Origin of the sequence: Bacillus sp. Y3 (genome assembly GCF_008123875.1) — a bacterium.
GTDB classification, from domain to species: domain Bacteria; phylum Bacillota; class Bacilli; order Bacillales; family Bacillaceae; genus Bacillus; species Bacillus altitudinis.
Map to the genome: position 1 here is coordinate 115343 of NZ_VSSC01000006.1, position 57671 is coordinate 173013.

The 57671-nt window shown below is 42.3% G+C and carries 52 protein-coding genes (2 of these 52 running past the window's edge); 33 read left to right on the plus strand and 19 right to left on the minus strand.

Annotated features, from left to right (window positions below; all coding sequences use genetic code 11):
- Together FXF70_RS15180 and pbp4 are read right to left on the minus strand one after the other, a co-directional pair.
- Positions 1–694: the 5' portion of an MFS transporter gene (locus tag FXF70_RS15180; RefSeq protein ID WP_017360419.1), read on the minus strand. 545 nt of this gene lie to the left of the window's left edge; only the first 694 of its 1239 coding nucleotides appear in the window; the start codon lies at positions 692–694; its stop codon lies off the left edge, out of view.
- 144 nt (positions 695–838) lie between these two features.
- Complete coding sequence (gene pbp4 / locus FXF70_RS15185; RefSeq protein WP_148780577.1) at positions 839–2878, minus strand: penicillin-binding protein PBP4(5); 2040 nt, start codon at positions 2876–2878, stop codon at positions 839–841.
- Between the two features lie 232 nt (positions 2879–3110).
- On the opposite strand from pbp4, the gene FXF70_RS15190 reads away from it, so the two are divergent.
- Complete coding sequence (locus tag FXF70_RS15190) at positions 3111–4541, plus strand: SLC13 family permease (protein ID WP_148780579.1); 1431 nt, start codon at positions 3111–3113, stop codon at positions 4539–4541.
- On the opposite strand, the gene FXF70_RS15195 is transcribed toward FXF70_RS15190, so the two are convergent.
- Positions 4473–4877: a hypothetical protein gene (locus FXF70_RS15195; protein WP_148780581.1), complete on the minus strand. Its 405-nt coding sequence runs from the start codon at positions 4875–4877 to the stop codon at positions 4473–4475. The two genes, FXF70_RS15190 and FXF70_RS15195, sit on opposite strands and share 69 nt — an antisense overlap.
- 91 nt (positions 4878–4968) lie before the next feature.
- On the opposite strand from FXF70_RS15195, the gene FXF70_RS15200 reads away from it, so the two are divergent.
- On the plus strand, positions 4969–5196 hold the full coding sequence (locus FXF70_RS15200) for a hypothetical protein (protein WP_017360415.1): 228 nt from the start codon (positions 4969–4971) through the stop codon (positions 5194–5196).
- Here FXF70_RS15200 and FXF70_RS15205 read toward each other — a convergent pair.
- Positions 5177–5656, minus strand: a complete 480-nt coding sequence (locus tag FXF70_RS15205) for an Hsp20/alpha crystallin family protein (protein WP_148780583.1) — start codon at positions 5654–5656, stop codon at positions 5177–5179. The genes FXF70_RS15200 and FXF70_RS15205 overlap by 20 nt on opposite strands.
- 65 nt (positions 5657–5721) lie before the next feature.
- On the opposite strand from FXF70_RS15205, the gene FXF70_RS15210 reads away from it, so the two are divergent.
- Complete coding sequence (locus FXF70_RS15210) at positions 5722–5979, plus strand: hypothetical protein (protein WP_008344180.1); 258 nt, start codon at positions 5722–5724, stop codon at positions 5977–5979.
- A gap of 6 nt (positions 5980–5985) precedes the next feature.
- Positions 5986–6219, plus strand: a complete 234-nt coding sequence (locus FXF70_RS15215) for a hypothetical protein (protein WP_008344178.1) — start codon at positions 5986–5988, stop codon at positions 6217–6219.
- Positions 6220–6255: 36 nt separating this feature from the next.
- On the opposite strand, the gene bcaP is transcribed toward FXF70_RS15215, so the two are convergent.
- Both bcaP and FXF70_RS15225 read right to left on the minus strand, forming a co-directional pair.
- Positions 6256–7647: a branched-chain amino acid transporter BcaP gene (bcaP, locus tag FXF70_RS15220; RefSeq protein WP_148780585.1), complete on the minus strand. Its 1392-nt coding sequence runs from the start codon at positions 7645–7647 to the stop codon at positions 6256–6258.
- A 178-nt stretch (positions 7648–7825) separates the two neighbouring features.
- Entirely contained in the window at positions 7826–8899 is a 1074-nt protein-coding gene (locus tag FXF70_RS15225) for a tetratricopeptide repeat-containing glycosyltransferase family 2 protein (RefSeq protein WP_017366794.1), read from the minus strand.
- A gap of 133 nt (positions 8900–9032) precedes the next feature.
- On the opposite strand from FXF70_RS15225, the gene FXF70_RS15230 reads away from it, so the two are divergent.
- Positions 9033–10925 carry an ABC-F family ATP-binding cassette domain-containing protein gene (locus tag FXF70_RS15230; RefSeq protein ID WP_148780587.1) on the plus strand — a complete coding sequence of 631 codons (1893 nt, stop codon included), beginning with the start codon at positions 9033–9035 and terminating at the stop codon, positions 10923–10925.
- Between the two features lie 28 nt (positions 10926–10953).
- On the opposite strand, the gene folE2 is transcribed toward FXF70_RS15230, so the two are convergent.
- A complete protein-coding gene (gene folE2 / locus FXF70_RS15235) occupies positions 10954–11850 on the minus strand; it encodes a GTP cyclohydrolase FolE2 (RefSeq protein WP_148780589.1) in 897 nt (298 codons plus the stop codon).
- A gap of 143 nt (positions 11851–11993) precedes the next feature.
- Between folE2 and FXF70_RS15240 the strand changes: the two genes are divergently transcribed.
- Both FXF70_RS15240 and FXF70_RS15250 read left to right on the plus strand, forming a co-directional pair.
- On the plus strand, positions 11994–12419 hold the full coding sequence (locus FXF70_RS15240) for a MerR family transcriptional regulator (protein WP_017366797.1): 426 nt from the start codon (positions 11994–11996) through the stop codon (positions 12417–12419).
- Between the two features lie 259 nt (positions 12420–12678).
- Positions 12679–13869 (plus strand): MFS transporter, encoded by a 1191-nt coding sequence (locus tag FXF70_RS15250; protein WP_148780591.1) that lies wholly within the window; start codon positions 12679–12681, stop codon positions 13867–13869.
- Positions 13870–13915: 46 nt separating this feature from the next.
- On the opposite strand, the gene FXF70_RS15255 is transcribed toward FXF70_RS15250, so the two are convergent.
- Positions 13916–15469, minus strand: coding sequence for an ABC-F family ATP-binding cassette domain-containing protein (locus tag FXF70_RS15255; protein ID WP_008343192.1), 1554 nt, complete (start codon positions 15467–15469; stop codon positions 13916–13918).
- Positions 15470–15621: 152 nt separating this feature from the next.
- On the opposite strand from FXF70_RS15255, the gene FXF70_RS15260 reads away from it, so the two are divergent.
- A complete protein-coding gene (locus FXF70_RS15260; RefSeq protein ID WP_148780593.1) occupies positions 15622–16764 on the plus strand; it encodes a DEAD/DEAH box helicase in 1143 nt (380 codons plus the stop codon).
- 37 nt (positions 16765–16801) lie between these two features.
- On the opposite strand, the gene FXF70_RS15265 is transcribed toward FXF70_RS15260, so the two are convergent.
- Positions 16802–17806, minus strand: a complete 1005-nt coding sequence (locus FXF70_RS15265; protein WP_099496381.1) for an NADP-dependent oxidoreductase — start codon at positions 17804–17806, stop codon at positions 16802–16804.
- A 120-nt stretch (positions 17807–17926) separates the two neighbouring features.
- Positions 17927–18304 (minus strand): YfmB family protein, encoded by a 378-nt coding sequence (locus FXF70_RS15270; protein ID WP_017366799.1) that lies wholly within the window; start codon positions 18302–18304, stop codon positions 17927–17929.
- Positions 18305–18526: 222 nt separating this feature from the next.
- Between FXF70_RS15270 and FXF70_RS15275 the strand changes: the two genes are divergently transcribed.
- The 12 genes from FXF70_RS15275 to FXF70_RS15330 all read left to right on the plus strand — a co-directional run bounded on the left by FXF70_RS15275 (position 18527) and on the right by FXF70_RS15330 (position 35024).
- Positions 18527–18874: a YflT domain-containing protein gene (locus tag FXF70_RS15275; RefSeq protein ID WP_035391383.1), complete on the plus strand. Its 348-nt coding sequence runs from the start codon at positions 18527–18529 to the stop codon at positions 18872–18874.
- Between the two features lie 1131 nt (positions 18875–20005).
- A complete protein-coding gene (locus FXF70_RS15280) occupies positions 20006–20662 on the plus strand; it encodes a class I SAM-dependent methyltransferase (protein ID WP_007496773.1) in 657 nt (218 codons plus the stop codon).
- Positions 20663–21173: 511 nt separating this feature from the next.
- Entirely contained in the window at positions 21174–21899 is a 726-nt protein-coding gene (locus FXF70_RS15285; protein WP_017360404.1) for a GTP cyclohydrolase II, read from the plus strand.
- A gap of 32 nt (positions 21900–21931) precedes the next feature.
- Entirely contained in the window at positions 21932–22735 is an 804-nt protein-coding gene (locus FXF70_RS15290) for a formylglycine-generating enzyme family protein (RefSeq protein WP_017360403.1), read from the plus strand.
- Positions 22736–22739: 4 nt separating this feature from the next.
- Positions 22740–24497: a WD40 repeat domain-containing protein gene (locus FXF70_RS15295; protein ID WP_148780595.1), complete on the plus strand. Its 1758-nt coding sequence runs from the start codon at positions 22740–22742 to the stop codon at positions 24495–24497.
- A 281-nt stretch (positions 24498–24778) separates the two neighbouring features.
- A complete protein-coding gene (gene ribD, locus FXF70_RS15300; RefSeq protein ID WP_148780597.1) occupies positions 24779–25861 on the plus strand; it encodes a bifunctional diaminohydroxyphosphoribosylaminopyrimidine deaminase/5-amino-6-(5-phosphoribosylamino)uracil reductase RibD in 1083 nt (360 codons plus the stop codon).
- Positions 25862–25977: 116 nt separating this feature from the next.
- Entirely contained in the window at positions 25978–28302 is a 2325-nt protein-coding gene (locus FXF70_RS15305; protein ID WP_262368852.1) for an exosporium glycoprotein BclB-related protein, read from the plus strand.
- A gap of 141 nt (positions 28303–28443) precedes the next feature.
- Entirely contained in the window at positions 28444–30039 is a 1596-nt protein-coding gene (locus FXF70_RS15310; RefSeq protein ID WP_148780599.1) for a sensor histidine kinase, read from the plus strand.
- Between the two features lie 3 nt (positions 30040–30042).
- The gene (locus FXF70_RS15315) at positions 30043–30741 is read left to right on the plus strand and encodes a response regulator (protein ID WP_148780601.1); all 699 of its coding nucleotides are present in this window, start codon (positions 30043–30045) and stop codon (positions 30739–30741) included.
- Positions 30742–30743: 2 nt separating this feature from the next.
- Positions 30744–31721 carry a tripartite tricarboxylate transporter substrate-binding protein gene (locus tag FXF70_RS15320; RefSeq protein ID WP_148780603.1) on the plus strand — a complete coding sequence of 326 codons (978 nt, stop codon included), beginning with the start codon at positions 30744–30746 and terminating at the stop codon, positions 31719–31721.
- Positions 31722–31912: 191 nt separating this feature from the next.
- On the plus strand, positions 31913–33211 hold the full coding sequence (gene citM / locus FXF70_RS15325; RefSeq protein WP_008341779.1) for an Mg(2+)/citrate complex secondary transporter CitM: 1299 nt from the start codon (positions 31913–31915) through the stop codon (positions 33209–33211).
- A gap of 181 nt (positions 33212–33392) precedes the next feature.
- The gene (locus tag FXF70_RS15330) at positions 33393–35024 is read left to right on the plus strand and encodes a M14 family metallopeptidase (RefSeq protein ID WP_148780605.1); all 1632 of its coding nucleotides are present in this window, start codon (positions 33393–33395) and stop codon (positions 35022–35024) included.
- 72 nt (positions 35025–35096) lie between these two features.
- On the opposite strand, the gene FXF70_RS15335 is transcribed toward FXF70_RS15330, so the two are convergent.
- Complete coding sequence (locus FXF70_RS15335; RefSeq protein WP_008341777.1) at positions 35097–35582, minus strand: phenolic acid decarboxylase; 486 nt, start codon at positions 35580–35582, stop codon at positions 35097–35099.
- A gap of 113 nt (positions 35583–35695) precedes the next feature.
- Here FXF70_RS15335 and FXF70_RS15340 point away from each other — a divergent pair, with 113 nt between their 5' ends.
- The 3 genes from FXF70_RS15340 (at position 35696) to FXF70_RS15350 (ending at position 37990) form a co-directional block, all read left to right on the plus strand.
- A complete protein-coding gene (locus tag FXF70_RS15340; RefSeq protein WP_148780607.1) occupies positions 35696–36253 on the plus strand; it encodes a PadR family transcriptional regulator in 558 nt (185 codons plus the stop codon).
- Between the two features lie 104 nt (positions 36254–36357).
- Positions 36358–37464: a nitric oxide synthase oxygenase gene (locus FXF70_RS15345; protein ID WP_148780609.1), complete on the plus strand. Its 1107-nt coding sequence runs from the start codon at positions 36358–36360 to the stop codon at positions 37462–37464.
- Between the two features lie 100 nt (positions 37465–37564).
- The gene (locus FXF70_RS15350) at positions 37565–37990 is read left to right on the plus strand and encodes a hypothetical protein (protein WP_025206917.1); all 426 of its coding nucleotides are present in this window, start codon (positions 37565–37567) and stop codon (positions 37988–37990) included.
- Between the two features lie 14 nt (positions 37991–38004).
- Here FXF70_RS15350 and FXF70_RS15355 read toward each other — a convergent pair whose 3' ends face one another.
- The gene (locus tag FXF70_RS15355; RefSeq protein ID WP_035391366.1) at positions 38005–38277 is read right to left on the minus strand and encodes an acylphosphatase; all 273 of its coding nucleotides are present in this window, start codon (positions 38275–38277) and stop codon (positions 38005–38007) included.
- A 122-nt stretch (positions 38278–38399) separates the two neighbouring features.
- Here FXF70_RS15355 and FXF70_RS15360 point away from each other — a divergent pair, with 122 nt between their 5' ends.
- A complete protein-coding gene (locus tag FXF70_RS15360; RefSeq protein ID WP_148780611.1) occupies positions 38400–39050 on the plus strand; it encodes an MOSC domain-containing protein in 651 nt (216 codons plus the stop codon).
- A 41-nt stretch (positions 39051–39091) separates the two neighbouring features.
- Here FXF70_RS15360 and FXF70_RS15365 read toward each other — a convergent pair whose 3' ends face one another.
- The 3 genes from FXF70_RS15365 to map form a co-directional block, all read right to left on the minus strand.
- Positions 39092–39229 (minus strand): YflJ family protein, encoded by a 138-nt coding sequence (locus FXF70_RS15365; protein ID WP_008341771.1) that lies wholly within the window; start codon positions 39227–39229, stop codon positions 39092–39094.
- 134 nt (positions 39230–39363) lie between these two features.
- Positions 39364–39525: a hypothetical protein gene (locus FXF70_RS19100; RefSeq protein ID WP_008341770.1), complete on the minus strand. Its 162-nt coding sequence runs from the start codon at positions 39523–39525 to the stop codon at positions 39364–39366.
- A gap of 262 nt (positions 39526–39787) precedes the next feature.
- A complete protein-coding gene (gene map, locus FXF70_RS15370) occupies positions 39788–40537 on the minus strand; it encodes a type I methionyl aminopeptidase (RefSeq protein WP_008341769.1) in 750 nt (249 codons plus the stop codon).
- Positions 40538–40727: 190 nt separating this feature from the next.
- Between map and nagE the strand changes: the two genes are divergently transcribed.
- Positions 40728–42092, plus strand: a complete 1365-nt coding sequence (gene nagE / locus FXF70_RS15375; RefSeq protein WP_008341768.1) for an N-acetylglucosamine-specific PTS transporter subunit IIBC — start codon at positions 40728–40730, stop codon at positions 42090–42092.
- Positions 42093–42110: 18 nt separating this feature from the next.
- On the opposite strand, the gene FXF70_RS15380 is transcribed toward nagE, so the two are convergent.
- The gene (locus FXF70_RS15380; protein WP_148780613.1) at positions 42111–42869 is read right to left on the minus strand and encodes a DUF817 domain-containing protein; all 759 of its coding nucleotides are present in this window, start codon (positions 42867–42869) and stop codon (positions 42111–42113) included.
- Positions 42870–43063: 194 nt separating this feature from the next.
- Here FXF70_RS15380 and FXF70_RS15385 point away from each other — a divergent pair, with 194 nt between their 5' ends.
- Positions 43064–43567 carry a DoxX family protein gene (locus FXF70_RS15385; protein ID WP_148780615.1) on the plus strand — a complete coding sequence of 168 codons (504 nt, stop codon included), beginning with the start codon at positions 43064–43066 and terminating at the stop codon, positions 43565–43567.
- A 42-nt stretch (positions 43568–43609) separates the two neighbouring features.
- On the opposite strand, the gene FXF70_RS15390 is transcribed toward FXF70_RS15385, so the two are convergent.
- Positions 43610–44197, minus strand: coding sequence for a YjgB family protein (locus FXF70_RS15390; protein WP_148780616.1), 588 nt, complete (start codon positions 44195–44197; stop codon positions 43610–43612).
- A gap of 102 nt (positions 44198–44299) precedes the next feature.
- A complete protein-coding gene (ltaS, locus tag FXF70_RS15395) occupies positions 44300–46282 on the minus strand; it encodes a lipoteichoic acid synthase (protein WP_008341764.1) in 1983 nt (660 codons plus the stop codon).
- Positions 46283–46860: 578 nt separating this feature from the next.
- Between ltaS and FXF70_RS15400 the strand changes: the two genes are divergently transcribed.
- The 7 genes from FXF70_RS15400 (at position 46861) to FXF70_RS15430 (ending at position 55290) form a co-directional block, all read left to right on the plus strand.
- Entirely contained in the window at positions 46861–48519 is a 1659-nt protein-coding gene (locus FXF70_RS15400) for a pyridoxal phosphate-dependent decarboxylase family protein (protein WP_056703306.1), read from the plus strand.
- Positions 48520–48550: 31 nt separating this feature from the next.
- Complete coding sequence (locus tag FXF70_RS15405) at positions 48551–50275, plus strand: methyl-accepting chemotaxis protein (RefSeq protein ID WP_138825355.1); 1725 nt, start codon at positions 48551–48553, stop codon at positions 50273–50275.
- Between the two features lie 81 nt (positions 50276–50356).
- Positions 50357–50743: a DnaJ family domain-containing protein gene (locus tag FXF70_RS15410; RefSeq protein ID WP_057078330.1), complete on the plus strand. Its 387-nt coding sequence runs from the start codon at positions 50357–50359 to the stop codon at positions 50741–50743.
- Between the two features lie 162 nt (positions 50744–50905).
- Positions 50906–52339 (plus strand): PTS system trehalose-specific EIIBC component, encoded by a 1434-nt coding sequence (gene treP, locus FXF70_RS15415; protein ID WP_148780618.1) that lies wholly within the window; start codon positions 50906–50908, stop codon positions 52337–52339.
- A 15-nt stretch (positions 52340–52354) separates the two neighbouring features.
- A complete protein-coding gene (gene treC, locus FXF70_RS15420; RefSeq protein ID WP_148780620.1) occupies positions 52355–54055 on the plus strand; it encodes an alpha,alpha-phosphotrehalase in 1701 nt (566 codons plus the stop codon).
- Between the two features lie 19 nt (positions 54056–54074).
- Positions 54075–54791 carry a trehalose operon repressor gene (gene treR, locus FXF70_RS15425; protein WP_007496585.1) on the plus strand — a complete coding sequence of 239 codons (717 nt, stop codon included), beginning with the start codon at positions 54075–54077 and terminating at the stop codon, positions 54789–54791.
- Between the two features lie 64 nt (positions 54792–54855).
- Positions 54856–55290 (plus strand): terpene synthase, encoded by a 435-nt coding sequence (locus FXF70_RS15430; RefSeq protein ID WP_144740904.1) that lies wholly within the window; start codon positions 54856–54858, stop codon positions 55288–55290.
- A 45-nt stretch (positions 55291–55335) separates the two neighbouring features.
- On the opposite strand, the gene FXF70_RS15435 is transcribed toward FXF70_RS15430, so the two are convergent.
- Positions 55336–57671 carry the 3' portion of a multifunctional 2',3'-cyclic-nucleotide 2'-phosphodiesterase/3'-nucleotidase/5'-nucleotidase gene (locus FXF70_RS15435; RefSeq protein WP_148780622.1) on the minus strand. It continues 1945 nt past the right edge of the window, so the window shows 2336 of its 4281 coding nt (coding positions 1946–4281); its start codon lies beyond the right edge, outside the window — the gene reads right to left on this strand; its stop codon occupies positions 55336–55338.

Consider the following 57671-nt stretch of genomic DNA (forward strand, 5'->3'; position numbering starts at 1 on the left):
TGCCAAGTGCTGTGAGCGCTGACTTGCGGTGAAGTTCAGATCTTGCTGCTTTTGCAGGCGCTTTTTTCGCTTGTGCTCGAATGGTTTGAAGCTTTCTTGCGTACCATCTCGAAATATAAAGAAGGAAACCGACAGCAATCATTCCAACAATCGTAAACCAAGCCACACCTGGCTGACCGAGAGGGACGAGCATGAATGCAGCGATTAGCGGAGCAAAGGCTTGACCTGTATTTCCACCGACTTGATAGATGGATTGAGCAAGACCCCGTCTAGGACCAGCTGCCATGTTGGCAACCCGTGAGCCTTCTGGATGGAAAATCGCAGAGCCGAGTCCAATAAAGACGACGCACAGCAGGATGGTCGCAAATGACGGCGCAAACGCAAGGCCGAAAATGCCGACAGCACTTGAAAATAATGCGATAGGCAGTGCATAGGGCATCGGCCGTTTATCTGTGTACCACCCGATCGCAGGCTGCATGACAGAGGAGACCATATTTAATGTAAAGGCGATTAGCCCTAATTGAGTAAAGGTCAGCCCCATTGAGCGTTCTAAAATAGGGAACATGGCAGGAATCACGGCTTGCAATGTGTCGTTGAGCATATGGCAAATACCAATAATCAATAAAATAGGATAAACCGTTGAACCGGTGACCGCTTTTTGAGGTTTATCCTTTGTTTGAGCAGCAATAGCCAATGAGACTTCCTCCTTTCATTCAACTTGTTTCTTTTTTCATTCTCCTCATTTTATTCATAAGGTGAACTATAAAACAATAGCAAATTGTCATGATTTAGAAAAAAAGAGACACATGCGCTTGATGGAGCGTGTGTCTCTAAAGGGTTATTTATAGAAAGAAGCGATGACAGGCTTCATTTTTTGAATGACAAGTCCACTGCCTCCACGGTTTTTCACACCTTCAATCATGCCGACGAGGACGTAATCTTCTTTTTTAGGATTAAACGCAAGTAAAAATCCATTTTCAGTACCGTCTGTCGCACCTTGTTTGCTCTTTAGTTCCGCTGTTCCCGTTTTAGCGGCTATATCAGCCCCTTTTATTTGCAACGAGTGAGCGGTTCCGTTTGAATTGGTGACGACTTGAGTGAGTGCGTCCTTCACCGTATTTGCTGTATCTTCTTTGATGATCTGTTTTGGTGATGCTGTTTTTTCATCCTGAATGACTCGAGGGTACACAAGCTTTCCTCCTGTTGCAAATGGAGAATAGGCATGTACTTGTTCAATTGGTGACATGAGTAATTCTCCTTGGCCGTATGCTGAGTCGGCAAGTAAGATGTCTGATTTGATTCCGTCGTTAGACACTTGTGCCGGTTTCATTGTAAACGGCATGTTTAAATCATCACCAAATCCAAATGTTTTCACTTTTTTCTCGTAAGTATCTTTGCCGATTTCAAGGGCTTCCTGTCCAAAATAAATATTATCTGAGTACACGAGGGCATCGACCATATTGACTTGTTCTTTGTCATGTACCCGTGTAATGCGATAATTTCCCCAAGATTGATCCTTCTGCCATTTCAGTCCATGAATGGTGCGTACTTTATTAGGCTTTGTGACACCTGTTTCCAGTCCAATCGCTGCTGTAATGGTTTTGAATGTAGATCCTGGTGCATATCTGCTCGCATATCGAGCTTGGAATGGGAGATCAGGATTTTCACTGTATGCTTGATATTGTTTAGGCGTGATCCCGTTGGTCATTAAATTGACATCGTAAGAAGGGGTGCTAACAAGCGCTAATAAATCACCTGATGATGGGTTCATAATGGTGACAGCCCCTTTTTCACCTTTCAGCTGTTGATAGGCTTTTTTCTGTAAAGATGCATCAATGGTCAGCTTGACTGTTTTTCCGTCTTTTCGGTCTGTTTTTTGCAATGTTTCTTCAATACCTGTTTCATCATGGATAATGAGGATGCTTCCGCCATCTTGTCCTCTTAAGTTCTTGTCAAATGTGAATTCAAGGCCGGTTTTGCCGATGATTTGGTCCGCCTTTAAAGCTGGATTTCTTTTGATATCATCCGCATTTGCTTTTCCCACATAGCCTGTCAGGTGAGCAGCGGCTTCGTTATATGGATAGTAGCGCATTTCCTTCGTTTGATAGGTGACGCCATTTATGTCTTTTGGAATCGGCTTTTGCTCTAACATAGACTTTAGCGGGACAAATGTGTCATCTGTAACCCATGCTTGTTTCAGCTGATTTTGAATCAGCTCTTCATCTATATCAAAAGCGCTGCTGATTTTTTTGATGTTGCTTTCTTTTTCCGTGCCTGTCCCGAGTTTTCCAGGGATGATACCAAGTGCGTGTCCACCAGTTGTTTCGGCTAACGTGCGCCCTTTTCGATCTACAATATTTCCGCGTACCGCAGGATCCGTTGTCACTTTGATGGTGTCACCCTTTTCCATTTGCGGGAAGATGAGATTTGGTTTCCAGTCTACTTTCCACTTGTTATCCTCTTCGGAGAGAACGCCCTTGTAAGAGAGCTTATTCAGTTTTCCAAGTGACGTTTTCATCGTGACTTCATAGGTGAATTGATACCCATTTCCTTTGTCCTGTTTTTCTACGTTGACGTTTGAGACGTTTAGATCACTTGCACCAATGCCGCTAAAGATCTTATCGTATTTTTCGGCAAGTTGTTTTTTAGAGTAGTCACTGGCTTTCAGAGAGCCACTTGTGACCTCATCTGCCAGTTTCGTGAATTCTTTTTTCTCCAGATATTTCGTAAAGGATTCAGCGGCTTTAAGCGCCTCTTTTTCTTTTGAGAAAAGCGAATCTTTTAAGAAAAAGAGAGCAGCAGCAATCACGATGATGCTAAGAAGGGGAATGATGACTTTTTTCTGTTTCCAAAATGATTTTCGTTGATCTGTATACAATGAAAACACCTCAATTTTTGATTAGATCCTCTATAGTTTACAGTTACTGTGTATGATTTGTATAGTTTCTCCTATGAAGATAGACCAAGACATGAAGTGGAAATATGAATCAAGACACAGTTGTTTCATAAGGATATCTTCATTTTTTCTTATGATTTAAAGGATTTTTTATGTGATCATCGAATGTGAAAAATTAGAAAAATTTTAAAAGCGTTTTCATGGAGGAGGAATTGTGATCGTTTATAAAAAAGTGAATCTAACTGGACTTGTTCTTGGACCGATCTTCTTTTTGCTTATTTTTTTGCTCATTCCAGAAAGTGAATTGACCTATGCAGCGAGAGTGGTACTTGGCATCACAGCATGGACTGCGACATGGTGGGTCACAGAAGCTTTGCCTATACCGGCGACCTCTTTATTGCCCATCATCCTTTTGCCTACACTTGGCGGGCTATCGATGGAGCAAACATCAAGAGCTTATGGAGACCCGATTGTTTTTATGTACATGGGCGGATTTATGATTGCCATTGCCATTGAAAAATGGAATTTACATAGAAGAATGGCCTTACATATTTTAAACATCATTGGCACAAGAAGTGACCGCATTGTATTAGGGGTTATGATAGCAACGGCTTTTTTATCTATGTGGATTTCAAATGCAGCCACAGCACTGATGATGCTGCCGGTGGCACTGGCTGTGATTAAAGAGGTGAAAGCGAACGATATCTTGTCTGGTGCATCTCTTGACCGCTTCAGTAAAAGCATCCTATTATCGGTCGCTTATTCAGCCTCTATTGGCGGACTGGCGACACTCGTTGGGTCTGTGCCAAATGCTGTTTTTGCGGCGATGTCAAAAAAGCTGTTAGATCGAGAAATTATGTTTTTTGAATGGTTTTTGTTTGGTTTTCCGGTGGCGGCTGTTCTGCTCATTCTCTTATTTCTGTATTTGACCAAGATACAGTTCAAGGTAGAGCACACAGGAGAAATGGGAGCAGCGTTTATACGGAAGGGTTTAGAGGATTTAGGCAAAATGAAACGAGAAGAAAAATGGGTTTTTGCTATTTTTCTTATGACGGCTTTTTTATGGATCTTTAAAATCTTTTTGTTTGGCGGGCTTCCTGTCTCGGATACGTCGATCGCAATCTTTGGGGCGATGCTGTTATTTCTCATTCCAGCGACAAATGGAGAGAGAATACTAGAATGGCAGGATATGAAACAGCTGCCATGGGGGCTTTTGCTTTTGTTTGGAGGCGGGCTTTCGCTCGCTACAGGATTTGCGGAAACGAATCTAACAGGATGGATCGGGGAAAATTTACAGCATTTAAATGGGCTGTCTTACCTCATGCTGCTGATTATTTTAACGGCTTCTATTTTATTTATGACCGAAATTATGTCTAATACAGCAGTTGCGAACATGATTATTCCGATTACAGTAGGGCTTGGACTTGCAATTGGCATGGAGCCGTACGGCTTAATGGCTGCGGCTGCGTTAGCTTCCTCATGTGCGTTTATGTTGCCAATTTCCACACCGCCAAATGCGGCTGTCTTTAGTGCAGACGTGCTGAAAATATCTGATATGGTCAAGGCTGGCTTTTGGCTAAATGTGATCAGTATTGTAGCGATTGTGCTTGCGGTTTATTTCTGGCTTCCGGTCGTGCTGAGATGAAGACTTTGATCGAATGGAGACTTTTGGTGTTTTTGTTTCTTTTGGCTTCGGTACTGAAGCTGCCTTTTTGAGGTGCGGATCCTTTGGCGTGTAATAGGTGGCTCCAATGTTGAGTCTGCCTTGAAGCTGATCAATGGAAAGCTCACCAAACTCTAAATGGTAGTCAATTTTGTCCACATGCAGTGATTCAATGTGAATGTGCGTATCCTCCGAGACAGGCGGAGCAGGTGCAGACATTTTCTGCTCAAGAGCGGTGAGTCTTTTTTCCAGCTCGACGACAGATGGGGATGGACTGGCTTCGGTTTTTTTTAAGAGTGATTGAATGAAATGTTTCAAGTGGACCACAACCTTTTCTTTCGCCTTGCTCTAGTCTATGGAAAAGCTGCCCGGTATATACTTATAGAGATACATGAAAGGGGAGAAGGGCATGCTGCCTACACGCATTCAGATTACCCATATGAAGACGAATACGATTGGTACAGGGTCCTCGATGACATTCGGCTCAACGATCGTACGAAATCACTGCTCGACGATCAAAAGAAACAATGGTTTTGGTGAACAAAATGCCGATGGCGTGATCACGATCTTGCCGATTGAAACGATTGATGATCGTGATCTAATAGACGCAGTCAGTATCAATATTCGTCATCTATGATAATCGCAGTTGCTTTTCCTTCATCCTTTTGCAGGCGAATGTATAGCACGCCGTCTTTAAAAACCGCATTCATTTGACCAAGAATCATATCTGGGAGCCGAATTTTTCTTTCAAACGGACCATACTTTCCTTGTTTTTGGCGAAAATCCTGTTCGTTAAAAAAGGAAAAACGCTGTCCTTTTACAACTAAATATTCACCATATGACAGCACCTGAACATCTTCTTTCCGGTAGCCAGGCAAATAAATTAAGTACTGAAATTCAGTAGCGGTTTCCACGATGTCCACTGGTGGAAACGATGCATCTGTTCCTCGCTGATCTTGCTGCGAGAATGTAAAGGGAGACGGACCATTTGCCATAAAGGGAGATCTTTGCTCATCATCAAATATCATTTTCCAAAAATCATCTCCATGCATTTGCTGGGCAATGTCCATCCACTGCTTCATTTTTTCGAAGTCCATGTGAAGACCTCCTGTTAACATACTTGATGGGTGCTCGCATATACCTATAAAAAGGAGGTTTATCTGTGGTTCAACCAACTCCGTATATCAATATTAATATTTTCATGTTAAAAATTAATTCCTTTGAAAATGCGTCGGCGGTGAATGTCGGACAAAATTTGTTAGCAGAGTGGCAAAACTCAGATAAAAAAAATCAGGGGTACGGACAGAATTTTGGAGATGCCAGCGGTTTTGTCGGAACAAAGAGCCATGTAGATGATCGAGATCAAGTGGACTCACCTGCCTCTTTTTCGCCAGCAGCTAAACCTATTCCAAGGAAGTGATGTGTGATGTTATTCTCACCCTCAGTCGTCAATGTCGGTGCTTTTAAAATCAATGCAATGGATCGGGGGGCATCACTGACGCTAGGGCCTTATCAGCAGATCGATTATTTTCTCTCGATGAAATTGAACCAAGGTTTTGGTGAGGACAATGGAGATTGTTCACCGCTTGTCATTCCGATTTCAAGCGTACTCGATCCAGATATGGTGGACTCGAATTCAGTGAAAAACAGTGTGATTTAAACAAAAAAAGAGACCGGGATTCCCCGTGTCTCTTTTCTATTGTGTTTGATTCAGATGGCTTTTGCGTCTTGCGTAGGTAAAATACACAACGACACCAATGGCTACCCAGATGAGGAAGGCTCGCCATGTCTCCCATTTCAGTGTGGCAGCCAAGATCATACAAATGACCGCACTAATGATGGGAAGAACAGGAACAAAGGGTACTTTAAACGCTGTTTTCATATTCGGATGTTTTTTCCGGAGTATGATCACAGCGATCGAGATCACCGTAAAGGCCGCAAGTGTACCGATGCTGACTAAATTAGCAAGTGTTGATAAGTTGACGAAACCAACGATACATGCCGCAACAGCGCCTGTCAGCCAAGTGTTGGCAACCGGTGTCTTCGATTTTGGATGAACCTTTGAAAAGATTTTTGGCATGAGTCCATCTCGGCTCATGGCAAAGGTTAAACGAACCTGAGCGTAGACAAGTGCAATTAACACGGTCGTAATCCCAATAATAGCACCTGCCGATATAATACCAGCGACACTATTCAGTCCAACCACTTGTAAAGCAAAAGCGACAGGGTCACTGACATTCAGTTTCGTATAGTGAACCATGCCGGTTAAGACAAAGGACACCCCGATGTATAAAATTGTACAAACACCGAGCGCGCCAATAATTCCGATTGGCATCGCTTTTTGCGGGTTTTTGACTTCTTCAGATGCATTAGCGATTGCATCAAATCCAAGGTAAGCAAAAAAGACAGTGGCCGCTCCTGCGATCACGCCATGGAAGCCCATCGGCATAAAAGGTGTCCAATTTTCAGGTTTAACGTAAGCAAAGCCTGAAATGATAAAGAGGAGGACAATGGCAATTTTGATGAGCACAATGATGTTATTCAGCTTCGTGCTCTCTTTTACGCCTCTTGAGACAATAAAGGTAATGAGTAAAATAATGAGTGCGCCTGGCAGGTTGAAGATGGCCCCATCAGCGGCTCCGGGTGCAGCCGATAAAGCCTTCGGTATGTGCAGACCAAATCCACTGAGCAGTGATTGAAAATAGGATGACCATCCGCTTGCCACAGCAGAGAGCGCAACAACATATTCAAGCATTAAATCCCAGCCCATTAAAAAGGCGAGGAATTCTCCAAGTGTTGCGTAAGAATACGTATAGACACTTCCTGACACTGGAATGGACGAGGAAAATTCAGCGTAGCAAAAAGCAGCAAGTGCGCATGCGATCGCAGCCAAAATAAAAGATATAATAATCGCAGGTCCCGCATCTTTCGCAGCCGCAACCCCCGTTATCACAAAAATTCCAGTCCCGACCACACAGCCAATGCCAAGCAAGATTAAATCAAATGTATTCAAAGAACGGCTCAGCCGCTTCGTTTGACTTTCAAGCATGAGCTGATCGAGAGACTTTTTTCTAAATAAAGAACTCATGTTGACCTCCTAATGGATAAATCTTTTCGTAAGACGAATGTTAGTATATGCGTAAATGACAATTTAGTCAATTGGTTGAAAAACGCTTTAAATCACTAAAGTGTTAAATGTCACAAAAGTCTAATGTGTATCAAAAGACATCCGCCGTCATTGACAGGCGGATGTGATAACAGGAGATTTACGTTTCTTCAGCAAATATCTTTTCATTGTACAGCACACTCGGATGGGTTGGGTAATGGGCTGAGGATGCAAGATGATGGGTTTTGGCTTGAGCCAAATCACCGAGCTGATAATAACAATAGCAAAGCTGAAGGTGAGGATACCATGTTTTATATTGTGTCAGTGTAAAGGCTGTTTCGATTTCAGGTGCCTTCAGTGCCTGCTCATACCAATAGATCGCTGCTTTGTGTTTATTTTGTGCTTTGAAATGATCCCCAATCCGGCAGCAAAATTCTGGACGGGGCTGATCATATAAGAAGGATCGCAGTAAGGAGGATAAGGCGGCTTCCTCAAATCCGACTGCATAATAGCAGTCAGCTAAATTTTGGCATGTGCGAATTTCATCCTCAATCCAGCATTGTTTTGTGGCTAAAAATTTGTGATAAAAGCGAATCGCCTTCACATGCTGCTTGTTATCTCGTAATTCATTAGCGAAGTAAAAGAGATCACGAGGTGTCATCTCTTCGCCTTTTGCAAGCATGTTTTCATAAATGCGCAGATTGCGTCCGGGCTCTCCGGCGGTTGTTTTCTTACGCTTTTGATGGGTGACGGCGATATCAGCGGGAAAAATGTTGCCATACACTTGAAGGAATTCATGAACGGCCCCATACCACTGAAAGTTCAAGGCACGCTTGACGAGCCGATTTCTTCTATATTTAAAATTCACCTGACCGTCCTCGCTAAATCCAACGTGGTAAAACATCGAGACGGCATCTACTGCGGGATCTAGCGTCTGTTTGAGCTGAAGCAGTTTTTGCCGGTCCTCTTCAAGTAGGACATCGTCGGCATCCAGCCATAAGATATACTCTTTAGTCGCATGGGAAAAAGCGAAATTGCGTGCTTTTGCAAAATGCTGGACCCATTCAAAGTCGAGCACCTTTGCTGAAAAGGAGTGAGCAATGTCCTTTGTTTGATCCGTTGATCCTGTATCAACAATGATCATCTCATCTACAATGTCTTGAACAGAAGACAGGCAGTCAGCCAAAACCTCCTCTTCATTTTTCACAATCATACATAAACTAATGGTTATCATCTTTAGATCACCTCTTCATAGTGTATCGAGCATCAAAAGGAAACATTCTTTTCAGCAGCGGGTTTTTTTAAAACTAGTTTTCTGCTACTGGCTGATTTAAAATAAAGGAAGAATCTATGTAAGGGCTGATAAAATGAGTTTATTGAATGTAGAAGGATTATATAAAACCTATGGCGAAAAAACGCTGTTTGATCATATCTCTTTTCATATAGAACCAAAGGAACGCATCGGGTTAATTGGACCGAATGGAACAGGGAAGTCAACGCTTTTAAAAGTCATTGCAGGACTTGAATCATTTGAGGAAGGCGACATCACAAAGGCAGGGACACTTGATATCGAATTTCTTGAGCAAGATCCTGAAATGAGCGGAGATGAAACGATTCTCGACTATATTTTTTCAGGAACAGCACCAATGATTCAAACAATGAAAGCCTATGAAAAGGCGCTGGCTGATTTAGAGTATGATCCACAAAACGAGGCAAAACAAGAAGCGCTTATGCGTATGCAAAATAAAATGGATCAGGACGACGCATGGGATGCGAACCTTTCGGCGAAAACGATTTTGACAAAGCTTGGTGTCAAAGATGTGAGCCGTTCTGTTCATGCGTTATCAGGCGGACAGAAAAAGCGTGTGGCGATTGCCAAAAACTTAATTCAGCCTGCGGGTTTGCTGATTTTAGATGAGCCGACAAACCATCTAGACAACGCAACCATTGAATGGCTTGAAGGATATTTGAGTCAATACAGTGGGGCTGTCATTCTTGTCACCCATGATCGTTATTTCTTAAACCGTGTCGCCAATCGGATTTATGAATTAAATCAGGGGCATCTTTACACATATAAAGGAAATTATGAAGTCTTTTTAGAAAAAAGAGCGGAACGAGAAGCAGAAGCTCAAGTAAAAGAAACGAAACGTCAAAATTTGCTTAGACGTGAGCTTGCATGGCTGAGAAGAGGGGCAAAGGCTAGAACGACAAAGCAAAAGGCACGTATCGGCAGAGTGGAAGAGCTGAAGGATCAAAAGGGACCTGATGCAAAGGGAGAGCTTGATTTTGCGATCGGTTCTCACCGGCTTGGAAAACAAGTGATTGAGGCAGAAGAGATCAGCATCACATTTGCTGGTCAAACCCTTGTGGATCAGTTCAGCGATTTAGTCGTGCCAGGTGATCGTATCGGATTTATCGGACCAAATGGAGTGGGCAAAACGACTTTACTCAATTGCCTGGCGGGTAAAATCGAACCGACGAATGGACAATTGACCATTGGACAAACAGTCCGCATTGGCTATTACACGCAGGACCATAACGAAATGAATGAAGAGCTGAATATCATTGATTACATCAAAGAAACAGCTGAAATTGTCAAAACGGCAGATGGCGTCATTGTGACAGCAGAGCAGATGTTGGAGCGATTTTTATTCCCTAGATCCATGCAGCGCACGTTTATCCGCAAGCTGTCAGGGGGAGAGCGCCGCAGATTGTATTTATTGAAGGTATTGATGGAAGAGCCGAATGTTCTCTTTTTAGATGAGCCGACGAACGACTTGGATACAGAGACACTGAGCATTTTAGAGGATTATTTGGAGCAGTTCCCAGGTGTAGTCATCACCGTGTCGCATGATCGTTATTTCTTAGACCGAGTCGTCCATCGTCTGCTTGTGTTTGAAGGGAATGGACGTATTTCACACTTCCAGGGTGCTTACAGCGATTACATGGAGCAAGAAAAAGAACAGAAGCGGACAGAGACAAAACCAGCTGAAAAACAAGTAGAAGCTGCACCGAAAAAGAGGAAAAAACTATCCTATAAGGACCAGCTTGAATGGGATGGGATTGAAGATCGGATACAAGCACTAGAGGACAAACACCAGCAGCTCGAAGCCAGCATTGCAGAGGCTGGCAGTGATTTTGGAAAAATTCAAGAGCTGATGGACAAGCAAAAAGCCGTCGCTGAAGAACTAGAACAAGCGATGGACCGCTGGACAGAACTGTCGCTGATGATTGAGGAATTAGAAAGTAATGCAAAATAAAGGTTGGCAAAAAAACTGTAGAGACAATCTACAGTTTTTTTTGATAAGAACATTTGGCATAAGCATCGTGCTGATGAATGGATTCTTCATTTCGACACTCAATTTGAAAGCCTTTAATCCAGTTTTGTTCATATAGCTCTGCTGCAATTAACCTCGCAACATCCTCTACAAAACGTGGATTTTCATAGGCCTCTTCTGTCACTTGTTTTTCATCTGGTCTTTTGAGTACAGGGTAAAGGGGCGCACTCGCATTAGACTCGATGATCTGGAGTAGATCTGCTTTCATGTCATCAGGGAGTTGACCTTGTTCAAACAGCTCTACCTGAATCGATACAGTGCCGCGCTGATTATGTGCGCCGTATTCACTGATTTCTTTTGAACAAGGACATAACGTTGTCACCTGAGCAGTGCAGCCAATATGACAAATCCATCCGTTTTCTTCATGAAAGTGGATGTCATATTGCACGTCTGCATGCATCAAACCGGACTTTCTGCTGATGGGACTCTTTTTTTCCATGTACCACGGAAAGGAAACTTGAATCGAGGCAGATGGCTGATTCATATGCTTGGCAAGCTGTGCTGTCAATTCTTTTAAGGAATCCACATCAACCGGCTTTCCGCTCTCATAAAATGAGTGAAGCTGCTCGGTGAGACGGCTCATATGAATGCCTTTTTGATGAGCTGGCAAATATGTACTCATCGTAAAATCAGCGGAAGCGGTTTGGTGCTGTGGAGTCGTTTTAGACAAAATATGTACAGGGTACGACACACGGCAAATTCCGACCTGTTCCAGATCAAAATAAAAGTCCTGTTCGGTTTGTTGGATGTCTATCATGTCCTCTTTTTGACAAGGTTTTGTTCTAGCGCTTGGCGGGACAGAACCGAATTGTGCGTGTCGTTCTTTTTTGGATGGAAATGAACGCATAAGGTACCTCCTTTAAAACGTAATTATTCCTATTTATTCTGCATCAAACCACAATAGAAATCAAGTGATCAAACATTAACGTTTACGTTAAGGTCACAAAGGTGTATAATAAAACATGAATTGATGAGCAGGAGGCACTGGTGATGGAATGGATGAAAATTGATCAAGTGGCGAAAAGAAGCGGTCTGACGAAACGGACCATTCGTTTCTATGAAGAGATTGGTTTATTATCAGCACCAAAGCGGACAGAGGGCGGTGTCAGACTTTACTCAGAGGATGACATGGAAGAACTGGAGAAAGTGATGCAGGCCAAAGAAGTACTTGGCTTTTCTTTACAAGAGCTTCAATCGTTTATGGAAATAGGAAAGCAGTTAGAGCTGAATAAAGAAGGCTACTTGCTGTCGCTTGATCCGAAGGAACGATTAGAGAAACTGTTAGATATTGATGCGCAGCTGACTGTGCAGCATCAATTGATTACAAAAAAGCTAGAAACGATTCAATCCTTTAAAAAGGATCTTGAAATGATGAAAGAAAGAGCGGCTCATGCCATTGAGCAATTACAAAAATAAACACCTCAGCGTGTTTATTTCAGCGTGTAGACAAACCCTCGCATTCTTTGTCAGTCCTGCGCTCTGGTGCTCACGAATGCCAAATTCGCTCCGCACAAGTAGCTGTCCTTCCTAGACTGCAAAGGTTTTCTATCACGCTGAAAAAGAAGACAAAGAGCTAAAATCAAGTTCATTTTAGCCCTTTGTCAACAAAATAAAATAAACACCTCAGCGTGTTTATTTTATTTTGTTAATCAACTGTAGGAAAGGTTCTGATGGAATGAAGGAAGAAGATGTATTGAAACAGCGTACGAGTCTGCTTAGACAGCCAAAAGCCGTCTGGGCGGTGGCCTTTGCTTGTGTGATTTCATTTATGGGCATAGGGCTTGTAGACCCGATTTTGCCAGCCATTGCATCACAATTACATGCATCTCCAAGTCAGGTGTCTCTTTTATTTACGAGCTATTTGCTTGTCACCGGCTTTGTGATGTTTTTTACCGGCTTTATTTCTAGTCGTATTGGTGCCAAATGGACGTTATTATTAGGACTCATCTTTATTATTGTCTTTTCTGCTTTAGGCGGTACTTCTTCAACCATTAATGAATTAATTGGTTTTAGAGGCGGATGGGGCATTGGGAATGCCTTATTTATTTCAACGGCATTATCAGTCATTGTCGGTGTGTCTGTTGGAGGAAGTGCGAAAGCCATCATTTTATATGAGGCGGCACTAGGTCTTGGGATTTCTGTTGGGCCGCTCCTTGGAGGTGAGCTTGGAACGATCTCTTGGCGCGGGCCATTCTTTGGTGTGGCGGTGTTAATGCTTGTTGCTCTTTTAGCCATTACGTTTATGCTTCCACCTATACAAAAGCCGCAGAAAAAGGTGAAGTTATTTGAAGCTGTTGGAGCCTTGAAATATAAGGGGCTTTTAACGATGGCATCTGCTGCTTTCTTATATAATTTTGGATTCTTTGTTCTTCTAGCTTATTCGCCATTTGTGCTTCATCTTGATGAGCATGGTCTTGGCTATGTCTTTTTTGGATGGGGATTATTTTTGGCTGTGACATCTGTCTTCTCAGCGCCGGTCATTCATCGCAAATTGGGGACATTGACAGCTCTTGTTGTTCTCTTTGCTTCGTTTGCTGTGATTTTATTCGGCATTGGAATATGGACATCACATGTGGTCGTGGTCATTTGCGGTATTGTGATTGCTGGGGGCATCCTCGGCATGATCAATACGGTGCTTACGACGGCTGTGATGGGATCAGCTCCTGTTGAGCGTTCAATTGCATCATCCTCATACAGTGCTGTACGATTTATTGGTGGTGCGATTGCTCCTTGGATTGCGGGAGTTCTCGCTGAAACTTACACAGCAAGTACCCCTTATTATGTAGGGGCGGCTGTTGTTCTCTTAGGAATGGTCATCCTGCTTCTTGGCCGTAAGCATTTGGTGAATATCCAGGCAGGTCATTAATAGAAAAAAGCCTTATATCTGCAAACGATATAAGGCTTTTTTGTCGTTATAATACTTTTGTTGTCCAAGATTCGCAATTCCAAGTTTCGGTTGCCACATCTTGATAAAATTCAGGTTCGTGGGAAATCAATAGGACGCTGCCTTTATATTCTTTTAACGCGCGTTTTAATTCTTCTTTAGCATCGACATCCAAGTGGTTTGTCGGCTCATCGAGAACAAGTAGGTTGGTTTCTTCATTGATCAGCTTACAAAGGCGGACCTTCGCTTTTTCACCACCACTTAAAACAGACACACGGCTTTCAATATGTTTTGTCGTTAAACCGCATTTGGCAAGGGCAGCTCTGACTTCATATTGTGTGTACGATGGGAAGGTGCTCCACACCTCTTCGATACAAGTGTTGCTGTTTTGCTCTTTTACTTCTTGCTCAAAGTAGCCAATATGCAGGAATTCTCCGCGTTCCACCTCACCAGAAATGGGGGAGATTTCTCCAAGCAGGCTTCGGAGCAGTGTCGTTTTTCCGATACCGTTAGCACCGTATAATGCAATTTTCTGCCCGCGTTCCATTTTTAAATTCAATGGACGAGAGAGTGGTTCGTCATACCCAATGACTAAATCCTTCGTTTCAAAAATTAATTTCCCTGATGTACGTGCAGGTTTAAAGTGGAATTCTGGTTTTGGTTTTTCTGCCGCTAATTCAATCATGTCCATCTTATCGAGTTTCTTTTGACGAGACATCGCCATATTTCGAGTGCTGACACGTGCTTTATTTCTCGCGACAAAATCCTTTAATTCAGCCACTTCTTGCTGCTGCCTTTTATACGCTGCCTCTAGCTGCTGCTTTTTCACTTCGTACACTTGTTTAAATTGATCATAATCACCAACATAGCGCGTGAGTTCTTGATTTTCGACATGATAAATCAAGTTAATGACACTGTTTAGGAACGGAATATCATGTGAAATGAGGATAAACGCATTTTCATATTCCTGCAAATAGCGCTTCAGCCACTCAATATGCTGTTCATCTAAATAGTTGGTCGGCTCGTCAAGAAGAAGAATTTCAGGCTTCTCTAATAGCAATTTCGCAAGCAGTACTTTTGTACGCTGTCCGCCGCTCAGCTCTGTCACATCACGATCCAGCCCGAGATCTGTTAACCCAAGACCTCTTGCAATTTCCTCTACCTTGGAATCAATGATATAAAAATCATTGTTCGTCAGGGCATCCTGAATGACGCCTACTTCTTCTAAAAGCTTTTCTAGCTCATCAGGATCTGCTTCACCCATTTTTTCGTAAATGTCATTCATTGCGGCTTCCATTGAGAATAAATAATGGAATGCATCTTGAAGGACTTCACGAATGGTTCTTCCTTTTTCAAGCACGGTATGCTGATCGAGGTAGCCGACACGGACATTTTTTGCCCATTCGACTTTTCCTGCATCTGGCTCAAGCTTGCCAGTAATAATATTCATAAACGTTGACTTTCCTTCACCGTTGGCGCCGATCAAGCCGACATGCTCGCCTTTTAATAACCGGAAGGAGACTTCGTGGAAAATGGCTCTGTCGCCAAAGCCATGACTTAAATCTTTAACAGATAATATCATTTTTTACACCTCAAATAGATTCAAAACGGCTAGTGCCTCTCATGATTATATCGAACTGTCCGGCTCGATAAAAGCATCAAAAGAAAAATTGCGTTTCAAAGCTGATTTTGAGATACTTAAGGATAGATTGAATGAGGATAAAGGAGATCAACATGACGGAAAATTGGGCATTTTTGAAAGAAGCAAAGCCATTTATTCAAAAGAACTTTGAAGCGGCTGGCTTTGAGAAGCCAACAGCGATACAAGAACAAACAGCAGAGTGGATTACGGAAAAACGCGATGTGATCGCAGAATCACCGACTGGAACAGGGAAGACACTTGCGTATGTTCTGCCGCTTTTAAATAAAATTGATGTGACTATCAAACACCCGCAAGTCTTAATCTTGGCACCTTCAAGAGAGCTTGTGATGCAAATTTTTGATGTCGTGCAAGAATTCAAACAAGGTTCAGACATCAAAGCTATTTCCTTAATAGGCGGGGCAAACATCAAGAAGCAGCAGGAAAAGCTAAAAAAACACCCGAATATCGTGGTGGCGACACCGGGTCGCGTACAAGAGTTAATCAAAATCAAGAAACTGAAAATGCATGAAGTGAAAACGATCGTGTTAGACGAGGCAGATCAGCTTCTTGTGCCAGAGCATATGAAAACGATCCAAGGGATCATTAAGTCCACATTAAAAGAAAGACAAATCCTTTGTTTTTCTGCAACATTGAAAGAAGAAACCGTTCAGCTGATTAAAGAAATGACATCTGAACCAGAAGTATTGAAAATTGCTAGAAGCGAGGAAGAAGCGCAGAAAGTGGGTCACTATTACCTGTTATGTGATCAGCGCGACAAGGTGAAATTACTGCAAAAGCTATCACGGCTTGAGGACATGCAGGCGCTTGTCTTTGTGCGAGATATTACGAATTTGAGCATTTATGCAGAAAAATTAGCGTATCACCATGTCGACCTTGGTGTGCTTCACAGTGAAGCGAAAAAAGCAGAGCGTGCTGTCATCTTAAAGGCGTTTGAACAGCGTGAATTCCCGCTTCTTCTTGCAACAGATATTGCGGCTAGAGGCATTGATATCGACGACTTACCGTACGTCATTCATGCAGATATGCCAAATGAAGAGGGCTACATCCACCGTTCAGGTAGAACCGGACGCGCAGGAAAAGAAGGCGCAGTCATCAGTCTTGTCACACCTCAAGAGCAATCAATGCTGAAAAAAATGGCGAAAAAGCTGAATCTTTCGCTTGAAGAAATTGTGTATAAGCAAGGCCAGCTGCACCTTGCGCCCAAGCAGGCATAATAAAAGGACCCTCCATAATTGGCAGGGTCCTTTTTTGTTATGAAATTTTGACAAGTTGTTTTCCGACATTTTCCCCTTTGAATAGTCCGAGGAATGCATCTGGAATGTTGTCAAAGCCTTCAATGATTGTTTCTTTATATGTGAGTTTGTCTTCTTTTACCCATTGTGCGAGATCTTTTGCCGCTTCTTCAAAACGATCAGAGTAGTTGGCAACAATGAAGCCCTGCATTAATGCACTTGTTTTAATGAGTTTTGTTTGCACACGAGGGCCAATGTCTTCGCTTGCACTAATGTTATAAGAAGAAATGGCGCCGCAGACTGGAATACGTGCAAAACGGTTCAAATGATTCATCACAGCATCAGAGATGTCGCCGCCCACATTGTCAAAATACACATCGACACCGTTTGGACAGGCTTTTGCAATGGCGTCATCTAAATCATTTGTTGTTTTATAATTAATGGTTTCATCAAAGCCGAGTTCTTTTAAATAAGCCAGCTTATCATCAGATCCGGCAATTCCAACAACGTGGGCACCTTTGATTTTAGCGATCTGTCCGACAACAGAACCAACGGCACCTGCGGCTCCAGAAATGACAACCGTTTCGCCTTCTTTTGGCTGACCAATCGCAAGAAGTCCAAAATAGGCGGTTTGTCCTGGCATGCCCAAAATCCCTAAGTAATAAGATAACGGCGCAATGGATGGATCAATTTTTGTCAGAGACTCTGCTTTGGCAGTAGAATATTCCTGCCAGCCAAGGAATCCAAGTACAAAATCACCTTTCTCAAATTGAGGAGATTTGGACTCGACGACTTCTCCGACCACACCACCCTGGATCACTTCATTGAGTTTAAACGGAGGTGTATAGGATTTTGTATCTTGCATTCGCCCTCTCATGTAAGGATCTACAGACACATATTTCGTTTGAATCAAGACTTCGCCATCTTGCGGCGTTGGTATATCAACTGTTTCAAAATGAAAAACATCTTTAGTAGGTAACCCTTTTGGACGTTTTGCTAATTGAATTTGTTTTTGTTGACTCATGTCAAATCCTCCCTTTCACTTGCAACCTAGATTTACATTAACATGATGCTTCTTTTCGTTCAAAACATACGGTCTTTTCCAAGCACATACAAAAAAGCAGCCACCATCTAAAAGAAGGGGCTACTTTTTTTGAAGAGAGACAGAAAGGAGCGGCGGGAGACAACCAAACAGTTGATACTCATCCGCATCACGTTCTTTTAACAAATATTCATTTGCATTTTGCATGGAGGCTTTCATCATATCGTGCGTCACAAAAGGAAAAAGGATATTTAAATATGAGGACAACAGGTCTTGTGGATCTTGTTCGATTGACTCGATATCTCCAATGTTAATAATAATAGAAAAGAGATAATCGATGCAGATGTGAAAGTGCTGTTCAGCAAACAAAGTAAGCGGCTTTGCTTTTGATTCTTCAGGATTCCATTTTTGAAAAAGCTGTTTCACCAAATCACTGACAACCCATGCATTAAACTGCTGCTCAGCTGAAAAATAATACATCAGCTCCACCCCATTTCTAGCCTCCAGTATAAGAATTGTACAACAAATGACAAGGAAAGCATATAATTTTTCAGAAAATTTAGTCATTTTTACAGTCTTTTTGTCAAAAATAAGTCCATAGACGCATTAAGTTCACAGAGTAAAAATGGATGTGCTGGAGGAAGGTTTAATGACAAAAGTGACGGGTAAAAGATTCGTAAGACGTTAAAGGAGGAATAATAAATGAAACCTGTTGTAAGAGAGTATTCAAATGATGAAACACTTCAAAGAGATGTGGAGCAATTAAAACAACTCGGTGTTGCAAGAGAGGACATTTATGTTCTGTCCCATGACGATGATCGAACTGAGCGTATTGCAAGCAATGCAGATGCCAATACGATAGGTCCAAAAGAAGTTGGACTCAAGCATGCGGTTGGAAACATCTTTAGCAAAAAGGGAGATGAACTCCGCAATAAGATTCACGAAATTGGTTTCTCAAAAGATGAAGCTGAGACATTTGAAGAACATTTAGACGAAGGAAAAGTTCTTCTCTTTGTGACTGACCATGAAAAAGTGAAAAATTGGGCATAAACGCCATCGTAAAAAGCCTCTTACTTTTGTAAGGGGCTTTTTTCAGATTTTTGACAAAGGGCTAAAATGAACTTGATTTTAGTCCTTTGTCTTCTTTTCAGCGTGATAGAAAACCTTTGCAGTCTAGGAAGGACGAGTACTGGCGCGGAGCGAATTTGATATTCGTGAGCACCAGCACGCAGGACTGACAAAGAATGCGAGGGTTTGTCTACACGCTGAAAGCCTCTTACTTTTGTAAGGGGCTTTTTTTCATACTGCGATAATTAAAATCTACCATCTGTCTTTTTCACTATAATAAGACAGGTTGAAAAATTGGGATAAACAGTAAAATGTCTAATTGAAAATATAGAAACATCAAAGGATACCATCAAAAAAATGAAAAAAGTAGTGAAAATATCACAAAAAACCATTCGGGAAATAATTATGATATCTTTATTTTTATCTCAAAATGAAATAAAAATCTTGTGTAATTTAGTAGATAAATTTCTTAGTTCTATTGGTTTAAGTTGTATTTTTGTGTAGAAATAAGTGTTTTAAGGTCAAAAAACCACGAAATATACCTGTATTTTCAATTAGAAAATCATTCTAATGTTTAGGAAATAATTTGTTGACAAAATAATCTAAAAACAATATATTTGGCTTAATCAAGTCATTATGGAAGTAGTTGTTAAATTTTTGATAGGTGGGTTTCAGGATCAATTCTGTAAATGATGATGCATTAAGACCTAAGGAAGAGCACTTCTGAGGCAGAGCGATACTGAAGAAATATCTATTAGACAAAAAGAAATGAATGATAGATAGCTTAGAATGGTAGATTCGTTTTTCTACTATGCCTACTTCTCAATGGTAATATTCAGAGGATCATCATAAAGAAAACGCTTTCTAAACGCTGTTAAGGAGGTGAACCCATATGAAGAAAATGTATAACAAACTGAGGCGCTGTAACAGTTGAATGGCTGTGGTTGTATGTGAAGATGAGTGCTGAAAAAGAAGAGTGACATGTGGGATGCTTCTCTCCTTTTTCAGAAAAAAGATTTCCTAAAAAATCCATCTTTCATTTTATCATAAGGCTTTTTGCTTGAAAACCACCTTTGTTAGGAAAGGTGATTGTGAATTGAAGGAGGTCACGTGATGAAAAAGGCTTTGTATCATGAAGACAGCGGGTTGTATTTAGAGAAGATGCGCATGGCTTTTCAAGAACACTATGAGCAAAGAACAGATATGTGGTCTACTGATCCATCATTAACAGACGCTGCTGTGATGTCTCTCAAGGCATGGCGTTCCAGGGAAAAGGATGCACTTGCTTCTGTGCTGGATATCGGCTGCGGGAACGGCAGGGCTCTTGAACATTTACAAGGACTGTCGGCATATACCGGCATTGATCTTTATGAACATGAGGAATGGCAGGGATTAAAGAAAAGAAAAGAGGTTCCTGTCCATTTTTATCATCAAGATTTTATGTCCTGGTCAATGGATCAAGGGCGCGAGCTGACGTTTGATCTGATTTTAGATCATGGCTGCTTTCACCATCAGCATCCTGATGACCACGAACGATACTTAAAGCAGATTTCCTCGCTGCTTCATGAAGGTGGTGTCTTTTCCCTTGTTGTATGGGGAGAAGAGTGGAAAACAGGCTTAATCGGAGAAGATGGACGCTTCCATTTTTCATTCTCAGATACTCAGCTTGGAGAAAAGATTTGTACATCAGGACTTGAGCTCGTTTCGATTACACCATTACAAGCGAAGGCTGGGATCAGCCAGCATCATGTCATTGCTGTCAAAATCTAGTGCAAAGGAGGATAAACGCGATGTTTGATGTGATGGTTCTTGGTGCATACCTAGGCGAGTGCTTCAATCAATGTAGCTGAATTGAAGTACGGACTATTCATCCAATCAAAGGGTACACCGGATGACGTGCATTTGAAGGACCAGAGCTTCTAGTAAAGGAGAAAGCAGCTCGAAGCTAGCAGAGATATTCTTTTAGAGAAAGAGCATGTCAGTTTCCATTCAAGAATCATCAAATGGTGTTGCTCTCTTACAGAGAATACAGCGTATGAAGCTCGATTTCTGCTCCTTTGTACTGGACAAGTGACAGTCTAAAAAGAGTCTTTATGAAAGGTACTGATGGATGATTGGCATCGCACATCTATTCAGCCAGTATGTCAGGAAATTTCTCCTGAGCCATGATTCTAGCTGGAACCGGTGCTCAGGGTGCAAAGGGAGTGCATACACATATTCATCACGCCATCACTGCGCTGAGAGAGTTCAATGGGGTGCAGTGATGAATAGGGGGAGACAAATGAACAAGTTTGTAGCTGAACTACAATCAATGATTCATCATTTTACATTTCAAGAAAAACACTATTTGCTCGTGGGGCCAGTGAACCTGCCGATCTCTATTGAACATGAAGAAGTGCAGTTTACATGGTATGCCTTTGCGTCTGTAGAAGCTGATACAACGCCAACGGTTGAGTCTATTGTACAAATGAGTACCGAGCAGCAAACATTTTCCTCTTGTCTCCTTTTTGGCGACTTTGAAAATGAAGTGCCGCCGCTTGTGCGAATTCATAGTGTCTGCCAAACAGGGGATGTGTTTGGGTCACTGAAATGTGATTGCGGTCCACAGCTTGCATCATCGTTAAAAAAAATCACCGATTATGGAAAAGGCATGCTTGTGTATATGGCCAATCAAGAAGGGCGCTCTATTGGGCTGATGGCCAAAGCCTTCACGTATAAATTACAGGAAATGAAACTGGATACATTTGAGGCGAACAGGTTGATCGGCTGCGGAGATGATGATCGGCATTACGAGGAAGCAGCGGCTGTTTTGCACTATTTAAACAAAGGGAAACCATTGCATCTCTTAACCAATAATCCAGATAAAGTTGATTCCATTGCTGCTTACGGTCTTCCGGTTTTACGGTTTGATCATACGGTAGAAGCCTCTCTCTATAATGAAGCATATTTAAAGGCAAAAGCAGCATCAGGGCATATGGTCGATGAGAAGAAATTAATTAATCAGTAGATGAGTTTATTTAAAGAAGGCGGGAGAAAAGCGTGAAACCTGATATCAATTGGATTCAAATCCCAAGCGGCTATGCGACGATTGGAAGTAATGAAGAAGATATGAAAAAGGCATCAGAATTTTGGAAGGACAAACTTCTGAATCCAGCCTATGGCCGTGAGAAAAAATTTCAAAAATGGCTGTACAAAGAATTTCCATCTTATCAGCCGTATATGAGTGAATTTTTCATCTCAGATACGGTCGTCACCAATGAATGGTATCAAAGCTATTGTGACGAGACAGGAAAGCCTTATCCAGAGAGCTTGACGAACCTAGAGCTTGGCGGGGGAAAAGACCATCCAGCTTGGGGCATGGACATCGAGGAAGCTTTCTCATTTTGTCAGTGGCTGAGCGGGAAGCTTGGATATGAGGTATCGATCCCTACTGAGGAAGAATGGGAATATGCTGCCCGGGGCAATACGAGACATCAATATCCTTGGGGAGATGAGTTTAACCCCTCTTACTGTAATACACACGAATCAAATATTGAAAAAACGACACCTGTCCGTCATTACGAAAAAGGAAGATCTCTATTTGGACTATATGATATGGGTGGCAATGTCGAAGAATGGGTCAACACCAAGTATCACATATATGAAGGCGGAATTGAGGTTGTAGATGATTTAACCGAGACACTCGGCAGTGATTACTACATTTTAAAAGGTGGCTCCTTCGCAAGAGGCGGAGATTTATGCAGAGTCGCAAGAAGACACGGTAAACACCCAGACCCTGTTTTTCGATTTACTGGTTTTCGTGTAGTTACTCGTCAAAAACAACATATAAAGGTGGGAGTGTAAAACCATGCATAGAGGACCGATTACATCCGTTTTATCAACTCAGCATGACCAAATTGTCTACACAGGTGGCTATGATCGCTGTATTTATAAATGGGACCGTGCCACGGGAGAAGGAACATTCATTGGCAGTCACGAGCATATCATCAACTCTTTATCCCTTTCGGAAAATGGAACGTATTTAGCGAGTGCATCGTCAGACTATACCATTCAATTATATGATACTGGCACACATACAAGAATTCGTACGCTATATGGTCATGCGGATGATGTGGAAGCTGTCTCATTTGCAAAGCAGGATACGCTTCTTGTATCAGTGTCCAGAGACAGAAGATGCTTAGTTTGGGATATTGAAACGGGAGCCATTTTAAGAGAATTTCATGGACATAGCAAGGATGTATTAGCTGTATGGATTCATGAGGATAAAGCTTATACAACTGGTGACGATGGCTATGTCCTTGTATGGCTCTATGAAACAGGAGAAATTGTAGGTGAAATTGGCCCGTTTGATTATGAGCTGGATACCATCAGCGGCAGCAATCAAAAAGAAGTATTCGCCCTTGGCAGAGATGATGGCACAGTTATCATTTATGATGCCGCTACATTACAGGAGAAAAAAAACATTAAAGCTCATTTACAAGGTGTGAAACGTGTAAACTTTTCGCCGAGCGGTAACTACTTGCTCACAGCGGGATATGACCATTTAATTAAGCTGTGGAATTATGAAACCGGTGATTTAGTTGATACGCTGCTGCCTCATAAATATCAATGGGAGCGCTCGCTTGTTTGGACAGAAGATGAGCAAGCCATTTTAGGAGCCAGCTTTGGGAAAACGTATTGTGAATGGTCCATTCAAGAAGGAAAAGTGATCTCTGATGAGCAGGAATTGGCGACACCTTCTATTAATGATATTGCGTTGACTGAAGCGGGTGATATTATCACTGCATCGGATGACGGAAAATTCAGAAAAAATGGAATCGAAATCGCAAAGTCAACAGGTGTTCTCACAAATGGAGTGGCTGTTGCACGGGATGGAAGCTATTATGCATGGGGCGATCATGCGAGTCAGGTGCATATTGTACACGAGTCATTGCAGCAAATGGTCTCTTTTGATCTCAACACAGGTCCTGTCAATAGTGTGTATTTCCATGAGGAGGATCGTCAATTTTATATCGGCACTTATGGCGGTTATGTGCATGTCATTTCGACAGAACACTTAAAGGAAATCGGCCGTTCTAAAGCACATGATTGCGCGGTCAAAGCATTAAAGGTAGAAGGAGATCATATCATCACAGCGGCAGTTGAAGGAACCATCTGTCTTCTCGATAAAAAGAGTTTGTCCTTAACAGCAGAATATATCGGGGCGACAGAGCTGTTAAATGATGTATTTATTGATAGCAAAAGAGATCGTATTGCCATTGTCAGCCGTGATAAAAACGTCCGATTGTTTGATTTGCATACAGGCAGAATTTTAAATCAGCACAACGAGCATCAATATTCCATTAAATCCATCACTGTGACAGACTCTGGCTATATTGTGAGCGGAGACTATTGGGGGTATATTGTGGTCTGGAATCCAGAGCTAGATGTCAATACAGGTCCGATTCGAATTGCTAAGAATGGTATTAGTGCCATTAGACAACTAGGAAATGATGTGTATGCAAGCTCATATGACGGTGGTATTTATCATATTCGAGAAGATGGCACACATACGGAAGTACTGCGCTTATTTGAACAATTTCCGAAAGAAGTAATCTCTCATTAAGAAAAAGAATGTAAGCGGGGGATTCTCATGATAAGTGTTTGCAAGGAACATATGAAAAAAGGTCTGACTGTACTCAATTGTCCGCATGTGCTCCTCATTAATAAATATGAATGTCGCAAATGCTGTTTTTGTAAACAACGAGCATCATATAAACTGTTTTATTCCTTGCCTTACTATGATCGATCTGAAAAGAAACGGCTTGAGAAAGTATAGCACATGAGAATAGAACTCCTTCATTTTCTGAAGGAGTTCTTTCCCTTGAGAGAAGAAAGGAGCCCGAGATGAAAGACGATGTTTTTTATATGAAGCTGGCGATTGCCAACGCGAAGGCGATGAAAGGACAAACCTCACCCAATCCGCTTGTTGGTGCAGTGATTGTTCAGAGCGGTAAGATCGTTGGGATTGGTGCGCACATGAAGGCTGGCGAGCCTCATGCTGAAATTCATGCGCTACAAATGGCAGGAGAAAAGGCGAAGGGAGCTGACATGTATGTGACACTCGAACCTTGTACACATCACGGAAAAACAGGCCCTTGCACCGAAGCAATCATCAAAAGTGGTGTGAAGAAAGTGTTGATTGCCACCCAAGATCCGAATCCGGTTGTTGCAGGTAAAGGAATTGCCTTTTTGAAAAAGGCTGGAATTGAAGTGGAGCAAGGGATATGTAAACAGGAAGCAGATCGTTTAAATGCGCCTTTTTTTCATTTGATGCAAACAAACCTTCCTTATGTTGTCTTAAAATCAGCTATTTCGATAGATGGGAAAATTGCCACGGCTGAGCAAGAAAGCAAATGGATCACTGGAATAGAAGCGAGAACAGAAGTGCAGCGCTTACGTCAAGAAGCAGATGCGGTGCTGACAGGAGTGGAAACGATTATTCAAGATGATGCCGGCTTAATTGTAAAGGATTCATTCAACCATCAGCCCATTCGTGTCATTTTAGATTCGACATTAAGGATACCGCTTCATGCCAAATGCTTAACAGATCATAGGGCAGAAACCATAATTTGTACATCACAAGATTATGATCATCAAAAGTATCAACAGTTGATACAAAAAGGTCATCAAGTATTTGTCACAAGCGGAGAACACCGGACAGACCTTCAGGATGTGTTACACATGTTGAAGAAGCGCTCTGTGATGTCAGTGCTTGTAGAGGCAGGGGGCAGTGTGAGTGCGTCATTTTTAGAAGCATCCCTTGTGAACGAAGCTGTTATCTATATGGCACCTTTGTTGATTGGAGGGAAAGATGCACCTACTTTTTTTGAAGGAGAAGGGGTAAAAAAACTAAAAAAGGCGATCCGTCCAGCGGATATTGAATATAGTATGGTAGGAAAAGATTTAAAAATGACGATGACATTTTAACGATGGAGAGAGGGCCTTGCACGTAGAGTGCAAGGCCTTTCAAATTTTTTGATAAAAATAAAATTGTACATACACCTTTATCGATCATGATGAATACGATGGATTGGGGTGATTCTATGAGAAAATGTAGACAATGCGGAAAGATATACCCAACTCATTCGACAGACCACTACCAAAAAGGAAGCTGGTATGATGCGTATAAGGATGATGGCTGGGAATGTGATAGTTGTAAGAAAGGTAAATCAGACAAACCAAGGAAACCAGTAAAAAATCCATGCTGCGGAAAAGATCCTTGTGTGTGTGTCATTCAAGGACCGCCAGGGGGAAGAGGAAGGAGAGGCCCAGCAGGTCCGGCGGGTCCAGTGGGTCCAGTAGGCCCAGCGGGTCCAGCAGGAGCAACGGGCGCAACAGGCGCCACCGGTGTAGGCTTAACCGGTATCGTGGCATTTGATCCAGCGGATGCCCCAACCTATCCAGAAGGTCAAGTGGTGACATTTGATGGAAGTACGTATGTGGCGAATACAGCTTCACCAACAGGTACGCCAGGTACGTCTCCAGATTATACATTGTTAGCAGCTGCGGGAGATACGGGCGCCACGGGTGCCACAGGAGCCACAGGAACAGGAGCGACCGGTGCTACAGGAGATACAGGCGCAACCGGAGCGACAGGAGCCACAGGAGCAACGGGCGCAACTGGAGCCACAGGAACAGGAGCGACCGGTGCTACAGGAGATACAGGCGCGACCGGAGCGACAGGAGCCACCGGAGCAACGGGTGCCACGGGAGCCACAGGAACCGGAGCGACCGGTGCTACAGGAGATACAGGCGCGACCGGTGCTACTGGAGATACGGGTGCCACAGGAGCCACAGGAACCGGAGCGACCGGTGCTACAGGAGATACAGGAGATACAGGAGCGACAGGAGCCACCGGAGATACGGGTGCCACGGGAGCCACAGGAACAGGAGCGACCGGCGCTACAGGAGATACAGGAGCGACCGGAGCGACAGGAGCCACCGGAGATACGGGTGCCACGGGAGCCACAGGAACAGGAGCGACCGGCGCTACAGGCGCAACCGGAGCTACAGGAGCCACCGGAGATACGGGTGCCACGGGAGCCACAGGAGATACAGGCGCAACCGGAGCGACAGGAGCAATTGGAGCGACCGGTGCAACGGGAGATACGGGAGCGACCGGAGTAACTGGAGCCACGGGTGCAACGGGAGATACGGGAGCAACTGGAGTAACCGGAGCCACAGGTGTAACGGGAGATACGGGAGCGACCGGAGTAACCGGAGCCACAGGTGTAACGGGAGATACGGGAGCGACTGGAGTAACCGGAGCCACAGGTGTAACGGGAGATACGGGAGCGACTGGAGTAACCGGAGCCACGGGTGCAACGGGAGATACGGGAGCGACCGGAGTAACCGGAGCTACAGGTGCAACAGGAGATACGGGAGCGACTGGAGTAACCGGAGCCACAGGTGCAACGGGAGATACCGGAGCAACCGGAGTAGGGTTAGCTGGTATTTTGGCATTTGACCCAGCAACTGCTCCAACCTATACAGTAGGTCAAGTGGTGACATATGAAGGTGGAACTTATGTCGTAAATACAGCACCACCAACCGGCACACCAGATACGTCTCCAGATTATACGTTATTGGCAGCCGCAGGTGTGACAGGCGCCACGGGAGCAACCGGTGTCACCGGAGATACAGGTCCAACAGGAGCGACCGGAGTAACAGGCGCCACAGGTGTAACAGGGGATACGGGTGCAACAGGGGCTACAGGAACAGGTGCCACGGGAGCAACCGGTGCAACAGGCGCCACAGGTGCGACAGGTGTAACAGGAGATACGGGTGCAACAGGGGCTACAGGAACAGGAGCCACGGGAGCAACCGGTGCAACAGGCGCCACAGGTGCGACAGGATCGAGTGCGATTATCCCATTTGCATCAGGTTTACCTGTCGCTTTAACAACCATCGCTGGCGGTTTGGTCGGGACATCTAGCTTGGTAGGATTCGGTAACTCAGCCACTGGTGTCAGTATCGTAGGTGGAATCATTGATTTAACCGGAGCCGCAGGAACATTGTTAAACATGGCGTTCTCAGTTCCGAGAGCAGGAACCATTACGTCATTTGCGGGCTATTTTAGTACGACAGCAGCCCTTTCTATAGTTGGCACAAATATTACTGTGACGGCTAGTCTGTTTGCTTCACCAACACCAGATAACAGCTTCACTCAAGTAGCGAGCGTTACATTGGCACCGGCATTAACCGGTATTTTAACGATAGGTGCTATTTCAAACGGTATCGCTACTGGTTTAAGTGTACCAGTCACACCGCAAACAAGATTGCTTGTCGTATTCTCGGCAACAGCTACTGGTCTTTCCTTAGTGAATACCGTAGCAGGCTATGCAAGTGCTGGTTTATCCATCACGTAATAGGCACACAGGGATGACTCAATACTGAGTCATCCTTTTTTGTCTGTGTGAATTTTCTCTTAACTTCATGAGAAAAAATGATATGATTTTCTTAGAGTCTATTCGGGTGAATCTACTGAATTAGGGGTTGTGGCGGTGAGGATGGGCAAAAGGAAAGTCACTTTACAAACAAAAATTTTGGGGTTAATTATTGGTCTTTTACTTGTTGTTATTGCCTTATTGACCATTTGTTTTGGTTTTTTGCAGACATCAGAAAGGCAGAGCCAAGCTGAACAGCTGGCGGTGCAAACTGCTAGAACGATATCTTATATGCCGCCTATTAAAACATCGGTGGCCACGGGAGATTCGCAAAATGAAGAACAGGCTGTGCTTGAGCAAATGAAGGAGCAAGTAAGAGCACATGCCATTTTCATCACCAATCAAAAAGGAAAGGTTCTTTTTCATACGAACCATGAGGATGTAGGGAAAACCATCAGTGTGTCGGAAGGAAGAAGTACACTGCTTTTTGGAGGCACCTCCATATCGACGGGTGATTCTGATGGTGAAACCGTTGTCAGAGGCAGTGCCCCGATTATGAAAGAAACAGGCAGTCATGAAGAAATTATTGGGACAGTCAGTGTCGAATTCTTAAAAAGAGATATCGACCAAGCGACAGCCCATCAACTATTCAAATTAAGTTATATTGCCCTTCTTGTGCTCTTGCCTGGGGTATTTGGAGCCATTTTTTTAACAAGGAGTATTCGAAAAGATATATTAGGGCTTGAACCGCATGAAATTGCTTCATTATATCGAGAAAGAGAAGCGATGCTGCATGCGATTAAAGAGGGAATCATTGCATTTGACCGTAAAGGTGCCATTACGATGATGAATACGTCAGCTGAACAGATGCTACGCGTCTCTTCAACGCTGCCTCTTCATATTGATCAAGTGTTGCCAAATGCCAATCTTCTTTCCTATCTAAAGGTAGAGACGATTGAACCTAACATAGAATCAGTCGTCAATGATAAAACCTTCGTGCTAAATGTCAAAAAAGTGGTGCAGGACAATCGAGTATTTGGAGGAATTGTGAGCTTCAGGGAGAAAACCGAGCTGACAAAGCTGCTGGATACATTGACAGAGGTCAGTCAATATTCAGAAGACCTTAGAGCACAAACACACGAATTTTCGAATAAGCTGTACGCTATTTTAGGCTTGCTTGAGTTGAAACAAGTGGATGAAGCCATTGAGTTAATTAAAGAAGAGTATACACTTCAAAATCGCCAGCATGATTTACTCATGAAACAAATTCGCTCTCCGAAGATACAAGCCATTTTACTTGGGAAGTTAGGAAAGGCATCTGAAAAAAAGGTTCATTTTCACATTGATGAAAATAGTTCATTGGAGCCGCTCCCAGCCCATTTGAGTTTATCTCACTTTATCACCATCATTGGCAATCTCGTAGACAATGCGTTTGAGGCTGTATTGAATAAAGAGAAAAGAGAAGTCAGCTTGTTCATCACAGATATTGGATTTGATATTATCATAGAGGTATCTGATTCAGGGGACGGTGTAGATGAAGGAGCCATTTCACAACTTTTCACAAGAGGACATTCATCAAAGGGAGAAGGGCGAGGTTATGGACTTGCCAATGTCAAAGAAGTGCTAGATGAACTTGGGGGCTGGATTGAAGTTGCGAACCAAAAAGAAGGCGGTGCCATCTTCACTGTTTACATACCGAAAGGCACAAAGGGGGAATAGGTTGTGATCAAGGTACTCATTGCGGAAGATGATTTTCGAATCGCTGCGATTCATGAATCTTATATACAAAAGGTACAAGGCTTTCAAGTGGCCGGCAAGGCAAAGAGTGCAAAGGATCTGTGGGAGGCACTTCAAAAAGAACGAGTGGATCTCATTTTACTTGATGTCTACATGCCTGATGAGCTCGGCACGAACCTTTTGCCGCTGTTAAGAGAGCGCCATCCTGAAGTGGATGTGATCATTATCACGGCTGCAACGGAAACGATGCTGTTAAGAGACGCCTTGCATTATGGAGTCGTTCATTATTTAATCAAACCAGTGACCGCCCAAAAATTCACGCAGGTGTTAACCGAATATAAAGAGAAGAGAGAGTTAATCAATTCAAAAGAGGAAGTCAATCAAACGATGATTGATCTGTTTTTTGGTCAAATACAGGAAGAATCGCAACAAAAGGATGAGCGAGACTTGCCAACAGGCATTAATTCACTGACTTTGGACAAAGTGAAAACATTCATGGCAGCAGAGATGAACGGAATTACAGCAGAAGAACTCGGAGAAAAAATGGGCGCATCACGCACAACAGCAAGACGATACGTAGAGTATCTTGTGACAACGGGAGAATGCCGGGCAGAGCTGGCATATGGAATCATTGGTAGACCAGAACGAAAATATTATCCCGCCAAAAAACAAACGGAGTCATAAAAATGAAAAAAGGAATACTCTTACTCATTTTGGTCTGTCTTTGTACAACGCTCACCTTTAATGAAAAAACAGCAAAAGATTCTTTCCTGGAGCACAGCCCATTATACATTGTGGTATCAGGTGTACCTGACGGCGGATTTGACCAAACGGCTCAAGTGATGAAAACCGTACTAGAACAAGAAAAACTTGTGGAAGAGCCTGTGCATATTCTTTATCAAAGAGGCGGAACGGTTGATAAAGGATGGACCTATATGATGGAGCGAGATGCCAATTATATCAGTTTAAATTCAAGCTTATTATTAAGCCGTAATTTGCTGGGCAGCAGTAACGTGACCATGAATGATGTTACCCCGCTCGCTATTCTTGCGGAAGAGTGGCAGGTAGTCGCAGTGCCAGTTGATTCTCCTTTCTCAAATGGAAAAGAGCTATTACACGCACTAAAAAAGAAACCGGATTCCTTAAAAATTGGGTTTGCCCCGGACTTTGGAAATGATGATCAAATCTCATTCGCACGGGCTGCCGAAATGGCAGGAATTGATCCGTACCGCATTCAGTTTTTAAAATATGATAGTGCAGATGATTTATTCCAAGCACTCATTGACCATGAGGTAGATGCGGCAACTACGACCATTACGGAGGTTCGCCATGATTATGAAAAGAAAAGACTGAAGCTTGTTGCAACCACAACGAATCAGCGTTTAGAAGGATTCAAAGACGTGCCCACTTGGAAAGAACAAGGGATTCCGCTCATCTTCTCTCATTGGCGTGGTGTGATGGGACCAAAGCAAATGAATCAGCACGACATTCGAGCATGGGATCAGCTTCTTCAAAAAATGACGCAAACGAAGTCATGGAAAAAGCAGTTAAAACAAAAAGGCTGGACAGGCCGTTATATGAATAGTAAAGAAGCAAAGGTCTATATGGAAGATCAATTAAGGCGATATGAGCAATTTATACAAGGAGAACAAGCGGTCAAATGAGACCGCTTTTTTTCATGGAACCAACAAACAACAACAATTGCACAAAATGAACAAAAAGCATTTATCGACCAAAAAAGAATTAAAATTCATAATATTTACTTCAATTCAGGCGTCAGATATCATGACAGAAAGGGTTGGAAATGGGATACCAACATTTAATGAAAGCGTATACAACATAAGGGGTGAACGAAATGTTAGCGATCTTAGGATTTCTTATGATGATTGTATTTATGGTTTTAATTATGACGAAACGTATGTCTGTTTTAACGGCATTGGTATTAACACCGATTGCATTTGCTCTTATTGCAGGTTTTCATTTTACAGAAATTTCAGACATGATTGTCAAAGGTGTACAGCAAGTTGCACCAACGGCGGTCATGATCATGTTTGCCATTTTGTACTTCGGGATTATGATTGATGCAGGTTTATTCGATCCAATGGTGGCGAAAATTTTAAAGATCGTCAAAGGCGATCCATTAAAAATTGTTGTCGGAACAGCCGTCCTGACGATGCTTGTCGCACTTGACGGTGATGGAACCACAACGTACATGATTACAACAACAGCCATGCTTCCACTATTTACACTGCTTGGCATTCGTCCGATTATTTTAGCGGGTATCGCCGGAGTCGGCATGGGGATTATGAATACGATTCCATGGGGAGGGGCAACACCTAGAGCGGCAAGTGCACTTGGCGTTGATCCATCACTTTTATTTGGCCCGATGATTCCAGTCATTGGTGCAGGGGTTTTGAGCATGATTGTGGTGGCATACTTTCTTGGGAAGTCTGAAAGAAAACGTCTTGGTGTTATTGAGCTCGAACAGCCGATTCATGCAAATGAAATGGCAGCAGCGCTGCAAGATGATATTAAGCGACCGAAACTTTGGTGGTTTAACCTGACACTGACTTTGCTTTTGGTTCTCTTGCTTGTGTCTGGAAAAGTAAGCTTAACGGTTCTGTTTGTTCTTGCCTTCTGTGTTGCCATTATCGTGAACTATCCGAACCTTGAACAGCAGCGTGAGCGGATTGCGGCTCACTCAACCAACGTCTTAGCGATTGCTTCCATGATCTTTGCGGCAGGTGTTTTTACAGGCATCTTAACTGGGACGAAAATGGTTGATGAAATGGCGATTTCGATTGTTTCGGCTATTCCAGAGCAGCTTGGCGGGTTTATTCCAGTCATTGTCGCGCTAACAAGCGGGATCTTCACTTTCTTTATGCCGAATGATGCATACTTTTATGGGGTACTGCCGATCCTATCAGAAACAGCGGCAGCATACGGTGTCGATAAAATTGAGATTGCGAGAGCATCTATCATTGGTCAGCCGATTCATATGTTAAGCCCACTTGTTCCATCGACTCATTTACTTGTGGGACTCGTTGGGGTATCACTAGATCAGCATCAGAAATTTGGCATGAAATGGGCGGTTCTTGCAGTCGTCGCCATGACAGTGATGGCGGTTCTCATTGGGGCCATTTCGATCTGGTAATGAGAAGAGTGTCTGTTGCTCATGCAGGCGCTCTTTTTTAGGTCCTATTGCAGGGCAACATCCATTCATTTGCCCTATATAAAGACATGCATGATTCCTCCAAAAGATATATTTTTGAAAAATGCTGACACTTTTGCTGTTTTTTTCTTTATAATGCAAATCAACGAAGGGAGAGGATAGCATGTCCAAACAGAAAAGTACCATTCTTTTTGCTGCTGTATGCCTCATGGCAGGAAGTTTGTCGATGGTGACCCCAGCTTCAGCGAATGCAGAGACCCCTTATTATGGAAAAAGCTATGAGCAGCCAGCCTCGGTTCAAAAACTGTATCCTGAGCCTGACGAAACGTTTGATACCCCTGCCTTTCAGAAAAAAGGAGAAGCATTTACCACACAAGAAGAGCTTCAAGATTTTTTACGTGACATTGTCAGTAAAAGTCCTTACGCCACGCAGAAACAGATTGGAACATCCATTGAAGGCAGATCCATTCCAGCCCTCTATTTTACAAAGGATCGTCACATCTCTCCACTGTCAAAAAAGCCAACGATCTGGCTTCAAGCACAAATACACGGAAATGAACCAGCCTCCGGTGAATCTGCCCTTGTCATCGCCAAACGACTAGCAGGTGATGAAGGAGAGCGTATACTGAGCCATGTCAACGTCATCATTGTTCCAAGAATCAATCCAGATGGTTCTTATGCATTTGACCGCAGGCTTGCAAACGGAATGGATGGCAACCGTGACCACATGACACTAGAATCTCCAGAGCTGACAGCCCTTCATCAAGAATTTAATCGCTTTGCGCCCGAGGTCGTCATCGATGCCCATGAATATGATGTTGGTCAAAAGCAGTTTGAAGACATCGGTGCATCAGGTGCACTCAAGTATCACGATTTGCTGATATTATCCGGTAAGAATTTGAACATTCCTGAAAGTATTCGTTTCACGTCAAATGAATTGTACGTCAACGGAGTGCGTGAAACATTGACGAATAAGGGATTTTCCAACGATTTATATTATACAAACACAAGAGGGAAGGACGGAAAAATCGATCTTTATGAAGGCGGAACTGATGCACGAATTGGCCGAAATGCCCTAGCGCTTTCACCAGCTATTTCATTTCTTGTAGAAAGTAGGGGGATTGGAATTGGCAGAGAGGACTTTACCCGGCGCGTGGCAGCACAAGTCACCACTCATGAAAAAATCATTGAGACAACGGTGAAGCATGCTAAGCAGGTGAAGCAGCAAATGGTGACGGAGCGGCTGAAACTTGTGAAAAAAGGTCTTCAATCAAACGATGATGATCAAGTGGTCATTCAAGATGCTTTCAAGGCGCCTGTGAACGATTCACTTGAAATGGTGGATATTGAGAAAGGACAAACCACCAATGTCCCGGTACGTTTTCATAGTGCAAGTGATGCGGTTCCTGTATTGACAAGAGAACGGCCGACAGCTTATCTTATTCTCCCAGGACATGAAGGAGTAGATAGAAAGCTCAGAACTTTAGGGTTAAAAAGTGTGACACTTCCTGTTGGCATGAAAGTATCTGTACAAGCCTATCAGGTAACAAAACGAGTGGAAACAAGTAAAACAGATATTCAGCTTGAAACGAGACTCGTTGAAAAGAAACGTCAACTGCCAAAAGGAACAAAGGTATATGTGACGGCACAGCCAGAGACCAATTTGTTGTCACTTGCCCTTGAACCAGAATCAAAAGACAGTTATATGTCATCGGGTTTTATTGCATCAAAAGTAGGCGATGAACTACCAGTTTACCGATTCCTGTTATCTCAAAAGACGTTAGGTATGAAATAAAAAGGACTAAAATCAAGTTCATTTTAGTCCTTTGTCAACCATCTAGAAGCGGCACAGTGCGTGCCGCTTTTTCTATTTTCGTCCAGCTCTGATCTCATCGGTCATGCCTTCATACGGTGCTTCTGCGATAATCGTTTCATCGTTTACCCCAGCATGGTGGATGTACGTAATGTCTGCGAATTCTGGTACGACATATTTCGGATAGGTTTCATATTTTTCACGGGATTCTTTCATGAGGTCGATATAGTCATTTTGATAGCAAACGGTGATATCTGGACGTTCATGCACCCATTTTGGGAAGAAAATGACCCCATGCATGCGTTTCTCCTCAGGCATAAAGTTTAAAGACACGTCTGTCCCAGTCGGTTCCGTCCAGGAAACTTTGTATACCCCTTTTGTCAGCTTCACAATATTCACTTCTTGATCACGAACCCAGCGGCCTCCAACCATTCCGCTATGAATGCGGTAATCAATGGTGTGATCATTTTTAATGTAAATCTCATATTCCCAGCCATTTTCATACGTATAAATCATATGAAGTCCAACGAATTGATCCATGTTTATTCCTTCTTTCAATTAAAATGATGTTGTTTCAAACATGTCATGATTTACATGTTTATTTTAGGGTGTATGGTATACTATTGTCAAAGAATATGCGTTGGAGGCATGTCATGAGAGTACTGAAATATGCCATTCTTGGCTTACTAGATCAGCGTGAGCTGACGGGATACGATATGAAGAAACACTTTGAAGATTCCCTTGGACAGTTTTGGAGTGCGAAGCATAGTCAAATATACCCTGAATTAAAGCGGCTAACAGAAGAGGGTTTTATTGAATTTGATATTCACATACAAGGAAAAAAGCTAGAGAAGAAGGTCTATCAAATCACTGATGCAGGAAAAAGAGAACTGCATGAATGGTTAAGGAAAAAAGGCCCGATTCCAGACACAACAAAAGATGAATTTATGTTAAAAACGTTCTTTATCTCATCTATGGATCAAAAAGAAGCGGTCGGTCTCTTCTCACATCAGCTGCAGGAGCGAACAAAGAAAGTGGAGATGCTTGAACAGAAACTGAACGTTTTAACAGAAGAAGATCCATCTGCCCAATCACTGCATTCAACTCAATTCGGGCATTATTTAGTACTGACAAGAGCAATCGAAAGGGAAAAAGGGTATGTTCGCTGGCTCCAAAAGACCCTTGAAGTCATTGATTCATCCATTGTCTAAGGACAATCGTCGCACGATATGATAAAAAATGGTTTGAAACAAGTGAATTTATCAATAGAAACCGCTACAATGGATATATTCGTATTAAAGTGAGGCGAGTATGTTTGAGTAACCAAGAAGCGTTGTGGAATGAAGCAGAAGCTTTTATTTCTGTATGCTATGAAGAATTAGGCAAGTCAAATGAAGAAAAAGCAGCACGTCTGCATGAAATAAAACAAGAAATTGAGTCTGACGGCATGTATACTCATACGCAGGAAGAATTAGCTCACGGGGCAAAAATGGCATGGCGCAACAGCAACCGGTGCATTGGGCGCTTGTTTTGGTCAACACTGCATGTGCATGACTGCCGGCACGTGACAACAGAAGATGAGGTGAAAGAGGCACTCTTTCATCATATTGAGTATGCGACAAATGACGGTAAAATCAAACCGTCCATTACCATCTTCCCACCAGAGAATAAGGGGCGGAAGGAAGTCGTTATTTATAATCATCAGCTCGTTCGTTATGCGGGATATGAGTCGGAATATGGCATCATTGGGGACGAGGCATCACTTGAATTAACCAAGTTGTGTGAAGCGCATGGCTGGAAAGGCGAAGGCACGCATTTTGACCTTCTGCCACTTATGTTTCAGCTAAAAGATCAGCCGCCGGTTTTGTATGATCTTCCGAAAGAAATCGTTCAAGAGGTAGAGATCACTCATCCTGAATATGATGGGTTCGGTGATTTAGGACTGAAATGGTATGCTGTTCCGATTATTGCTGATATGAAATTAGAAATTGGCGGCATTCATTACAATGCGGCACCGTTTAATGGATGGTATATGGGAACAGAAATTGGCGCACGAAATCTAGCTGACGAAAACCGCTACAATATGCTGAAAAAAGTCGCTTCTATTTTAGGGCTCGATACAACAAAAAATTCGTCACTTTGGAAAGACAAAGCCATTGTCGAATTGAATGTCGCGGTTCTGCACTCTTATCGCGAGGCAGGGGTAACCATTGTAGATCACCATACAGCAGCCCATCAATTCAAGCAGTTTGAAAAACAGGAAGAAAAAGCTGATCGTAAGCTGACTGGTGATTGGACATGGCTGATTCCGCCAGTATCACCAGCTGCTACGCATATCTTCCATCGTCACTATGACAATACGATCGTGAAACCGAATTATTTTTATCAGGAAAAACCCTACCACGGGACGGAAAGAGCCTAGCGAAAAGCTAGGTTTTTTTGTATGAAATGAGTCTTTGGAATGTTGTTTGATTTGGAAAATGATGGTTTAATGGCGGTGAAATCAAAAAGGGGGAATATAGATGAAAAAAATGACGTTGCTCATATTTTTGGCTGTATTCAGTTTCAACGGATTTCTACCACTAGGTGATGAAAGAGCTAAAGCAACGACTGGAGCAATGGTTCAGAATGACATCGATTTAAAGGTGACAACCGATCGTTCAACTTATACTTCGCTTCATCCTCAGGTCAACGTCAACATGACAGCAATAACAAATGAAACACTTTATTATACAGCTGCTATTCGAAAACTTACTTTCCCAGTGACACCAGTCTTTACACACGAAGGGTCTATCTCTGGACAAAACGCTTTCGCAGCACCTACTCGTTTATTACTTCCTAACAGTGGATCAGTCAACTATGATGTTCATGTGAGTCTCTACAAAGATGCTTCACGTACAACCTTGATTGGTTATTATGTTGCAAACCCATTTACTGTTGTGAAATAAAGGATACACATCAACTATCCTTTAATCCGAAAGTCTTGATAATGGGCGAACTTGGTGAGCGGCTCCATGTCCAAATGTGTGACTTTTGAAAAAGGACTACCTTTACGGACGGTCTCTAAAAAGTCAAACACCTCCTGCTGCTCTCCTTCTACTTTTAACTCCACGTGACCCTCATCTGTGTTGCGTACCCAGCCTTTTATCCCTCGATTGACGGCTTCTCCTTGAACAAAATAACGAAAACCGACTCCTTGAACTCGTCCTTTTACAATAGCGTGATAATGAACCAATGTCATCTCTCCTTTTTTCTCATCGTACCATAACCTGTCTCGTTCCTTCACGTACCGACTATGATTTGACTGTCAAACCATGTAAAATAAAAGCAATCAGACAATCAAAGGAGATGGCGAGAGTGGGGCAGACAAGGTACGACATCGAAGGAATTCAAGTAGGACAACCTATCACCACCTATGTGAATGGAAAAGAAATCAAAACAGCCATCAACAAAAAGCGTATTCACGAGCCTGTTTATTTGAGTAAGCTCAATTTTGATGGAGATGGACAAGGTGATTTGGTCCATCACGGAGGTGATGATAAAGCCGTTTGCGTCTTTCCATATGATCACTATACTTATTTTCAGCAATTTTTAGGGGGGCCGTTACAGGAGGCAGCCTTCGGTGAAAACGTGACCGTGCATCAGCTTGTAGAGACAGAAGTTCGTATTGGAGATGTATTTCAGCTTGGGGATGCGCTAGTTGAGGTCAGCCAGCCAAGACAGCCATGTGTGAAGCTCTCTCTTAAGCATGGAAACATGAAGCTTGTAAAGGAAGTGCAGCAAACGGGATATACCGGTTTTTATTTGCGTGTGCTGAAAGAAGGAATGGTCTCTCCTGATGAAGCTCTTGTGTTAGTCGAAAAAGCGCCCCATCCCATCACAGTCCACGAAGTCAATGAAGTCAAATACCGTCAAGTAGATCAAAACAGGCTGAAAGCAGTTCTTGAAGTAGATGCCTTAGCAGATGTGGTCAGAAAATCTTTAGAAAAACGTGTTCAGCCCATATAAAAAAGCCGTACATCTGCTATGGATGTACGGCTTTTCAACATTTAAGAGCTCGTTTTCTTTTGCTCAAGAAGATTTGCAAGGAAATAAGTTTTAAAGCTTTGAAGCTTTCTTCCTTCATGCTTGGTCACACCAAGCTTCTTTAATTCTTCGACATACCAGCCTTTGCTACCATAATGCATGATAGAAAACTCCTTTCAATGGAAACTGCCTGCATTGTAACATCTCAAAAAAGGACGTGAAAAGTGTGCAGGTGTTTAGAAATGAAAACTGATTCTATCTGCCTATGATCCATGTATATGCTGGAAATAATTATTTATGAATTTGGCGGGTTGAGGGTAACGATGATCATGCCCACTGTCATAATCATGATGACAATACCGAGGTAGGTCATCATGGATTGTTTTTTCTTAATACCTACAACCGTTAAAATAATACTTTCAATAAAGAAGATAACACCGATGATGATGAACCACATATCAAATAAGACCCCTTTCGCATATCTTTGCCTATTTTACCACAGGCATTTTTGTTTAGTCGTGACAGATTCGTGAAAGGGATTGCAGATTGTTGAGAAAGGGCTAAAATGAACTTGATTTTAGCCCTTTGTCTTCTCTTCAGCGTGATAGAAAACCTTTGAAGTCTAGGAAGGACGAGTACTGGCGCGCAGGACTGACACCGAATGCGGGGGTTTGTCTACACGCTAAAATCCCCTCCAGTGAAGGAGGGGACCTGCTTGCTTACAGCTTTGTTAAAATAATCGGTTCGTCTTTTGTGATCACAATCGTATGTTCAATCTGTGCGACCAGGCTCTTATCAGGTGTTTTAAATGTCCAGCCGTCATCTGCTTGATAAATCGATTCAGCATTTGTTGAAATGAAAGGTTCAAAGGCGATCACTGTCCCATTCTTAAACAAAGCATTATCGAATGGATCATAATAGTTCAAAATATGGTTAGGTGCTTCATGCAGGCTTTTCCCAATGCCGTGTCCTGTCAGGTTTTTAATGACGGTAAATCCTTGTTCTTTCGCCGTATTGTAGACCGCACGGCCAATTTGATTTTGTCTTTTTCCGGCTTTCGCATGCTTTAATCCTTCAAGGAATGCATCCTCTGCACACTGGCATAATGCTTCAAGACGAGCATCTCCTGTACCTAAAACGAATGAAATCCCAGTATCGGAATAATATCCATCAAGCTCTGCTGAGATATCAATATTAATGAGGTCGCCCTCTTGTAAAATGGTTTTTTCACTTGGAATGCCATGTGCGACTTCATCATTGACACTGATGCAAGTCGTACCGGGGAAATCATATTCTTTTTCAGGAGCTGAATTGGCTCCATGCTCTTCTAATATTTTTTTCCCAATCAAATCTAATTCTTTTGTAGACATGCCTGGTTTCGCTTGGCTTTTCATTTCTTCTCTTGCCAAAGCGACAATTCGGCCGACTTTTTTTAAGGCTTCTAACTCATGATCATGTTTGACAATCACTGTTCATTCCCGCTTTCTATAACTTCATTCTATTCAATAGCTTACCACATTTTACGCCAAAAGAGTAAAGGCTGAGATTCGGGTGAGGTGTGGACAAATTGGTATAGATAACTAGATGTGCATATGATATATTTTTTATGAACATCATGAGAGATTTGTTCATGATGATGACGAAGGGGGGAGAAATAAGATGGTGTTTCAGTTTTTTCAAAAGTTAGGAAAATCATTTATGCTTCCAATCGCTGTGCTTCCTGCAGCGGGTATCATTTTGGCTATTGGGCGAGAAGATGTATTCAACATCCCGTTTATTCATGCGGCAGGAAATGCAATTTTTGCGAATTTGGCTTTAATTTTTGCTATGGGTGTAGCGATTGGTATTTCAAAGGATGGTAACGGAGCAGCGGCGTTATCTGGAGCGATCTCTTATTTTATTTTGTCAGCTGGTACCACGTCGATCAATTCGACCAACAATATGGGGGTATTGGGTGGTATTTTGTGCGGACTTTTGGCAGGTTACGTTTACAATAAATTTAAGGACACGAAACTGCCTGAATACTTAGGTTTCTTTAGTGGAAGACGGCTTGTGCCTATTATGACAGCACTTTTTACCATTCTATTAGCAGCCGTTTTTGGTTATGTATGGCCTCCAATTCAAAGTGTGATCAATGATTTAGGGGAGTGGATTTTAAGTCTTGGAGCAACGGGTGCCGGGCTGTTTGGCTTCTTTAACCGCTTGCTCATTCCATTAGGACTTCACCATGTGCTGAATAATCTATTTTGGTTTCAATTTGGTGAATTCAGCGGAGCGACAGGTGATTTAGCGCGGTTCTTCAAAGGCGATCCAAGTGCAGGTGTCTTTATGACTGGTTTCTTCCCAGTGATGATGTTTGGGCTGCCGGCGGCATGTCTCGCGATGGTTGTGACCGCAAAGCCTGAAAAACGAAAAGCAACAGCCGGTCTTATGATTGGAATGGCACTGACGTCATTTATTACAGGAATCACAGAACCAATTGAATTCTCATTTATGTTTTTATCTCCACTTTTATATGGTGTTCATGCGATATTAACTGGTCTTTCGCTCTTTATTGTCAACACCTTAGGCATTCATAGCGGTTTCGCTTTTTCAGCGGGTGCGATTGATTACGTTTTAAGTTTTGGAATTGCGCAAAAACCCATTCTGTTACTTGTAGTTGGGGTCATCTATGGCGTGATTTACTTTGTTGTTTTCTATTTCCTGATTAAATTGTTAAAGCTAAAAACACCGGGCAGGGAAGATGATGACATCGAAGATATTTCAGGGGATGATACACATACTGCCGGAGCAAGTATGCTCGTAGAGGGACTAGGCGGCAAAGGCAATATCACCACAATTGACCATTGTGCGACCCGTCTTCGTTTAACAGTAGAAGATACCGATTTATTAAATGAAGGTACATTGAAAAAAGCAGGTGCCAAAGGGGTACTGACGTCAGGAAAAACTTCCGTACAAATCATCATTGGAACAAATGTCGAATTTGTCGCCGATGATCTTCGCAAGGAAGTCGATCGGGACTAAAAAAAGCGTTCAGCCAGATCAAATGGGCTGAACGTTTTTTTGTTTTCGCTGTTCGATCACCAGTACAATGCTGATGACAACAAGTAAAAACCATGAACTGATTTTACCAAGATGGACGAGAGACCAAGCATGCTGCTGATTTGGATATTGCCATGCTCCTAAAAAGGTCGTGACATTTTCGGCCACCCAAATAAAAAAGCCAATCAGCAAAAACGAGATAACAAGCGGCATGCGAAAGGTCGATGAACCGACCTGAAAGGAAACGGCTGTTTTTCGAAACACAACCACTAGGAGTAATGTCAGCCACCAGCGTAGATCATAAATCCAGTGATGAGTAAAGAAATTGAGGTAAATACATAAACTGATCCCAATCGAAAGATACGGATGAGGCCATGCTTTCACCTTCACGTGAAGTCGAGTCAGTGCCTGATAAATATAGCTTGCCACGCTCGCATACATAAAACCGCTATAGAGCGGAACCCCAAAAATTTTCGTATAAGCTTCTTCAGGATAGGACCATGAACCCATATGTACTTTGTAGATTTCTAAGCCTATTCCAATCACATGAAAGAGACAAATAACCTTCAACTCTGTCAGCGTCTCAAGCCGTAGCATCAGCATGAGAAGCTGTGCCATGAGGCAAAGCAGAAGAATAACATCATATCGATGAAGAAAAGGAATAGACACGACCTTTGATAGGGCAAGCGCCGTAAAGATCATGACAGGAAATAGACAAGAGATGGCCTGTAAATAAGCAAAATGAAATAATGTTTTCATACAAAATGTAACCCCTTTTTACTGTCTGAAATAACTTAGACGGCAATAGCAAGGGGAAAGTTTACCTCGACTAGATATTCATGAACAATTTGTGAATATATATGTGAAAAGGATCACAAATGTATATTAAGTAGTATAATAAGATCATAAAGAAAATGTGAAATATTTCACATAATTTAAAAGGAGGCATCATCATGTTTACAAAATTCTTACAAACGAATGTATGGGCAGCGGTTATCCTTTTGGCAGCAAGACTTTATATCGGATGGACTTGGCTGACATCTGGTATTGGAAAACTAACAGGCGGATTCGATGCATCAGGATATTTGCAATTTGCCATAGCTGAACCTGTTGTGAAAGATGGACATCTTGTTTATCCGTTCTATGTCTGGTTTTTAGAAAATATCGCGTTGCCAAATGCCGGACTCTTCAGTGCCATGGTCATGTGGGGAGAAATCTTAGTTGGTCTAGGACTAATTGTTGGATTGTTCACAACAACAGCAGCCTTTTTTGGAAGCGTGATGAATGTCTCTTTCTTACTAGCTGGAACCGTTTCTGTTAACCCGCTTCTTCTTCTGATCGCCGTCTTCATTATGGCAGCGAAAGGAAATGCCGGAAAACTTGGCCTTGATTATGTAGCAGGTCCAGTCCTTAAGCGAAAACTGAAAAGAAAGCCGCATTTAGAAGTGGCATCTTAATAAAAGAAAGCATCCTGAGCGAAAACTCAGGATGCTTTTTATTTAGGAACTGGCTTTGATGAGGTTAATATGCACCACAGTCAGCTCGTGCTGACTGATATCTGGATCATGTCCGACGATAAATTCGAGCTCATAATCACCGGTCTGATAAACGTATTTCTTCTCTTTTGTTTGTGGGATGGTGCTGACTGAATCTGCTGGTCCAAGATGTTTCTTTAATAGGGAAGGAGTCATTCCTCCGATATTCGTTTCTTTTTCTACATTTGTTCCAAAATAACGGATTTCGTTAATCTTGCCTTTTTTGTCATAGTGAAAAGCAAATCCAGGGTTGCCCATCTCAGCATGATACAAATCAAAGCCGCTTTGACCGGTTTCTGGATAAGGCTGTCCTAGTTTATGCCGAACGTCTTTTTTTGTTTGAACCCCTATTTTGAGTCCTTCTGCATAGTATGGCATTTGTCCTTGATGTGCTAGCTGATAAATGCTGTTTAGCGCTGCTTTCGGCCCTTGAGGAATGGACTGTTCTGCCTGCGTTTGGGTCAGGGCGTGCGCTGAAATCGCCGGGCTAAAACCGAATAAGGTGGAAGAAGCGAGTGAAGCGGTCACGACAAAAGCTGCTGTTTTTTTCATGATTAATCAATCCCTCCTTCTTCAACTATACCCGGTGCCATGTGGATCAAACGTAAAAAGCCCCAGCTGATCTTGGATCGGCTGGGGCCTTAAATGAAAAAGTTATTTGGAAGACGAGCTGGATTCATCTTTGGCGGAAGAGGAATCTTTTTCATCCTGTACTTTCTTTGTGTAGTCATAATCATTGCGTTCAATTGGTGTAAAGCCTTTAGGTTTGTAGAAACGGAGTAAATCTTCCGTGACAATCTTATCAGATGTCTCTAGCATCTTTTTCACCGTTTCGTTTTCTTGTGATGCCTTTTCAGTCGGCTCGATTTTTTCACCTGTTTTGTTGCTGTAATAGTTGTTGCCTACTTTCGTGTAGTCCTTAGACACGAAGTCTCCATTTCTAAATGGCACAAGCTCTTTAAAGTTCTTCGATAAGATATCAGAACCAGACATTAAATAGTTCTTCGTATCATCTCCGAGCAGGTGGAGAAGAGTAGGCGCAACATCGACTTCACCAGAGTATTTATGAATCTGTCCGCCTTTTACGCCTGGCACATGGATAAAGAGCGGCACACGCATAAGCTGGGCATTTTCATAGTCTCCAATTTTTTCGCCAGTCACTTTTTCCATCGCTTCATTATGGTTTTCTGAAATGCCGTAGTGGTCACCGTACATAATGACGACGGTATTGTCATAGAGACCAGATGTCTTCAAGTCATTAAAGAACTGTTCAATGGCTTCATCTAAATAATGAGCAGATTGGAAGTAGTTATCAACGACGGAGTCTCCGAAGTCGCCAGGTTCAAAATCAGTATCACCTTCATCCATACCAAATGGGAAGTGGTTTGACAGCGTAATGAATTTTGAATAAAACGGCTGTTTCAGATTTTCAAGCATTGGCATGGATTCTTTGAAGAACGGTTTGTCTTTCAATCCATAGTTCTTCGTATCTTGTTCATTCATATCGTAGTACTCAGAATCGTAAAATCTGTCATATCCAAAGGACTTAAACATTTCATTTCGGTTCCAGAACGTTTTCGTATTCCCGTGGAATTCTGCGGACGTGTATTGGTCCTTTTTCAAAATGCCAGGAAGTGCCTGATATGTGTTTTGAGCTTTGTTAATAAACACAGAGCCTTGTGATAATGGGAAAAGCCCCGTATCCATCATAAATTCCGCATCAGATGTCTTTCCTTGCCCTGTTTGATGGAAGAAATTGTCAAAATAAAACGTTTTGTTGTCATGGGCTAATGAATTTAGGAAAGGAGTGACCTCTTTTCCATTCACCTTGTAATCAATGACAAAGTTTTGCAGTGATTCAAGAGAAATCGTAATGACGTTCATGCCTTTCGCTTTCCCGTAATAAGCTGGGTTAGGATCAGCGCTGTTCGCCTTTAGATAATTCTCTACATCTGTTACGTCACTTGAATTTGCAAGGGCACGCTGGCTGTTTGATTTCACATTTTGAATGGCATCAAACACCGTAAAATTATAAGCACCCAAGTATTTGACTAAATAATTGCGGTCGAACGATCTTGATAAAAGCTCTGGGCGATCAATTTCTGCTGCGATTAAGTTGACAACAAAGATCAGAACAGAGGACACAAGAACGAGTCTAAACGATTTTGTTTTTTGAACAGGTACAGTCGCTGTACTTGTTTGCTGCTGTCTTTTCATGCGGACTGCGAGTACGATCAAGATGATGGTATCGAGAAAGTAAAACATATCAGTCCAACGCATGAGTGAAAATGCACTATCACCTAATTGTCCGCCATTCGTTCCTGCCTGCATCACTGTAGGCAGCGTGATAAAGTCATTGAAGAATCGATAGTACACGATGTTTGCGTAAAGTAAAAAAGACATGAAAAAGTGAATCACAATGATAGCGGCAGGCTGCCATTTTTTCTTGAACAATAAAGCAAAGCCAAGAAAGAACAAGCTGGAGCTAATAGGATTCACAAAAAGCAAAATATGCTGAAGCACATTTGATATACCAAGTTTAAATTCGATTAAATAAGCTGTATACGTCTTGAGCCATAACAAGATGGCTGCAATTACAAAGAAGCCGAGGCCCCTTTTTTGAATAAATGTTTTCATTTAAACACTCCTTTTCTCCGTTAAACGGAAGAGGCGGAACGAAAGAAAACGAACCATTAGAATATACCATGAAATGCACAAATAGAAAAGTCATAACCGGTGAGCACCTAAGGCAACCTGTCCGAGCTAGAAATGGGAAGACATCGAAAATATTCGATCTCCGAAAAACTTTTTGTGAAATTCATCCTAATAATTACAGAAAATTCTGTATTTTTCCTGTTGCTATATCAATAAAACAGGTAAAAAGACACAAGTCTAAAGAATTAATTTGATTTCTACAATGGTGTATTTAGGCGTATTTCCAGTGTTTATTAATGTTTATGCAGGTTAAGTAAAAAAAATGAATGAATAAACCGCTGAATTGTCTGGATAATAATTCCTTCAAGAAAGTATATTGATATATATTGTTGTTTCACAAACATAATGGTTTTGATGTGTGTTGTAAGGGTTTTATTCTTTTTGTTGGGTGAACAAATTATCTAAATATACTTAAGTGAACAGTTCGACACTATAAACTTTTGAAACGAGGTCGATATAGACAGTGACAGGAAATCTTCCATTGAAAGGATTGATAGTATATGACTGTACGAGTACAGAACCTCGTTCAGAACTGGTTTCCGAGTGAGGACGGAAATGCAGAAGAGCGGAAAGAACTCATTAAATTAATGGAACAGATCATTTCAGGGGTCGATGACCTGAAGGATCCGAACCGTGCTCACCTAAAAGGTGAAAAGAATCGCGAGGAGGACTTTTACAAAAAGCTCACTGAAACAAGTCAAATTCCGATGAACGGACAACAAGCGGAACTTGTGAATGAAGAATTACTGAAGCTTTTACATAATCATCCATACCACACGAAGTATTTCTTCACGAACATTTTGCCAATGGCAAGTACACCAGGAATTCTAGGCATGCTGACGGCTATGCTGGTTAACGGAAACAACCTATGGGATGTGTATGGACCAGCAGGCGCTGAAGCTGAGGTCAGAGTGGTCTCAATGATGTCTAAGCTCATCGGATATGATCCAAATGTGAGCGGGGGCTACACAACATGGGGAGGTCAAGGGGCTATTTTCTCGGGGCTTCGTTTAGCGATTGCGAAAGTTGCACCGGAGTCATTACGAAAAGGTGTCCCGCAAAATCTTTATGCGTTTTGTTCTGATGCAGCACATTACAGTTTATTTAAGTCGATGGAAGCAACAGGGATTGGCACAGACAACTTAATCAGAATTAAGACGAATAAAGATCATTCGATGGATATGGAAGATTTGCGTTGTCAAATGGAACGTGTTGCCCAAAATGGAGGAATTCCCGTTTATATTGTGGCAACAACCGGAACAACAGATGCCATTGCAATTGATGATGTAAAAGGGGTGCGTGAAACGGCAGAAGCCATTGCTGAGAAGTATGGTCTCAAGGTGCCGCATATTCATGCAGATTCGGCGCTTGGTGGATTCTTTGCTTTCTTTAATGAGTATGATGTATCTGAAAACCCGCTGCAATTCTCAGACGGAGTTCTTCGTATGTTAAAAGAAATCAAAGCAAAGTTTCAGCATCTTTCTCTTGCTGACACGATGTGTTTTGATTTTCAAAAGCTCGGACAAACACCGTACACATCTAGTTTATTCTTAGTGAAAAACGCTGCTGACTTAAAGCGCTTGGACCTAGAAGAACAAGAAACACCATACGTTGGACATAGAGGATACGGGGAATACCATACGGGTTATACGCTTGAATGCTCAAGAATGGGAAGCTCCATCAGCATGCTAAGTGTGCTGCTAACGTTTGGAATTGAAGGATACCAGCGCTTGCTCGGTCAATTTTTAGAGGTGAACCTTGCATTTAGAGAAGCGCTCCGTCAGGAAATTCCACAAGCAGAAGTCGTCAATGATGACAATGTCGGAATGGCTACATTGTTTAGAATTTACCTAGACGGTTCTCCTCGTTTTAAGGAAGAAATATCTGGAGAAGCAACTGCTATGGAAATTGAGCGCAACAATGATTTGAACAAAATCCTCTTTGAAAAGCTTGGAGAGAAAAGAGACGAAATGTTCTTTGGCGATACAACGAAGTTTTTACAAGTCAATGCCAAAGAAGGTCAAGAATTCTATCTAAGTGTGAGTAAATTTTTTGTGATTTCACCTTATACGTTACCGGAGCATATCCCTCATATCGTATCTTATTTAAAAGATGTCATTGCATCTGTTTGTGGACAATTTGAAAGTGTAGAGGCTTAAATTAAAATTGAGAGTGGAGATGTAGAAAAAAATGGCGAAACAAAGGAAGTTTGGAGGACTTACGATATCCTCCAAAATCATGTCAGTCGTTGTCGTAACATTACTCGCAACCGTTGCATTATTCGTTCTAACATTTTATTTAGTTAGCCAGGATTTATCTTCCCAATTATTAAAGCAATTTGATTATCGATTAACAACAGATATTGATACAGCGAAAAAAGAAATCGATAATATTGATGGAAATGTCCTTAGCATTAGCGGGAAGGATGATCCTATTTATGTGGAGATCAAAAAGAAATTCACAGAACTACAAAAAGATCATACGCTTGAGAACTTATACGTGTTATCAAATAAGGGCGGCAAAGAAAGAATCATCGTACTAACAGGGGAAGACAATGATTTTGATCAAGATTATGTCTTTTCAGATGAAATGAAACAAGCTCTTTCTGAAGATAAAATGGTCAAAAGTGATATTTACGTTGATTCGTATGGGACTCATAAATCCGTTTTTTTACCAATTAAAGATTCAGGCGGTGAACTCACGGGGATTTTAGGAATTGACTTAGATGCGTCTGTTGTTCCAGCAACAACGAAAAAGCTGACAATTTATATTACAGTAGCATCTGCGATTGTGCTCATCGGCGGATTACTCTTCTCATTCTTCATGGGAAGAAGAATTGCAAAACCAGCACGCTCATTAATGGAATCAGCGGATCGAATTGCAGATGGTGATTTAACTGGCATGGTAGAAGTTCAAAGTAAAGATGAGATCGGTCAATTAGCGGCTTCCTTCCAGAAAATGCAGGGACGGATCAAAGAGCTTATTGGACAGATCTCAAACTCATCAAGTGAAGTGTCGAAAATGTCTTCACAGCTTCGCACAGTGACAACGGAATCTAGTCAAAGTGCACAACAAGTGTCAGAAGCGATGACGAATATGAGTGAAGGAATCAATGATTCAGTCGCAAACATTACAGACTGCACAACATCTGTTGCGGAAATCGATACTCAAATCGAAGGCGTGACAAAAGAAGTGGATGAAATGAAATCTGTTTCATCAAAAGTACAAGAGCAGTCAGAATCTGGTCAAAAATTGGTGCAGCATGTGCTTGAACATCTCAACATGTTACACGACATGATGACAAGCTCCAAGCAAGCGGCAGAAGAATTGCAATCACATTCAACAGAAATTGAAAGTGTCATCTCCATTATTACGGACATTTCAGCGCAAACGAATCTGCTTGCACTGAATGCTTCTATTGAAGCCGCACGTGTAGGAGAAGAAGGAAAAGGATTTGCTGTTGTGGCTGATGAAGTCCGTAAGTTAGCTGAACAGTCAGCTGATGCAGCTAAAACGGTCTCAGACTTAGTCATTGGCACACAGGAAAATAGTCAGCGTGTCCTTGAAAGCGTGGAGGAAAGCAGTAAAGCAGTGGAAGAAGGCCGTGAGCAAATGAAAGGCACCTCGCAGAACTTCGCTGGTATTTATGATGGAGTGTCTCAATTTGCAAGCAGAACGAACAATTTGCTTCAATCTATTCAGCAGGTAGAACGAGCATATCAAACAATTTCTACATCGATTGAACAAATTTCGGTCGTGTCAGAAGAACATGCGGCAAGCTCTCAAGAAGTAGCGGCAGCAACAGAACAACAAAGTGCTGGCATGCAGCAAATTTCAAGTGCGATTGAACAGCTCTCTGACATGTCAGAGGACTTGGCACAAATGGTATCTACTTTTAAAATCGACAAAAAATAACGAGAAAGCTGGCTCTTGTGAGAGAGTCAGCTTTTTTGCTATGCTTAACCAAATATCAGACGATCTGAAAGGAGACGTGTCATGGATTTTGCGCAGAGATTGTCAGAAGAACGGATCAAAAAGGCGATGGACCATGGAGCTTTTGAAGGACTATCAGGCTTTGGGAAACCTCTGCCAAAGGATGATGCTGCTCATGTACCTGAAGAGCTGAGGATGGGCTATCGAATCATGAAAAATGCAGGCTTTGCCGGGGAAGAAACCGCTTTGAAAAAAGAACTAATGACGGTCAAAGAATTACTGAAAACGAGTATAGATGGAGAAGAAAGAAAAAAACTCTCTCTCATTTGTGAGGAAAAACAGAAACGCCTCGATGAACTCACATCCAAGCGCCAAACGTTTGCTCGACCAGCCTCCTCCTTTTATAAGAATAGGGTCTACGAAAAACTAACGGAGCATAAAAAAAGATGATGACACGCTGCCTCTCTGAGCACATTGAGGGAGCTTTTTTTATGAAAGCGCTACATTTTCTTATTGACTACATGTATATACAAATATAAAATATGAAGTGAACATGTATATACAAGTTTTGATTCTTTTTTCTTATAAAAAAACGGTCTCGGAGGGGATAGCATGGCTGATTATCAGACAGCGGCAGATCAGATTGCAAAAGCCATTGGCGGCAAAGAAAACATTGATCAAGCCACACATTGTGTGACAAGACTTCGTTTTGTGCTAAAAGATGAAGGTAAGGTGGATGAGAAAGCACTAGAACAAATTGATGAAGTGAAGGGATCTTTCTCAGCGAATGGCCAATACCAAGTGGTCATTGGTCAAGGAGTGGTGAATCGGGTTTATGCCGAAATGGTCAAACAGACGGGAATCGGCGAAGCGACAAAAGAGGACGTCAAGCGTGCCTCTGATCAGAAATTAAACCCACTTCAGCGTGCGGTGAAAACGCTTGCAGATATCTTCATTCCAATCCTTCCAGCTATCGTGACAGCCGGTTTATTGATGGGGATTAATAATATTTTAACAGCTCCTGATATTTTCTTTGATCAAAAATCCATTGTGGATGTGTATCCGGCATGGGCGGATTTAGCAAATATGATCAACTTGATTGCAGGCACTGCCTTTACCTTTTTGCCAGCATTAATCGGCTGGTCGGCTGTCAAGCGGTTTGGAGGTAATCCACTTTTAGGGATGGTCCTCGGACTGATGCTTGTACATCCAGATCTGTTGAATGCGTGGGGATATGGAGCGGCAGAAAAGACAGGTGACATTCCTGTTTGGAATTTGTTTGGACTTGAAGTGCAAAAGGTAGGTTACCAAGGGCAAGTTCTGCCGATACTCGTTGCCTCCTATTTACTCGCAAAGCTCGAATTATTTATAACAAAACGGACACCTGAAAGTATTCAGCTGTTAGTTGTTGCACCAATTACATTATTACTCATTGGATTTTTATCATTTATCGTCATTGGTCCCGTTACATTTGCGATCGGAAACGTTTTAACATCTGGACTCGTCACCGTATTTCAGCAATTCGCAGCACTTGGTGGTCTTTTATATGGCGGATTGTATGCAGCGTTAGTCATTACAGGCATGCATCATACATTCCTAGCGGTCGATATTCAGCTGATTAACTCAAAACTGCATGGCACGTTCCTATGGCCAATGCTCGCCTTGTCTAATATTGCTCAAGGATCAGCGGCACTTGCGATGATGTTTGTCTTAAAAGATGAAAAGCAAAAAGGGCTCTCGCTGACATCAAGTATTTCTGCTTACTTGGGCATTACTGAACCGGCGATGTTTGGGGTGAACTTGCGCTATAGATTCCCGTTTATTTTTGCCCTGATCAGTTCAGGGATAGCTGGTATGTTTATTGCCTCACAAGGGGTACTGGCAAGTTCAGTCGGCGTTGGAGGCATTCCAGGAATCTTCTCGATCATTCCGAAATATTGGGGGGCATTTGCCATCGGAATGGTGATTGTGCTGATCGTCCCATTCATTGGTACCCTTTTATATGCAAAACTTAAAAAGAAGGATGTATCACAAGAACTTAACTAGTGGTGGTGAAGGAAATTGAATCAACAAACAAACGAACCGTGGTGGAAAAAAGCCGTGGTCTATCAAATCTATCCGAAGAGCTTTTTAGACACAACAGGCTCTGGTACAGGTGATATCAATGGCGTGACGAAAAAGCTCGACTATATCAAAGAGCTAGGGGCGGATTGTATTTGGCTGACCCCTATGTATGAGTCACCACAGCATGACAATGGTTATGATATTAGTGATTATACAAAAATCCATGACATGTACGGCACAATGGCTGATTTTGAGCACATGCTGAAAGAAGCACATGAACGAGGGATCCGTGTCATCATGGATCTCGCCGTGAACCATACGTCGATTTTCCATGAGTGGTTTCAAGCCTCCCGAGAGTCGAAGGAGAACCCGTATCGAGACTATTATATTTGGAAGGAGCCGAAAGCGGACGGCTCTCCTCCGAATGACTGGCAGTCAAAGTTTGGCGGCCCAGCGTGGGAATTAGATGAAGCGACAGGTGACTATTATCTTCATTTATATGATGTTACCCAGGCAGACCTCAATTGGGAACATGATGAAGTGCGCAGGAAAGTATATGACATCATGCACTTTTGGTTTGAAAAAGGGATCGATGGATTCAGACTGGATGTCATCAATAACATTTCAAAGGATCAACGCTTTTTAGATGATGCCGGGCAATCAGTGCAAGGTGATGGACGTATGTACTATACAGATGGGCCGAGAATTCATGAATTCTTGCATGAAATGAACCAGGAAGTGTTTTCGAAATACGATAGCATGACCGTGGGGGAAATGTCTTCAACGAATATCGCAGACTGCATTCGGTATACAAGACCTGATCGGCAGGAGCTGGATATGACGTTTAATTTTCATCATCTAAAAGTTGACTATCCTAACGGTGAAAAGTGGGCCATTGCGCCATTTGATTTTCTAGAGTTGAAATCAATTCTGTCAGAATGGCAGACGAAAATGCATGAGGGCGGCGGCTGGAACGCACTCTTTTGGTGTAACCATGACCAGCCGCGCATCGTGTCAAGGTACGGTGATGATGGCACGTACCATCAGCAATCAGCGAAGATGCTGGCGACCACCATTCATTTGATGCAAGGCACTCCTTATATTTATCAAGGTGAAGAAATTGGGATGAAGAATCCTCGCTTTGAGGATATTTCGTCATACCGCGATATCGAATCACTCAATATGTACGAAGTCATGCTTGAAAAAGGGAAAACAAAGGAAGAAGCTTTGGCGATTTTACAGGTCAAATCAAGAGATAACGCAAGGACACCTATGCAATGGACGTCGGAAAAAAATGTGGGGTTCTCAAAAGGTACGTCTTGGATTGAACCAGCTCAAAACGGCATTTCAGTAGAAGCTGCCTTAAAAGATGAGACGTCGATTTTTTATCATTATCAAGCCCTTTGCAGGCTTCGTAAGGAACTTGATGTAATCACCTATGGGAGCTTTACTTTACTGCTGGCAGATGATCCAAAGGTGTTTGCGTATGTCCGAGAAGGCAAAGATGAGAAGATTCTCGTGATCAACCATTTTTATGCAGGCGAGACGGACTTTACTCTTCCAGATGAGCTTGCAAAGGATGTCAATGAAATGGAAGGGCAAGTTCTGCTGTCCAATTATGAGGATGTGCCGGCAGATATCAAGGGATTTACGTTGCGTCCATATGAGTCAATCGTTTATCATTTAACCAAACGCTAGTAAATGGGGCGGAAGGAAAATGAAAGAGAATAAGTTTCGAGTGATCTATGATCAGCTCGCAAGACGAATTGAACAAGGTGAATGGCAGGATAAAGGCATCCTCCCATCAGAACATGAGCTGTCTGTCATGTATGACACATCCCGTGAGACGGTGAGAAAGGCATTAAACATCCTTGTGCAAAATGGCTATATCCAAAAAATTCGTGGGAAAGGCTCAGTATTGCTGAACCGAGAGAAAATGCAGTTCCCAGTTTCGGGTCTTGTCAGCTTTAAAGAGCTTTCCCAAACGCTTGGACGCAAGACGGTAACAACGGTTCATGAGTTCGGTTTAATCAAGCCAGATCAGTATATTCAGTCTCAGCTGAAAATCAGTGGGCAGGAGGACGTTTGGGAAGTCATTCGCTCTCGCAATATTAGCGGAGAAGAAGTCATTTTAGACAAAGATTACTTTTTGCAAAAACATGTGCAGGTCTTGTCTAAGGACATTTGTGAAGGATCGATCTACGAGTATATTGAAGGAGAACTTGGGGTTTCGATTAGCTACGCACAAAAGGAATTTGTGGTCGAGCCATGTACAGAAGAGGATGAAAGGTATCTCGATTTGAACGGGTTTGATCATGTGGTGGTGGTGAAAAATTATGTGTTCTTGGAGGATACGAGTCTATTCCAATACACCGAAAGCCGCCACCGGCTAGATCGTTTCAGATTCGTGGATTTTGCTAGAAGAGAGAAGTAGACAGGGCCGAGGCTCTGTCTATTTCAGGTTTTAGGGAAACAAGAGCAACATTCTAGGAGGACAAATGATCAGACTGAATAGACCACTCAAATTACGAGATTTAGAAATTTTTAGCGTGATGAAAGATCACAGGATTTTATGTTATGTCATCATTGAAGACACACGAAAACCGTTTACGGAAGAAGATAGAAAATTAGAGCCATTATGTGATATGGATGAAGAAGACATTCAAGCGATTTTGAATGTGTTTCATATTTCAATTATCAGTGATGAAACATTAAATGAAGAAGATTTAACCCTTGTGAAATCCTACTTTGCTGAATTTGTGAATAACACGAACTTAACGAATTTCATTACGAGAGAATATGTTCAAAAGGATTTATATGCCGTTGATGATGAAGATGATATCACGTTCTTTAATAGAATGCTGCGTCATATAGGGTCAGATGATGTGAAAGAATTTGATGACCGTCATTGGATGTATTTATCCCAAGATTGATAGTGAGATGGAAAAAGGACAGAGCCAAAGCTCTGTCCTTTTCGATTAAGATGATACTTTGTTTCGTGTGCGCTTGCGCTGGTAGTAATAAAGGATACCGCCTGAGGCGAGCATGAGTAAGCCAATCAATACCGCTGTATACATCATCGTTGCCGTATTCGGCAGAGTGCCGCCTGGCATGCCGCTTCCATCCTGACTTGGATCCGAACCGCCTGGAGCAGAAGTTCCACCGTCTCCGCCATTTTGGTCTGGAGCTGTTCCAGCAGCTTCACTTTGATTGAGTACGGTGTATTCACTAAAGTGCTCCGTTTTACCTGAGACAATCCCGTTTTCGAATGAACCGTTGCTTGTTTTGGCATAGCGGTTTTTCTCACGATCGACATAATAGACACCTGGTTTTTTCGCTTTTTCAGGCGCATCTAATGTAAAGAACAGTGTGACGGGATCTTTAAAGGTAGACACATTTTTCTGATCTTGTTTGATTTGGAAATCGTAAGTGTCGGTTAATGCGTTTTTCACCTTATTTGTTTTTGCCATTGATATATCTGCTTGTTGCTCTGACAAATTGGAGAGCGGTAATGCTAGACCGACTTTGTTATGATAGATGGTGACGTTTGGATCTTGCTCTCGTTTCTTCAGTTCAGCTACTTGCCCTTTTGATAGAGACAATTGAACCTTTTTCGCTTCGGTTGCTTTGTCTAAATAGAGCAATGCTTTGTTCGTATGCTGCACATACGTTTGGAATTTCTCATCATCTTGAATGTCATAGGCGCCTTTTCCTTTCAAGCGAGGAAGGAATACTTCTTTCACTCGATGGTCGATGACTGGAGAAATATGACCGTCTGCCTGTTCAATTTGCTCTTTGAAAATTTCATAGTCAACATAGCCTAAGTCTTCACCATGAGACGCTTCTGTAAAGACGCTGTAGCCATCACCGCCTGTGCCGACAAATGCATTAGTCGCCACGCGGTATGTTTTCTGATCATCAATGTCAGTCAGATTGCCATTTTGATCTTTCAATTTGACATCAATCAGTCTGCTGCCAGCCGGTTTACTCAGTGTAAACGTATATTCAATGCCAGCTACATGAGGGAATGCGCCTCCGCCTTCTTCAATGCCTGAAAGACCTTGTTCAAGCGCTTTTTTAATTTGACTGCCTTTTAAATCTGCGACATATAGTGTGTTTCCAAAAGGCATCACGGTTAAAATATCCCCTAATGTAATATCTCCTTTTTCAATGCTGCCTCGAATGCCACCGCCGTTTGTAATGGCAAGGTCAGCCCCAGCAGATTCTTGTGCTTTCTTTAACATGCCATCTGCAATAAAGTTTCCAAGGTTCGTTTCCTTTGCACGGACGTGTTCACGTTGTCCATCTAAAAAGACATCTGACGTCCCGACTTTTTCGGTTTTTAAATCTTGGATATCTGCTTTATACTGATCAAGAATCGCTTTTGCGTCCGCATCTTCTTTCACAGAGTCGTCGATCGTGATGAGGTCAAAAGTAGATTCTTTTGGTTGTACGACGCCTTTTTTGTCAAAGGCCACGTCTACTTTTCCTAAAAATTGTCCGTAGTCTTTTACTTGCGCAACAATCGTTGGTTCTTTTTTATTGATGACCTTTAATTTTTCAACAAGGGTGTGGGTGTGACCACCAATGATGAGATCAATGCCATCTACTTTTTGAGCCAGTTCTAGATCACGGTTATAGCCAATATGTGTGAGCGCAATAATTTTATTGATTTTTTCTTCAGTTTGAATGGTTTTGACTGTTTCTTTTGCTTTTTTGTATGCATCTTGAAATTGAATGTTGGGACCACTGCTGGATGTAATCGCTGTGTCTTCAGTGGTTAGACCGAATACAGCGACCTTTTCACCATTTACGTCAAGTAGAATGTAAGGGTAAATGCCAGCTTCTTTTTTCTCACCAGCTTTAAATGTTGCTGGTTTTTTCACTAAATCGCTTAACTGTTTTTCCTTAGAGACATTCACGTTTGATGACACGATCGGGAAGTTCGGTTTTTCAAACTGGTGACGGTTTTTAGCATCTACACTGGATGCATCACCTGTCAGGAATTGACGAAGGACAGATGGACCTTTGTCAAATTCATGATTCCCGAACGTCATGGCATCGTATTTCATTAAGTTCATCAGTTTCAGATCGGCAAGTCCTTGCCATTTTGTGAAATAGAGATCACCAGAGAAGACATCTCCAGCGTCTAATAAAATATTGTTTTCGCTTTGGGCGCGAACTTCTTTGATCTTGGTTGCGCGTCTTGCTGCATCATCCAGATGGGCATGTGTATCGTTTGTATGCATCACCGTTAAATGCCAATTGTCTGTTGCAGGTGGTTCTGTTGTACCATCATCTTTAAACGCTAGCT

Bases quoted from the DNA above. Each gene is read 5' to 3' on its own strand.
- FXF70_RS15200 (WP_017360415.1), top strand. From the start codon at position 4,969: ATGCTGCCTACACGCATTCAGATTACCCATATGAAGACGAATACGATT.
- FXF70_RS15205 (WP_148780583.1), bottom strand. From the start codon at position 5,656: ATGGACTTCGAAAAAATGAAGCAGTGGATGGACATTGCCCAGCAAATG.
- FXF70_RS15215 (WP_008344178.1), top strand. From the start codon at position 5,986: ATGTTATTCTCACCCTCAGTCGTCAATGTCGGTGCTTTTAAAATCAAT.
- bcaP (WP_148780585.1), bottom strand. From the start codon at position 7,647: ATGAGTTCTTTATTTAGAAAAAAGTCTCTCGATCAGCTCATGCTTGAA.
- FXF70_RS15225 (WP_017366794.1), bottom strand. From the start codon at position 8,899: ATGATAACCATTAGTTTATGTATGATTGTGAAAAATGAAGAGGAGGTT.
- FXF70_RS15230 (WP_148780587.1), top strand. From the start codon at position 9,033: ATGAGTTTATTGAATGTAGAAGGATTATATAAAACCTATGGCGAAAAA.
- folE2 (WP_148780589.1), bottom strand. From the start codon at position 11,850: ATGCGTTCATTTCCATCCAAAAAAGAACGACACGCACAATTCGGTTCT.
- FXF70_RS15240 (WP_017366797.1), top strand. From the start codon at position 11,994: ATGGAATGGATGAAAATTGATCAAGTGGCGAAAAGAAGCGGTCTGACG.
- FXF70_RS15250 (WP_148780591.1), top strand. From the start codon at position 12,679: ATGAAGGAAGAAGATGTATTGAAACAGCGTACGAGTCTGCTTAGACAG.
- FXF70_RS15255 (WP_008343192.1), bottom strand. From the start codon at position 15,469: ATGATATTATCTGTTAAAGATTTAAGTCATGGCTTTGGCGACAGAGCC.
- FXF70_RS15260 (WP_148780593.1), top strand. From the start codon at position 15,622: ATGACGGAAAATTGGGCATTTTTGAAAGAAGCAAAGCCATTTATTCAA.
- FXF70_RS15265 (WP_099496381.1), bottom strand. From the start codon at position 17,806: ATGAGTCAACAAAAACAAATTCAATTAGCAAAACGTCCAAAAGGGTTA.
- FXF70_RS15270 (WP_017366799.1), bottom strand. From the start codon at position 18,304: ATGTATTATTTTTCAGCTGAGCAGCAGTTTAATGCATGGGTTGTCAGT.
- FXF70_RS15275 (WP_035391383.1), top strand. From the start codon at position 18,527: ATGAAACCTGTTGTAAGAGAGTATTCAAATGATGAAACACTTCAAAGA.
- FXF70_RS15280 (WP_007496773.1), top strand. From the start codon at position 20,006: ATGAAAAAGGCTTTGTATCATGAAGACAGCGGGTTGTATTTAGAGAAG.
- FXF70_RS15285 (WP_017360404.1), top strand. From the start codon at position 21,174: ATGAACAAGTTTGTAGCTGAACTACAATCAATGATTCATCATTTTACA.
- FXF70_RS15295 (WP_148780595.1), top strand. From the start codon at position 22,740: ATGCATAGAGGACCGATTACATCCGTTTTATCAACTCAGCATGACCAA.
- ribD (WP_148780597.1), top strand. From the start codon at position 24,779: ATGAAAGACGATGTTTTTTATATGAAGCTGGCGATTGCCAACGCGAAG.
- FXF70_RS15305 (WP_262368852.1), top strand. From the start codon at position 25,978: ATGAGAAAATGTAGACAATGCGGAAAGATATACCCAACTCATTCGACA.
- FXF70_RS15310 (WP_148780599.1), top strand. From the start codon at position 28,444: ATGGGCAAAAGGAAAGTCACTTTACAAACAAAAATTTTGGGGTTAATT.
- FXF70_RS15320 (WP_148780603.1), top strand. From the start codon at position 30,744: ATGAAAAAAGGAATACTCTTACTCATTTTGGTCTGTCTTTGTACAACG.
- citM (WP_008341779.1), top strand. From the start codon at position 31,913: ATGTTAGCGATCTTAGGATTTCTTATGATGATTGTATTTATGGTTTTA.
- FXF70_RS15330 (WP_148780605.1), top strand. From the start codon at position 33,393: ATGTCCAAACAGAAAAGTACCATTCTTTTTGCTGCTGTATGCCTCATG.
- FXF70_RS15335 (WP_008341777.1), bottom strand. From the start codon at position 35,582: ATGGATCAATTCGTTGGACTTCATATGATTTATACGTATGAAAATGGC.
- FXF70_RS15340 (WP_148780607.1), top strand. From the start codon at position 35,696: ATGAGAGTACTGAAATATGCCATTCTTGGCTTACTAGATCAGCGTGAG.
- FXF70_RS15350 (WP_025206917.1), top strand. From the start codon at position 37,565: ATGAAAAAAATGACGTTGCTCATATTTTTGGCTGTATTCAGTTTCAAC.
- FXF70_RS15365 (WP_008341771.1), bottom strand. From the start codon at position 39,229: ATGCATTATGGTAGCAAAGGCTGGTATGTCGAAGAATTAAAGAAGCTT.
- FXF70_RS19100 (WP_008341770.1), bottom strand. From the start codon at position 39,525: ATGTGGTTCATCATCATCGGTGTTATCTTCTTTATTGAAAGTATTATT.
- nagE (WP_008341768.1), top strand. From the start codon at position 40,728: ATGGTGTTTCAGTTTTTTCAAAAGTTAGGAAAATCATTTATGCTTCCA.
- FXF70_RS15380 (WP_148780613.1), bottom strand. From the start codon at position 42,869: ATGAAAACATTATTTCATTTTGCTTATTTACAGGCCATCTCTTGTCTA.
- FXF70_RS15385 (WP_148780615.1), top strand. From the start codon at position 43,064: ATGTTTACAAAATTCTTACAAACGAATGTATGGGCAGCGGTTATCCTT.
- FXF70_RS15390 (WP_148780616.1), bottom strand. From the start codon at position 44,197: ATGAAAAAAACAGCAGCTTTTGTCGTGACCGCTTCACTCGCTTCTTCC.
- ltaS (WP_008341764.1), bottom strand. From the start codon at position 46,282: ATGAAAACATTTATTCAAAAAAGGGGCCTCGGCTTCTTTGTAATTGCA.
- FXF70_RS15400 (WP_056703306.1), top strand. From the start codon at position 46,861: ATGACTGTACGAGTACAGAACCTCGTTCAGAACTGGTTTCCGAGTGAG.
- FXF70_RS15405 (WP_138825355.1), top strand. From the start codon at position 48,551: ATGGCGAAACAAAGGAAGTTTGGAGGACTTACGATATCCTCCAAAATC.
- FXF70_RS15410 (WP_057078330.1), top strand. From the start codon at position 50,357: ATGGATTTTGCGCAGAGATTGTCAGAAGAACGGATCAAAAAGGCGATG.
- treP (WP_148780618.1), top strand. From the start codon at position 50,906: ATGGCTGATTATCAGACAGCGGCAGATCAGATTGCAAAAGCCATTGGC.
- treR (WP_007496585.1), top strand. From the start codon at position 54,075: ATGAAAGAGAATAAGTTTCGAGTGATCTATGATCAGCTCGCAAGACGA.
- FXF70_RS15430 (WP_144740904.1), top strand. From the start codon at position 54,856: ATGATCAGACTGAATAGACCACTCAAATTACGAGATTTAGAAATTTTT.